The organism is Arenibaculum pallidiluteum, assembly GCF_017355985.1.
Taxonomy (GTDB): Bacteria; Pseudomonadota; Alphaproteobacteria; order Azospirillales; family Azospirillaceae; genus Arenibaculum; species Arenibaculum pallidiluteum.
Window position 1 is genome coordinate 1 of record NZ_JAFIQU010000029.1, and the last position, 54,018, is coordinate 54,018.

General features: G+C 70.5%; 56 protein-coding genes, 1 tRNA gene and 2 pseudogenes. 28 read left to right on the forward strand and 31 right to left on the reverse strand.

Annotated elements, in window-relative coordinates; genetic code table 11:
- Positions 1 to 203 (reverse strand): annotated as a pseudogene (locus tag JUB13_RS30120) (hypothetical protein); the annotation flags it as partial.
- A gap of 161 nt (positions 204 to 364) precedes the next feature.
- Here JUB13_RS30120 and gcvA point away from each other — a divergent pair.
- The 3 genes from gcvA to JUB13_RS30135 all read left to right on the forward strand — a co-directional run bounded on the left by gcvA (position 365) and on the right by JUB13_RS30135 (position 3,490).
- On the forward strand, positions 365 to 1,294 hold the full coding sequence (gcvA, locus tag JUB13_RS30125; protein ID WP_207485963.1) for a transcriptional regulator GcvA: 930 nt from the start codon (positions 365 to 367) through the stop codon (positions 1,292 to 1,294).
- Positions 1,295 to 1,370: 76 nt separating this feature from the next.
- Complete coding sequence (locus JUB13_RS30130; RefSeq protein WP_207485964.1) at positions 1,371 to 2,513, forward strand: ABC transporter permease; 1,143 nt, start codon at positions 1,371 to 1,373, stop codon at positions 2,511 to 2,513.
- Positions 2,514 to 2,518: 5 nt separating this feature from the next.
- Entirely contained in the window at positions 2,519 to 3,490 is a 972-nt protein-coding gene (locus JUB13_RS30135; protein ID WP_207485965.1) for an ABC transporter permease, read from the forward strand.
- Here JUB13_RS30135 and JUB13_RS30140 read toward each other — a convergent pair.
- Both JUB13_RS30140 and JUB13_RS30145 read right to left on the reverse strand, forming a co-directional pair.
- Positions 3,472 to 3,690 carry a BBE domain-containing protein gene (locus JUB13_RS30140; protein ID WP_207485966.1) on the reverse strand — a complete coding sequence of 73 codons (219 nt, stop codon included), beginning with the start codon at positions 3,688 to 3,690 and terminating at the stop codon, positions 3,472 to 3,474. The genes JUB13_RS30135 and JUB13_RS30140 overlap by 19 nt on opposite strands.
- Before the next feature lie 128 nt (positions 3,691 to 3,818).
- A complete protein-coding gene (locus JUB13_RS30145; RefSeq protein ID WP_207485967.1) occupies positions 3,819 to 4,733 on the reverse strand; it encodes a LysR family transcriptional regulator in 915 nt (304 codons plus the stop codon).
- 81 nt (positions 4,734 to 4,814) lie between these two features.
- Between JUB13_RS30145 and JUB13_RS30150 the strand changes: the two genes are divergently transcribed.
- Together JUB13_RS30150 and JUB13_RS30155 are read left to right on the forward strand one after the other, a co-directional pair.
- Positions 4,815 to 5,702 carry an oxidoreductase gene (locus JUB13_RS30150; RefSeq protein ID WP_207485968.1) on the forward strand — a complete coding sequence of 296 codons (888 nt, stop codon included), beginning with the start codon at positions 4,815 to 4,817 and terminating at the stop codon, positions 5,700 to 5,702.
- A gap of 221 nt (positions 5,703 to 5,923) precedes the next feature.
- On the forward strand, positions 5,924 to 6,091 hold the full coding sequence (locus JUB13_RS30155) for a hypothetical protein (protein ID WP_207485969.1): 168 nt from the start codon (positions 5,924 to 5,926) through the stop codon (positions 6,089 to 6,091).
- Between the two features lie 55 nt (positions 6,092 to 6,146).
- Here the strand turns inward: JUB13_RS30155 and JUB13_RS30160 are convergent, their stop codons facing one another.
- Positions 6,147 to 6,443, reverse strand: a complete 297-nt coding sequence (locus JUB13_RS30160; protein ID WP_207485970.1) for a hypothetical protein — start codon at positions 6,441 to 6,443, stop codon at positions 6,147 to 6,149.
- A 698-nt stretch (positions 6,444 to 7,141) separates the two neighbouring features.
- On the opposite strand from JUB13_RS30160, the gene JUB13_RS30165 reads away from it, so the two are divergent.
- On the forward strand, positions 7,142 to 8,335 hold the full coding sequence (locus JUB13_RS30165; protein WP_207485971.1) for a glycoside hydrolase family 108 protein: 1,194 nt from the start codon (positions 7,142 to 7,144) through the stop codon (positions 8,333 to 8,335).
- Between the two features lie 60 nt (positions 8,336 to 8,395).
- Here the strand turns inward: JUB13_RS30165 and JUB13_RS30170 are convergent.
- Together JUB13_RS30170 and JUB13_RS30175 are read right to left on the reverse strand one after the other, a co-directional pair.
- Positions 8,396 to 8,470 (reverse strand) — tRNA-Val (locus JUB13_RS30170).
- A 98-nt stretch (positions 8,471 to 8,568) separates the two neighbouring features.
- Positions 8,569 to 8,952, reverse strand: coding sequence for a DNA-binding transcriptional response regulator (locus JUB13_RS30175; RefSeq protein ID WP_207485972.1), 384 nt, complete (start codon positions 8,950 to 8,952; stop codon positions 8,569 to 8,571).
- A 188-nt stretch (positions 8,953 to 9,140) separates the two neighbouring features.
- Here JUB13_RS30175 and JUB13_RS30180 point away from each other — a divergent pair, with 188 nt between their 5' ends.
- The 4 genes from JUB13_RS30180 (at position 9,141) to JUB13_RS30195 (ending at position 13,720) form a co-directional block, all read left to right on the forward strand.
- A complete protein-coding gene (locus JUB13_RS30180) occupies positions 9,141 to 10,058 on the forward strand; it encodes an N-formylglutamate amidohydrolase (protein WP_207485973.1) in 918 nt (305 codons plus the stop codon).
- Positions 10,059 to 10,497: 439 nt separating this feature from the next.
- Positions 10,498 to 11,265 (forward strand): trehalose-phosphatase, encoded by a 768-nt coding sequence (gene otsB / locus JUB13_RS30185; RefSeq protein WP_207485974.1) that lies wholly within the window; start codon positions 10,498 to 10,500, stop codon positions 11,263 to 11,265.
- 71 nt (positions 11,266 to 11,336) lie between these two features.
- Positions 11,337 to 12,752, forward strand: coding sequence for an alpha,alpha-trehalose-phosphate synthase (UDP-forming) (gene otsA, locus JUB13_RS30190; RefSeq protein WP_207485975.1), 1,416 nt, complete (start codon positions 11,337 to 11,339; stop codon positions 12,750 to 12,752).
- Between the two features lie 14 nt (positions 12,753 to 12,766).
- Positions 12,767 to 13,720, forward strand: coding sequence for a glucokinase (locus JUB13_RS30195; protein ID WP_207485976.1), 954 nt, complete (start codon positions 12,767 to 12,769; stop codon positions 13,718 to 13,720).
- 34 nt (positions 13,721 to 13,754) lie between these two features.
- On the opposite strand, the gene otnC is transcribed toward JUB13_RS30195, so the two are convergent.
- From otnC to JUB13_RS30225, 6 genes are all read right to left on the reverse strand, one after another.
- The gene (otnC, locus tag JUB13_RS30200; protein WP_207485977.1) at positions 13,755 to 14,390 is read right to left on the reverse strand and encodes a 3-oxo-tetronate 4-phosphate decarboxylase; all 636 of its coding nucleotides are present in this window, start codon (positions 14,388 to 14,390) and stop codon (positions 13,755 to 13,757) included.
- On the reverse strand, positions 14,387 to 15,655 hold the full coding sequence (gene otnK, locus JUB13_RS30205) for a 3-oxo-tetronate kinase (RefSeq protein WP_207485978.1): 1,269 nt from the start codon (positions 15,653 to 15,655) through the stop codon (positions 14,387 to 14,389). The genes otnC and otnK overlap by 4 nt, the downstream gene beginning before the upstream one ends.
- 30 nt (positions 15,656 to 15,685) lie before the next feature.
- The gene (gene denD / locus JUB13_RS30210) at positions 15,686 to 16,669 is read right to left on the reverse strand and encodes a D-erythronate dehydrogenase (RefSeq protein ID WP_207485979.1); all 984 of its coding nucleotides are present in this window, start codon (positions 16,667 to 16,669) and stop codon (positions 15,686 to 15,688) included.
- Between the two features lie 159 nt (positions 16,670 to 16,828).
- Positions 16,829 to 17,830 carry a sensor histidine kinase gene (locus JUB13_RS30215; protein WP_207485980.1) on the reverse strand — a complete coding sequence of 334 codons (1,002 nt, stop codon included), beginning with the start codon at positions 17,828 to 17,830 and terminating at the stop codon, positions 16,829 to 16,831.
- 101 nt (positions 17,831 to 17,931) lie between these two features.
- Complete coding sequence (locus tag JUB13_RS30220) at positions 17,932 to 18,423, reverse strand: ferritin family protein (RefSeq protein WP_207485981.1); 492 nt, start codon at positions 18,421 to 18,423, stop codon at positions 17,932 to 17,934.
- A gap of 89 nt (positions 18,424 to 18,512) precedes the next feature.
- On the reverse strand, positions 18,513 to 19,370 hold the full coding sequence (locus tag JUB13_RS30225) for an FAS1-like dehydratase domain-containing protein (RefSeq protein WP_328703049.1): 858 nt from the start codon (positions 19,368 to 19,370) through the stop codon (positions 18,513 to 18,515).
- Positions 19,371 to 19,473: 103 nt separating this feature from the next.
- Between JUB13_RS30225 and JUB13_RS30230 the strand changes: the two genes are divergently transcribed.
- Positions 19,474 to 20,058 (forward strand): uracil-DNA glycosylase, encoded by a 585-nt coding sequence (locus JUB13_RS30230; RefSeq protein WP_207485982.1) that lies wholly within the window; start codon positions 19,474 to 19,476, stop codon positions 20,056 to 20,058.
- A 93-nt stretch (positions 20,059 to 20,151) separates the two neighbouring features.
- Here the strand turns inward: JUB13_RS30230 and JUB13_RS30235 are convergent, their stop codons facing one another.
- The 5 genes from JUB13_RS30235 to ade form a co-directional block, all read right to left on the reverse strand.
- Positions 20,152 to 20,871 (reverse strand): winged helix-turn-helix domain-containing protein, encoded by a 720-nt coding sequence (locus JUB13_RS30235; RefSeq protein ID WP_236025343.1) that lies wholly within the window; start codon positions 20,869 to 20,871, stop codon positions 20,152 to 20,154.
- Between the two features lie 533 nt (positions 20,872 to 21,404).
- On the reverse strand, positions 21,405 to 21,746 hold the full coding sequence (locus tag JUB13_RS30240) for a hypothetical protein (RefSeq protein ID WP_207485984.1): 342 nt from the start codon (positions 21,744 to 21,746) through the stop codon (positions 21,405 to 21,407).
- A 77-nt stretch (positions 21,747 to 21,823) separates the two neighbouring features.
- Positions 21,824 to 22,171 (reverse strand): hypothetical protein, encoded by a 348-nt coding sequence (locus JUB13_RS30245; RefSeq protein ID WP_207485985.1) that lies wholly within the window; start codon positions 22,169 to 22,171, stop codon positions 21,824 to 21,826.
- A gap of 299 nt (positions 22,172 to 22,470) precedes the next feature.
- Positions 22,471 to 23,505 carry a methyltransferase gene (locus JUB13_RS30250; RefSeq protein ID WP_207485986.1) on the reverse strand — a complete coding sequence of 345 codons (1,035 nt, stop codon included), beginning with the start codon at positions 23,503 to 23,505 and terminating at the stop codon, positions 22,471 to 22,473.
- Positions 23,506 to 23,956: 451 nt separating this feature from the next.
- On the reverse strand, positions 23,957 to 25,699 hold the full coding sequence (gene ade / locus JUB13_RS30255; RefSeq protein ID WP_207485987.1) for an adenine deaminase: 1,743 nt from the start codon (positions 25,697 to 25,699) through the stop codon (positions 23,957 to 23,959).
- Positions 25,700 to 25,885: 186 nt separating this feature from the next.
- On the opposite strand from ade, the gene JUB13_RS30260 reads away from it, so the two are divergent.
- A complete protein-coding gene (locus JUB13_RS30260) occupies positions 25,886 to 26,362 on the forward strand; it encodes a bactofilin family protein (protein WP_207485988.1) in 477 nt (158 codons plus the stop codon).
- A 54-nt stretch (positions 26,363 to 26,416) separates the two neighbouring features.
- Here JUB13_RS30260 and dgcA read toward each other — a convergent pair whose 3' ends face one another.
- The 8 genes and pseudogenes from dgcA to JUB13_RS30300 all read right to left on the reverse strand — a co-directional run bounded on the left by dgcA (position 26,417) and on the right by JUB13_RS30300 (position 31,534).
- Positions 26,417 to 27,418 carry an N-acetyl-D-Glu racemase DgcA gene (gene dgcA, locus JUB13_RS30265; RefSeq protein WP_207485989.1) on the reverse strand — a complete coding sequence of 334 codons (1,002 nt, stop codon included), beginning with the start codon at positions 27,416 to 27,418 and terminating at the stop codon, positions 26,417 to 26,419.
- 11 nt (positions 27,419 to 27,429) lie between these two features.
- A complete protein-coding gene (gene dgcN, locus JUB13_RS30270; RefSeq protein ID WP_207485990.1) occupies positions 27,430 to 28,428 on the reverse strand; it encodes an N-acetyltransferase DgcN in 999 nt (332 codons plus the stop codon).
- A 99-nt stretch (positions 28,429 to 28,527) separates the two neighbouring features.
- On the reverse strand, positions 28,528 to 28,845 hold the full coding sequence (locus JUB13_RS30275; protein ID WP_207485991.1) for a hypothetical protein: 318 nt from the start codon (positions 28,843 to 28,845) through the stop codon (positions 28,528 to 28,530).
- A 102-nt stretch (positions 28,846 to 28,947) separates the two neighbouring features.
- Complete coding sequence (gene minE, locus JUB13_RS30280) at positions 28,948 to 29,256, reverse strand: cell division topological specificity factor MinE (RefSeq protein ID WP_207485992.1); 309 nt, start codon at positions 29,254 to 29,256, stop codon at positions 28,948 to 28,950.
- The gene (gene minD, locus JUB13_RS30285; protein ID WP_207485993.1) at positions 29,253 to 30,068 is read right to left on the reverse strand and encodes a septum site-determining protein MinD; all 816 of its coding nucleotides are present in this window, start codon (positions 30,066 to 30,068) and stop codon (positions 29,253 to 29,255) included. The genes minE and minD overlap by 4 nt, the downstream gene beginning before the upstream one ends.
- A gap of 46 nt (positions 30,069 to 30,114) precedes the next feature.
- Positions 30,115 to 30,468, reverse strand: coding sequence for a septum site-determining protein MinC (minC, locus tag JUB13_RS30290; RefSeq protein WP_207486017.1), 354 nt, complete (start codon positions 30,466 to 30,468; stop codon positions 30,115 to 30,117).
- A 400-nt stretch (positions 30,469 to 30,868) separates the two neighbouring features.
- Positions 30,869 to 30,997: pseudogene (locus JUB13_RS32330) on the reverse strand (septum site-determining protein MinC); the annotation flags it as partial.
- Between the two features lie 270 nt (positions 30,998 to 31,267).
- Positions 31,268 to 31,534, reverse strand: a complete 267-nt coding sequence (locus JUB13_RS30300) for an SHOCT domain-containing protein (RefSeq protein WP_207485994.1) — start codon at positions 31,532 to 31,534, stop codon at positions 31,268 to 31,270.
- 265 nt (positions 31,535 to 31,799) lie between these two features.
- Between JUB13_RS30300 and JUB13_RS30305 the strand changes: the two genes are divergently transcribed.
- Entirely contained in the window at positions 31,800 to 32,540 is a 741-nt protein-coding gene (locus JUB13_RS30305) for a PhoH family protein (protein WP_207485995.1), read from the forward strand.
- A gap of 55 nt (positions 32,541 to 32,595) precedes the next feature.
- Here JUB13_RS30305 and nhaA read toward each other — a convergent pair whose 3' ends face one another.
- Positions 32,596 to 33,825 (reverse strand): Na+/H+ antiporter NhaA, encoded by a 1,230-nt coding sequence (gene nhaA / locus JUB13_RS30310; RefSeq protein WP_207485996.1) that lies wholly within the window; start codon positions 33,823 to 33,825, stop codon positions 32,596 to 32,598.
- A gap of 156 nt (positions 33,826 to 33,981) precedes the next feature.
- On the opposite strand from nhaA, the gene JUB13_RS30315 reads away from it, so the two are divergent.
- Positions 33,982 to 34,521 (forward strand): PRC-barrel domain-containing protein, encoded by a 540-nt coding sequence (locus JUB13_RS30315; protein WP_207485997.1) that lies wholly within the window; start codon positions 33,982 to 33,984, stop codon positions 34,519 to 34,521.
- 51 nt (positions 34,522 to 34,572) lie between these two features.
- On the opposite strand, the gene JUB13_RS30320 is transcribed toward JUB13_RS30315, so the two are convergent.
- Positions 34,573 to 35,724 carry a c-type cytochrome gene (locus JUB13_RS30320; protein WP_207485998.1) on the reverse strand — a complete coding sequence of 384 codons (1,152 nt, stop codon included), beginning with the start codon at positions 35,722 to 35,724 and terminating at the stop codon, positions 34,573 to 34,575.
- A 251-nt stretch (positions 35,725 to 35,975) separates the two neighbouring features.
- On the opposite strand from JUB13_RS30320, the gene JUB13_RS30325 reads away from it, so the two are divergent.
- The 4 genes from JUB13_RS30325 (at position 35,976) to JUB13_RS30340 (ending at position 41,296) form a co-directional block, all read left to right on the forward strand.
- Positions 35,976 to 36,959, forward strand: coding sequence for a cytochrome c oxidase subunit II (locus JUB13_RS30325; protein ID WP_207485999.1), 984 nt, complete (start codon positions 35,976 to 35,978; stop codon positions 36,957 to 36,959).
- Positions 36,956 to 39,487 (forward strand): cytochrome c oxidase subunit I, encoded by a 2,532-nt coding sequence (gene ctaD / locus JUB13_RS30330; protein ID WP_207486000.1) that lies wholly within the window; start codon positions 36,956 to 36,958, stop codon positions 39,485 to 39,487. Before JUB13_RS30325 ends, ctaD begins: the two co-directional genes overlap by 4 nt.
- 6 nt (positions 39,488 to 39,493) lie before the next feature.
- Positions 39,494 to 39,880, forward strand: a complete 387-nt coding sequence (locus JUB13_RS30335; protein WP_207486001.1) for a hypothetical protein — start codon at positions 39,494 to 39,496, stop codon at positions 39,878 to 39,880.
- A 72-nt stretch (positions 39,881 to 39,952) separates the two neighbouring features.
- A complete protein-coding gene (locus JUB13_RS30340; protein WP_207486002.1) occupies positions 39,953 to 41,296 on the forward strand; it encodes a PQQ-dependent sugar dehydrogenase in 1,344 nt (447 codons plus the stop codon).
- 113 nt (positions 41,297 to 41,409) lie between these two features.
- Here the strand turns inward: JUB13_RS30340 and JUB13_RS30345 are convergent, their stop codons facing one another.
- Complete coding sequence (locus tag JUB13_RS30345; RefSeq protein WP_207486003.1) at positions 41,410 to 43,260, reverse strand: ABC transporter ATP-binding protein; 1,851 nt, start codon at positions 43,258 to 43,260, stop codon at positions 41,410 to 41,412.
- A gap of 363 nt (positions 43,261 to 43,623) precedes the next feature.
- Here JUB13_RS30345 and JUB13_RS30350 point away from each other — a divergent pair, with 363 nt between their 5' ends.
- Positions 43,624 to 43,968, forward strand: a complete 345-nt coding sequence (locus JUB13_RS30350; protein ID WP_207486004.1) for a response regulator — start codon at positions 43,624 to 43,626, stop codon at positions 43,966 to 43,968.
- Between the two features lie 56 nt (positions 43,969 to 44,024).
- Here JUB13_RS30350 and JUB13_RS30355 read toward each other — a convergent pair whose 3' ends face one another.
- Complete coding sequence (locus JUB13_RS30355) at positions 44,025 to 44,948, reverse strand: NADP-dependent oxidoreductase (RefSeq protein ID WP_207486005.1); 924 nt, start codon at positions 44,946 to 44,948, stop codon at positions 44,025 to 44,027.
- Complete coding sequence (locus tag JUB13_RS30360; RefSeq protein WP_207486006.1) at positions 44,945 to 45,424, reverse strand: ester cyclase; 480 nt, start codon at positions 45,422 to 45,424, stop codon at positions 44,945 to 44,947. Before JUB13_RS30360 ends, JUB13_RS30355 begins: the two co-directional genes overlap by 4 nt.
- A 125-nt stretch (positions 45,425 to 45,549) precedes the next feature.
- Between JUB13_RS30360 and JUB13_RS30365 the strand changes: the two genes are divergently transcribed.
- Positions 45,550 to 46,464, forward strand: a complete 915-nt coding sequence (locus JUB13_RS30365; RefSeq protein ID WP_207486007.1) for a LysR family transcriptional regulator — start codon at positions 45,550 to 45,552, stop codon at positions 46,462 to 46,464.
- A gap of 25 nt (positions 46,465 to 46,489) precedes the next feature.
- On the opposite strand, the gene JUB13_RS30370 is transcribed toward JUB13_RS30365, so the two are convergent.
- Positions 46,490 to 47,431, reverse strand: a complete 942-nt coding sequence (locus tag JUB13_RS30370) for an L-lactate dehydrogenase (protein WP_207486008.1) — start codon at positions 47,429 to 47,431, stop codon at positions 46,490 to 46,492.
- A gap of 149 nt (positions 47,432 to 47,580) precedes the next feature.
- On the opposite strand from JUB13_RS30370, the gene JUB13_RS30375 reads away from it, so the two are divergent.
- The 8 genes from JUB13_RS30375 (at position 47,581) to JUB13_RS30410 (ending at position 53,748) form a co-directional block, all read left to right on the forward strand.
- Positions 47,581 to 48,165 (forward strand): SCO family protein, encoded by a 585-nt coding sequence (locus tag JUB13_RS30375; RefSeq protein ID WP_236025344.1) that lies wholly within the window; start codon positions 47,581 to 47,583, stop codon positions 48,163 to 48,165.
- 245 nt (positions 48,166 to 48,410) lie between these two features.
- The gene (locus JUB13_RS30380) at positions 48,411 to 48,758 is read left to right on the forward strand and encodes an AtpZ/AtpI family protein (RefSeq protein ID WP_207486010.1); all 348 of its coding nucleotides are present in this window, start codon (positions 48,411 to 48,413) and stop codon (positions 48,756 to 48,758) included.
- Between the two features lie 41 nt (positions 48,759 to 48,799).
- Positions 48,800 to 49,543, forward strand: a complete 744-nt coding sequence (locus JUB13_RS30385; protein WP_207486011.1) for a F0F1 ATP synthase subunit A — start codon at positions 48,800 to 48,802, stop codon at positions 49,541 to 49,543.
- 56 nt (positions 49,544 to 49,599) lie between these two features.
- Positions 49,600 to 49,824: an ATP synthase subunit C family protein gene (locus JUB13_RS30390; RefSeq protein WP_207486012.1), complete on the forward strand. Its 225-nt coding sequence runs from the start codon at positions 49,600 to 49,602 to the stop codon at positions 49,822 to 49,824.
- Between the two features lie 106 nt (positions 49,825 to 49,930).
- On the forward strand, positions 49,931 to 50,554 hold the full coding sequence (locus tag JUB13_RS30395) for a F0F1 ATP synthase subunit B family protein (RefSeq protein ID WP_207486013.1): 624 nt from the start codon (positions 49,931 to 49,933) through the stop codon (positions 50,552 to 50,554).
- On the forward strand, positions 50,554 to 51,036 hold the full coding sequence (locus tag JUB13_RS30400) for a F0F1 ATP synthase subunit B family protein (RefSeq protein WP_207486014.1): 483 nt from the start codon (positions 50,554 to 50,556) through the stop codon (positions 51,034 to 51,036). Before JUB13_RS30395 ends, JUB13_RS30400 begins: the two co-directional genes overlap by 1 nt.
- A gap of 529 nt (positions 51,037 to 51,565) precedes the next feature.
- The gene (locus JUB13_RS30405) at positions 51,566 to 52,714 is read left to right on the forward strand and encodes an NAD(P)/FAD-dependent oxidoreductase (protein ID WP_211115686.1); all 1,149 of its coding nucleotides are present in this window, start codon (positions 51,566 to 51,568) and stop codon (positions 52,712 to 52,714) included.
- 128 nt (positions 52,715 to 52,842) lie between these two features.
- Positions 52,843 to 53,748, forward strand: a complete 906-nt coding sequence (locus tag JUB13_RS30410; protein ID WP_207486015.1) for a transglycosylase SLT domain-containing protein — start codon at positions 52,843 to 52,845, stop codon at positions 53,746 to 53,748.
- Positions 53,749 to 54,018: the final 270 nt, after the last annotated feature.

The following is a 54,018-nucleotide window of genomic DNA, read 5'->3' on the forward strand; positions in this document are numbered from 1 at the left end:
TCGAACTCCGGCTCGGCCACCCCGAGCCGCCCCAGAGCCCGCGGCACCGCCCGCCCCGCATGGTCCGCCAGAAGCAGAACCGGCGCCCGCCCCTCTCCGTGAAACACCACATACGGCGCAGCCTCGTCCGCCCCCAGAAGCGAACCAGCGGCCCATGGCGCCTCGGCGTCCATCACGGGTGCGGTCAGGGGACCGTGCGGCACGGCGGAACTCTCCGGAGCGGGCAGGAAACCGCCCGGGCAGGGGCCGCGAAGGCACGGAAGCACGGGCGCGGAAGGGCTGGCGCGACCGATTATGTCGGCGTTGCCGCCAACGCACAAACGAGCTTATCTTCACGATCATTGAGGAAATCTAAAAGGTCGTCATGGACTGGGCTGGGCTGCCCTCGCTGAACGCCGTCCGCGCCTTTGAGGTGGTGGCCCGACACGGCAGCTTCTCGCGCGCGGCCGAGGAGCTGCACGTGACTCCAGCGGCCGTCAGCCACCAGATCCGCGCGCTGGAGGCGACACTGGGCGTGGCGCTGCTGCGCCGGACAAGCCGCCGGGTCGAGCTGACGGAGGCCGGCCGCGCCTGCTATCCCGCGATCCGCGACGGCTTCGAGCAGCTCCGGGCGGCGCTGAATGAGGTCCGGGCGCCTGCGCAGCGCGCCAGCCTGACGGTGACCTCGGGCCCAGGCTTCGCGTCCAAGATCCTGGCGCCGCGTCTGCATCGCTTCGCCGAGCGCTGCCCCGGCATCGAGACGCGGCTCTCCGCCTCCTGGCCCTATGCCGATCTGGAGGCCGAGGGGATCGACGTGGCGATCCGTTTCGGCATCCCCGAGCGGGTCGAGGCTGCCGGATCCGCCCTGCATGTGGAGCGGCTGGTCGAGGACTCCGTGCTGCCCCTGTGCAGCCCCGAGCTGGTCCGCCGGGCCGGGCTGCATGCGCCTGGGGACCTGCGCCGCGCCCCGCTGATCCACGACGACTCCCTGAAGCTCGTCGATCCCGAAGCGCCGGACTGGCGCCGCTGGGCACGGGAGGCCGGCATCGGCCCCGGCGGCCTGAAGCTCGCCGGCGGCGTGCATTTCAACCACCCAGACAATGCCCTGGAGGCGGCGGCGGATTCGGCCGGCGTCGTCCTGGGGCGGCGCGTCCTGGCCGCGGCCGACATGGCGCGCGGGCGCCTCGTCAGCCCCTTCGGGCCGGAGCTTCCCTCGGGCCTGTGGTTCCATCTCGTCTCCCCGAGGTCCCAGGCCGACCGGCCGGAGGTCTCGACCTTCCGAGACTGGATCCGCGCCGAGCTGGCGGCTGGCTGAGGCGGGACCGCCGCTTGCGCGGCCCCGCGCGGCCATGCCAAGGTCGGCGCATTCCGGAATCTGGCACGGGTGGAGCATGGCGGCGAGCGGCGCGGGCACGGGGGCGGCGCGGTCGGGCAGGTTGCCGGCCTGGACGGACTATGCGCTGCTGCCGGTCCTGAACCTGTTCGCGGCGCTCGTCGTCTCGGGGATCGTGATCCTGCTGATCGGCGAGAACCCGCTCTCGGCCATGGCCGTGCTGGTGGAGGGTGCCTTCGGCTATCCCGAAGCGATCGGCTTCACCCTCTACTACGCGACCAACTTCATCTTCACGGGGCTGGCGGTCGCGGTGGCCTTCCATTGCGGCCTCTTCAACATCGGCGGCGAGGGCCAGGCGATGCTGGGGGGCCTGGGGGTCGCACTGGTGGCGCTGGCGCTGGACGGCTGGCCATGGCCCGCAGCGGCGCTGCTGGGGATCCTCGCCTCGGCGCTGTTCGGCGCCGCCTGGGCCTTCGTGCCGGCGGTGCTGCAGGCCAAGCGCGGCAGCCACATCGTGATCACCACGATCATGTTCAATTTCATCGCGGCCTCGCTGATGACCTGGCTGCTGGTGGACGTGATGCGCCCGGCAGGGCAGCAGTCGCCGGAGACCCGCGGCTTCCCGGAGAGCACCTGGCTGCCCAGCATGCAGGAGGCGCTGGCCACGGTTGGCATCCCGATCCCGGCCTCCCCGCTGAACGTGTCCTTCCTGTGGGCGCTGGCCTGCGGCGTGCTCGTCTATCTCTTCATCTGGCGCACGCGCTGGGGCTACGCGATCCGCACGGTCGGGCAGAACGAGAGGGCCGCGGTCTATGCCGGGATCTCGCCGGCCCGCGCCATCATCCTCGCCATGGCGATCTCGGGCGCGCTGGCGGGCTTCGTCGGCTTCAACGAGGTGCTGGGCGTGCACCACCGGCTGATGCTGGGCTTCACCAACGAGGCCGGCTTCGTGGGCATCGCGGTGGCGCTGATGGGCCGGAACCACCCCTTCGGCATCGTGCTCGCCGCGATCCTGTTCGGCGCGCTGTACCAGGGCGGATCCGAGCTGTCCTTCGAGTTCCCGTCCATCAACCGTGAGATGGTCGTTGTGATCCAGGGCCTGGTGATCCTCTTCGCAGGCGCGCTGGGGAACCTGTTCCGCCCCGCGGTCGCGACGCTCTTCCGCCGCGCGGGACGCCCGGCGCCGGCACCGGCGGAGTGACGGCGATGGAAGGCTTCGACATCCTGATATCGGTGCTGGCCTCGACGCTCCGCGTCGCGACGCCCCTGGTTCTGGCTGCGCTGGCCGGCCTCTTCGCCGAGCGCTCGGGCGTGGTGGACATCGGGCTCGAAGGCAAGATGCTGGCGGGCGCCTTCGCCGCTGCCGCCGCTGCCAGTGTCACCGGATCCCCGGTGATCGGCCTGACCGCGGCGGTGGGGGCCGCGGTGGCGCTCGCCATGGTGCACGCCTATGCCTGCGTGACCCATGCCGGCAACCAGGTGGTCAGCGGCATGGCCATCAACATCCTGGTGGCGGGCTTGGCGCCCACACTCGCCTTCGCCTGGTTCTCCCAAGGCGGCCAGACGCCGCTGCTGGAGCAGGGCAGCCGCTTCGGGCCCATCGCCCTGCCCTTCGCGCGCAGCCTGGACGGTGTCCCCGTACTGGGGCCGCTCTATGGCGGGATCGTCAGCGGCCATAATGTGATCGTTTACGCGACGGCCCTGCTGGTGCCGCTTTCCGCCTGGGTGCTCTACCGCACGCGATTCGGCCTGCGTCTGCGGGCCGTCGGCGAGAGCCCGGCGGCGGTGGACACGGCGGGGATCGACGTGGCCGCCATGCGATACCGCGCCATGGTGATCTGCGGCGTGCTGACCGGCGTCGCCGGCGCGTATCTCTCGACCGCGCAGGGCGGCGGCTTCGTGCGCAACATGACGGCAGGCTCCGGCTACCTGGCTCTGGCGGCCCTCATCTTCGGCAAGTGGCGGCCGGTCCCCACGCTTTTCGCCTGCCTGCTCTTCGCCTTCACCGACGCGATCCAGGTGCGCCTCCAGGGCGTGGCGCTGCCCGGCCTCGGCACGATCCCCGTGCAGTTCATCCAGATGCTGCCCTATGCGCTGACCGTCTTCCTGCTGGCCGGCTTCGTGGGCCGCGCCATCCCGCCGAAGGCGAGCGGCATCCCCTACGTCAAGGAGCGGTAGGGAAGCGGGATGGCCGAGGAGACGACGCCGTCGGGATCGTAGCGCCGCTTGGCCTCGACCAGCCGGCCGGCATTGTCGCTGAAGGCGATCGCGGCGCGGTCCGCGTCGCCCGGGCACAGGAGATCGGTGTGGGCGCCAGGGAGCGCGACCGCCTCGAACGCCCGGAGCGCGGAACAGGCGCAATGACGCTGCCCTCCCATAGGGATCGGCTCGCCCAGTCGTGCCGCCCGCCGCGAACCGACAGCGGAAGACCGCAGTCGCGTGCGGCGCGCACCGCGGCCCGGGCCGGGCCGTTCCGCCGGCGCCCGCGCTGCCGAGGCGCGATGCGTCAGCGTCCGCGCTCCTCAGCCACGAGGTCCACGAAGGCCCGCAGGGGCGCCGGCATCAAGCGGCGCGCGAAATAGAGGCGCGGACCGTCGTAGCGCGGCCACCAGTCCTGGAGGACCGGCACGAGCGCCCCGCTCGCGTAATGGGGATCGAGCCAGTTCCGGAACATGTAGATGATGCCCCGGCCTGACAGGGCGAGGCTGATGGCGGCCAGGGCCCCGCCAGTGCTGACGGTCAGCCGGGCCGGCGGATCGACGGTCAGCTCCTCGCCTTCGCGCTCGAATTCCCAGGGGGCCAGCGCAGCCCCGGCGATCCTCGTCCGGATGCAGCCGTGGTCCAGAAGCTCGCGCGGATGGGTGGGGAGGCCATGGCGCGCGAGATAGGACGGGCAAGCCCCGAGGGCGGCCTGCTGATGGCGCGGCCCTATGGGGATGGCGATCACGTCCTGCTCCAGATGCTCGCCATAGCGGATGCCGGCATCGCAGTCGGCCGCCGTTATGTCCACCAGCCGCTCCTCGACCACGATCTCGACCCGCACGTCGGGATGGGCCGCCATGTATCGGTCAATCAGGGGCGGCAGGATGTCCACCATGACTGCGCCGGGAACGTTCAGCTTCAGGCGGCCGCGCACCCCGTCCCGCGAGCTTGCGGCCTCGTCCAGCGCCGCGCGCGCTTCCGAGACCAGCGGGGCCAGGCGCTCCGCCAGGAGACGGCCGGCTTCGGTCAGCATGACGCTGCGGGTCGTCCGGTTGAAGAGCGATACGCCGAGCCGGGTTTCCAGCCGCGTGATCGTCTCGCTGACGGTGGAGGCCGATACGCCGAGTTGCCGCGCCGCGGTTCGGAAGCCGCCGGCATCCGAAACCGCAAGGAACACCCGGAGGTCGTCGAGGGAGGAAAGGGCGTCATTGTTCGGCATGGCGAACAGGTTGCTCGTCCCATCGCAGATTATCAATGCCGAAGCGAACAGACATCTTGGGCGGGCAAGAAGGAGTTCACCATGACCGATACGACCATCACCGCCGCGGCCGCCGGCCGCTTCACCTTTCCCGGGACCTCGATCTCGGTGAACCGCATGGGCTACGGCGCCATGCAGCTCGCCGGCCCCCATGTGTTCGGCGAGCCCAAGGATCCGGACGAGGCCAGGGCCGTCCTGACCGAGGCGCTCGCGCTCGGCATCGACCACATCGACACCAGTGACTACTACGGCCCCCATGTCACGAACCGCCTGATCCGCGAGGCGCTGTTTCCCTATCCCGAAGCCCTGACGCTCGTGACCAAGATTGGGGCATGGCGCGACGAGAAGGGCGACTGGATCCTCGAGCGCAGCCCCGACTTCCTGCGCAGGTCCGTCAAGGAGAATCTTGAACGGCTCGGCCTCCAGCGGCTGGCGATCGTGAACCTGCGCATGGGCGGACCAGAGGACGACATCGCGACGCCCATGCGGGCCATGCGACGGATGCAGGACGAGGGGCTCCTCGCCCATATCGGGATCAGCACGGTCGATGCAAACCAGGTGAGGATCGCCCGGGACATCGCGCCGATCGTTTGCGTGCAGAACCAGTACAACCTCGTGCATCGGACCGACGACGCGCTGATCGACGCCCTGGCGGCGGAGGGGATCGCCTATGTTCCCTACTTCCCGCTCGGCGGCTTCACGCCCCTGCAGGTCGAAGAGCTGAGCAGGATCGCCACCGAGCTGGGGCAGACGCCGCAGGCGGTCGCGCTGGCCTGGCTTCTTCAGCGCAGCCCGAACGTGCTGGTGATACCCGGCACGTCGAAGCGGACGCATCTGCGTGCCAACATCGCCGCGGCCGGGCTGAGACTGGGGCAGGATCATCTCCGCCGGCTCGACGGCCTCGCCCACATGGGCAAGGGGCCCGCATGAGCTAGGAGGCTGCCGCGGCTCCCGCCTGGGACAAGCCCCCGGTGCAAGGCGGCGGCGCTCGGGACCGGTGCGCGCCCGAGCTCCGCCGCCGGCGTCGGGAACGACGCGATCAGGTCCTGCCGATGGGCGGCTTCGCGGTGATCAGGGCGGATGGCGCGAAGACGAATGATCCTCGCCGCGGTTGACCATGATGCACGTCAGGAAAGTCGGGCCACCGGACCATGAACGACAAACTGATCGACTATATCGGCGAGCTTCAGCAGCGGATCGCCGTCCTGCGCGACCGCAAGTTCGAAGAGGGTCCGGAAGAGCGATTGACGTCCGAGGCCGTGGTCGATGCGCTGGAGCTGGTCGTTCGCGAGCTGACCGACCTGCTCGAGGTGCGGTGAGCCTCCGGCCGCGGCTGCGCCCGACGGGGATCGACCGATGCCGCTGCCCGCAGCCTCAGTATGCCGCGATGAGGTTCTGGCGGACCGTCCAGACCAGCGTCCAGCGGCCGTCCTCGCCGAGATACCGGATCCGCGGATAGTATTTCGACGTGTCCACCAGCTCGGCCGGTCGGCCTTGCGGCGTCACGTGGCAGCTCGGTGGAAGCGGGGCGTCGGCGCGCGCCGGGTTGCGCCGGATCTCCTTGAGCACGTGGCGCGTTGCGCACCCCACATAGCCGCCCGTCCGGTAAACCTCGACGCCGGCAGAGCCGGCTTCGTACGGATAGGTCGTGGCCAGCAGGATGCCGGCCACGCAGGATCCACCTGCAAGGTGCTTCAACGCCGTCGACAACATGGCGCAATCAATAGCATCCCCGTGGCCACAGGCCGAGATCTTCACCGAGGTGCCCCCATGGCCGGACCTCTACCGATTTTGAGTAGAGATCTACGTACCTCCGACATGCCGGCGACGCGCCGGTCATCCCGACTTAGCGCCATCCGGCACCTCTCCGCTCCGCCGATGCGATGCCGGAGAAGGTGGTACCACCCCGGAACACCCAACCGGGAATGGCACTGGCTGGAAGGGACGGGCCAAGTGGAGCGCAAGGAGGGGATCGCCCCTTCGAGGCAATCCATTTCATTGCTCAAAAACCTTTATTCACGAAACAAGATTCCGATTCCAACTTGCTCGTCGTGGCACGCAATTCATAACTTAGCAATTAAGCAGCGCAGCGAAGCGCCATAATATTTCTCCGTGCTGCAGCTTGGATCGGGCAAGTCCTGCTGGTGCCGTCGGAACACCGGCATCCGTATCGCGGAAGCGCCTGCCGAGCCGTCTCGAAGGCGCCGGGGCTGGACTTCCGAATGTCGCGTCTCGGACAGCTCCGTGCTCCCCATGCCCTTTCGGGATACGGCAGCGAGACGCCCTGCAGCACTGCGGACAGACGCTGAGCACCCGGCCCAGGGCCGTTCGGAAAGGGAACCGGAAACACAGTGACAGGGAGGTGGATCATGGCATTACCGCTGGTCGCCATCGCGGCATCATTGCTGCCCGATCTCGTGAAGCTGGTCGCCGGGGACCGTGCGGGCGGCGTTGCGAAGGAGGTCGCCGAGGTCGTCACCACCGTGACCGGAACGGCCGACCCGGCCGAAGCGAGGCGCGCGATCGAGGCGGATCCGCAGCTCGCCGCCAACCTGCGCATCCGGCTCGCCGAGATCGCGCTTGCGCAGGAGAAGGTGCAGCGGGACGCGGAAGACCAGAAGCGCCAGGCGGAGCTTGCCGAACTGCGCGCGCAGATGGAGAACACGCGTGACGCGCGGGGCGCCATGCTCTCGCTCGCGCAGTCAGGCAACGACCTCGCCTGGGGCGCGCCGGTGATCTCCATCGTCGTGACCGTCGGCTTCTTCGGCATCCTGTCGCTGATGATCTTCCGGGCGGGCGCCTGGACACAGAACGAAGCGCTGAACGCGCTCCTGAACATCACGATCGGGACGTTGGGCGCAGCCTTTGCCGCCGTCGTGAATTTCTGGATCGGCTCGTCCCAGGGATCGCGCGAGAAGGACCAGACGGTCCGCGAGTTTCAGAGATCCCAGAACATCGGGACGCTCGAGGCCGTGCGCCGCGCGGTGCGCGCGCCGGCATCGGCTGCTCCCGCCCCGAGCCCCGCCCAAGCGAGCCAGGCCGCGGAATTGAAGCAGGACACCTTCGACAAGTGCGTCGAAGTCGTCCTGGCGGCCGAGGGCGGCTATGTCGACGATCCCGACGATCCCGGCGGCGCGACCAACTTCGGCATCACGAAGGCGACTCTGGAGGCCTGGCGCGAGCGCACCGTCACCAAGGCCGAGGTGGAGGCGCTTTCAAGGAACGAGGCCAAGGAGATCTATCGTGCCCGCTACTGGCTGCCGATGCGCTGCAACGACCTGCCTCCAGGAGTTGACCTGATGGTCTTCCACTTCGGCGTGAACGCGGGCCCGTCGCGGTCGGTGAAGCTTCTCCAGCGCGCCGCCGGCGTCACGGAGGACGGCTCCGTCGGGCCGCTGACGCTGAAGGCGATCGCCGAGACCGACTGCAAGGACCTGGTAGACGCGCTCTCGCGGCTGCAGGGCGAATACTATCGGAGCCTCTCCACCTTCCCGAAATTCGGCAAGGGCTGGCTGAACCGGATCGCCGACGCCAGCAGGATGGCACAGGTCATGCTGGCCTAGCAGCGGGGGCGCCGGAAATGGAAAGGCCGGCGATCCTGGAGGATCGCCGGCCTTTCGAACTGGTGGGCGCGACAGGGATTGAACCTGTGACCCCTACGATGTCAACGTAGTGCTCTCCCGCTGAGCTACGCGCCCTCAGGCGGCGGTGGGTTCGTGCCCCCCGCCGTGGGGAGCCGTTCTTTAGCACCGCCCATCGGCGCCATGCAACCCCAATTATGGACGCCGCGTTATGGTCACGCGGCCAGGATCCGGTCGATCTGGCGGGGCAGCTCACGCAGGTGGATCGGCTTGGACGGGATGCGCGCGGCGAAGCCTTCTGCCGGTGCGAAGGGCACCGCGACGAAGCCGGAGATGAACAGCACGCGCAGCTCCAGGGTCTGGCGCAGGGCGAGGGAGGCAAGCGCCGCCGCATCGGGCGCGCCGGGCCGTCCGCTCGGCAGATCCAGGTCGGCGATCAGCAAGTCCCAGCCGAGCGCGCGCGCCGCCGGGTCGCGAAGCACCGCCAGCACCTCGGCCCCGTCGGCGACCCCCTCGGCCACGTGCCCTGCCCGCCGCAGCCTTGCGCATAGCGCGCGCCTCAGCGCCTCGTCGCCACCTGCCACCAGGATTCGCGCCATCCCCCCTCCTCGCCCTTGCCGGGTTCTCTCGCCCGCATGGTGCGCGCGGACGACCACGATTCCGACACGCCGGCATGGGGAAGGTCACGCCCTACCGACGGCCTACCCCAAGCCAGCTATCCTGAAGGGGGATGCCTTCCTTGCCGGGGCTGACACCCGCGCGGCAGCCCGGTAGTTACAGACGCAGCATGGACCGCGACATCCCAGACCTGCCGGGCCCCGGCTCCGGACCCGGCGTCATCGAGAGCGGCGCAGGCGGCGCCTTCGAGATCCTCCGCCCCGCCGAGCACAGCCTGCCGCTGGTCCTCGCCTCGCCGCACAGTGGCACCGACTATCCGCCCGAGTTCGTCGCCGCGGCACGGCTCGACGGAAGGGCCCTGCGCAAGTCCGAGGACAGCTTCGTCGACGAGATCTTCGCGGACGCCGCGGCGCGCGGCGCGCCGATGATCCGGGCGCGCTTCCCGCGCGCCTTCCTGGATGCCAACCGCGAGGCCTTCGAGCTCGACCCCGACATGTTCCACGACATGCTCCCGGCCTATGTGAACACGCGCAGCCCGCGCGTGGCGGCCGGGCTCGGCACCATCGCCCGGGTGGTCGCCACGGGCGAGGAGATCTACCGCGGGAAGCTGCGCTTCGCCGAGGCGCTGGCGCGCGTGAACCGGCTCTATCACCCCTACCATGCCGCGCTGCGCGCGCTGCTGGACGATACGCGGGAGCGCTTCGGCCGCTGCCTGCTGGTGGATTGCCATTCCATGCCGTCGTCGGGCGCGCCAGCCCTCGGCGACGGGCGCGCCGGCCGCGTCGATTTCGTGCTCGGCGACTGCTACGGCAGTTCCTGCGCCCCGGAGGTCACCGAGGCGGCCGAGCGGCACCTGACCGGGCTCGGCTATCGCGTCAGCCGCAACGCGCCCTATGCCGGCGGCTTCACCACGCGCCACTACGGCCGGCCCCGGACGGGTTCGCACGCTCTGCAGATCGAGATCAACCGCGCCCTGTACATGGACGAGGCGCGCCTTGCGCGGAAGCCGTACCTGACGATCCTCGCGAGTCACATGGCCGAACTCGTCGAGCGCCTGGGGCACCTGCCCTACGAGAACGAGGGCTGATCCTCCGGAGGGCCTCAACCCGGCCCGAATGGCATCCGAGCCCGCCTGACCCAAAGAAAAAGGGCCGCGGCGAACCGCGGCCCGAGTCTAGGGAGGAAACGCCCAAGAAGTGCGTTACGCCATCTGCCTGGTCTCGGACCGGACCGATGTCGCACTGCAAAATATGCCCGTGCCCCCCGGCGGGATCAAGCGGCGGTTTCATAAAATACCGTCAAATCAATATCTTGTTGGCCCAGCAAAGTGATCGTTCCGTTGTCAGCACGCCAATGCCTTGTGCAATGCGGCATCGTTCCGGATCAGGCGAGCAAGAATTATTCCAGATCGGCGGCGGCATTGTACAGAGTATGCACAGTTCCATGCGCCGGCCGCATACCTGTATTGCCGTTGCGCCCGAGGCCTGACCCGGGGTGTTCCCCTCCCGACTGAACAATGGAAGCCGATGCCGCAGCACATTGACGACCTGCTCCTCGATGAGGCTCCGGGATGGGCTCTTTTCCTGGATTTCGACGGCACGCTGGTCGATCTCGCCCCCCGGCCGGACGCGATCACCGTGCCGGAAGGCCTGCCCATCCTGCTGACGCAGCTCCGCGACCTGCTGGGCGGCGCCCTCGCGGTGGTCAGCGGGCGCCCGATCGCCGAGCTCGACCGGTTCCTGTCTCCCGCGCAGCTCGCGGCCGCAGGGCAGCACGGGCTCGAGCGGCGCGACGCGGATGGCCGGCACCGGGTGGCCCCGGTCGACCAGCGCGCCCTGGCGGCCATCGCCGCATCCATGGACGGCCTCGCTGCCCGCCACCCCGGCGTCCGCGTCGAACGCAAGTCGCTGTCGGTCGCCCTGCATTACCGAGAGGCGCCGGCCGCCACCGAGGCGGCCCGCCAGCTTGCCGAGGAACTCGGACGCGCGCATGCCTCGGCCTTCCAGGTGCAGGCCGGCAAAATGGTCTTCGAGCTGAAACCCCGCGGCGCCGACAAGGGGGCCGCCGTGGCGGCCTTCATGGCGGAGTCCCCCTTCGCGGGGCGCAGACCCGTCTTCGCCGGCGACGACCTCACCGACGAGTACGGCTTCGCCGCCGCCACCGCGGCAGCCGGGATCGCCATCCAGGTCGGCCGGCGCGAGCCGAACGGGGCGGGCTGGAACGCTCAGGACCCCCAGGCCTTCCGCGGCTGGCTCGAAAAGCTGGCGCGCCACATCGGCTCGACGGCATCCTGAGGCCGCCGGATCCGTTGAAGGAATGCCGTCGCCGTCACGGTCGTGCGGCCAAGAATACCGGAGGAACGAACATGGCGCGTCTGGTCGTGGTGTCGAACCGCGTCGCCCCCATCGAGGAGGGCAAGCAGCAGGCTGGCGGTCTCGCCGTCGCGGTAATGGCGGCGCTGAAAAAGACCGGCGGGGTCTGGTTCGGCTGGAGCGGCGAGACCGTCGACGCCGACAGCGGAGAGCTCACCATCGCCCGGGCCGGAGCCATCACGCGCGCCACTATCGATCTGAGCAGGCGCGACTACGACGAGTACTACAACGGCTTCGCCAACTCGGTCCTCTGGCCGCTCTTCCACTATCGTATCGGCCTGCTCAGCTTCAGCCGCCGGACCTGGGAAGGGTATCTGCGGGTGAACGCCCTCTTCGCCGAGAAGCTGGCGCCGCTGCTGCGCGGCAGCGACATGGTGTGGGTCCACGACTACCACCTGATTCCCGTGGGCGAGCGGCTGCGCGAACGCGGCCTCGAGAACCCCATGGGCTTCTTCCTGCACACACCCTGGCCGGCGCCCGAAGTGCTGATCGCCGTGCCGACCCATGCCGCGCTGGTGAAGGCGATGTGCGCCTACGACGTCGTGGGCTTCCACACGGAATCCGACCTGCACAGCTTCGCCAACTACATCAGGGACGAGACCGGGGGCACGGTCGAGCATCTCGGCGAGGAGGGTATGCGGATCCGCGCCTACGGCCGGACGGTGCTCGCTCGGGCCTTCCCGATCTCCATCGACACCGGGGCCATGACGGCCGTCGCCCAGCAGGCCGGCCGCACGGTCGCGGCGCGGCGCCTGCGTGAAAGCCTGGTCGGGCGCGACCTGATCATCGGTGTCGACCGGCTGGACTATTCGAAGGGCCTGCCGCAGCGCTTCGAGGCCTTCCAGTGCCTGCTCGACAACTATCCCGAGCTCCGCGGCAAGGTCTCCTTCATGCAGATCGCGCCCCCCTCGCGCTCGGACGTACCGGAATACGCCGCCATTCGCCGCGAGCTGGAGGCCGCCGCAGGGCACATCAACGGCCGCTTCGCCGATTTCGACTGGGTGCCGCTGCGTTACCTGAACAAGAGCTTCTCGCAGAAGGCGCTGGCAGGCTTCTTCCGGACCGCCCGCATCGGACTGGTGACGCCGCTGCGCGACGGCATGAATCTCGTCGCCAAGGAATACGTCGCCTGCCAGGATCCCGACGATCCCGGCGTCCTGGTGCTCTCGCGCTTCGCGGGCGCGGCGGCCGAGATGCGGGAGGCGCTGATCGTGAACCCCTTCGATGCCGAGGGCGTCGCCGACGCCATCCAGCGCGGTCTTACCATGCGTCTGGAGGAGCGGCGCGAGCGCCATGCGGCGCTGATGGCACATCTGCGACGCTGGGATATCGTACGCTGGCGCGAAGAGTTCGTGGCGGCCCTGGCCTCGGTGCCGACCGCCGCCGAGCGCCGCCGCAACATCGCCTGATCCGGAGCAGACCCTTGACCGCGCGGCCGTCAGCCCTCGTCGCCGACATCGGCGCCACCAATGCCCGCTTCGGCCTGTTGGATGCCGGCGGCACGCTGGCCCACAGTGAGATCCTGAGCTGTGCGGCGTTCCCGACCCTCGATGAGGCGGCCCGAGCCTATCTCGCGCGGGCCGCGGACCGGCCCCGCCGGGCCGCCTTCGCGGTGGCGGGCCCGGTCACGGGCGACCGGATCGCCATGACCAACCACCCCTGGTCCTTCTCGGTGGCCGAGACGCGGGCGGCGCTCGACCTCGACCGGCTGGAGGTCGTGAACGACTTCACCGCGGTCGCGCTCTCTGTGCCGCTGCTCGGCACCGAGCACCGCGCGCAGATCGGCGGGGGCGCGCCCGTCGCGGGCTCGGCCATCGGCGTGATCGGCCCCGGATCCGGGCTGGGCGTCTCGGGTCTCGTGCCGGTGCCCGGGGGCGGTTGGCGCGCCCTGTCCGGCGAGGGCGGGCACGTGACCATGGCCGCCGTCAACGACCGGGAGTCGGCGATCCTGACCGAGCTGCGCCGCGACTTCGATCACGTCTCGGCCGAGCGTGTCTGCTCGGGAATGGGCATCCCCGCGCTCTACGCCGCGATCCAGCGCATACGCGGGGCGGTGCCCGAGCCGCTGGCCGCGCCCGAGATCACCAGCCGCGGCCTGGCATCGCGCGACGAGGCCTGCGCCGAGGCGCTCGAGACCTTCTGCGCAATGCTGGGGACCACCGCGGGGAACCTGGCGCTGACCCTGGGCGCACGGGGCGGCATCTACATCGCCGGCGGCATCGTGCCACGGTTCCTGGACTTCTTCGGCCGCTCCGCCTTCCGCGCGCGGTTCGAGCAGAAGGGACGCATGAGGGCGTTCCTGGCGCCGATCCCGACCTATGTCGTGACCCACCCGCTGCCCGCCTTCCTGGGCCTGCGCGCGGTGCTGGAAAGCTGAGGACCGAAGGCCGGAGGGCCGGCGCCACGGTGGGCTACCGCAGCCGGAACATCGCCTCCAGCTCCGCCACGCGCTCCGCGGACAGCGGCCGCACGTCCATGGACCGGGTCAGCAGAACGATCTTCGCGGTCTCCTCCAGCTCCTCGGCGGCGAAGACCGCGTTCTCGAAGGAGGTCCCGGCCACCACGGGGCCGTGATTGCTCAGCAGCATGGCCGCATGGCGCGGCGCGCGCGCGAGCACGTGCGGCACCACCTCGGCCGATCCCGGATGGGTGTAGGGAACGAGCGGCACGCGGCCGACGCGCATCACGACGTAGGGCGTCACCGGCGGCACCGCATCCTCGGGGTCGAGGTCGGACAGGCAGGACAGCGCGGTCGCGAAGGTGGAATGCAGGTGCACCACCCCGCCGCAGCTCGGCCGCGCCGCATAGAAGGCCATGTGCAGCGGCAGCTCCTTCGTGGGCGGATCCCCGTCAAGGTGCCGGCCATCGGGATCGAGCCGGGACAGGCGTCCGGGTTCGAGGAAGCCGAGGCAGGAGTTCGTGGGCGTCACCAGGAACCCGTCGGCGATGCGGGCGCTCAGGTTGCCCGAGGAGCCCGGGGACAGGTTACGCTCGAACAGCGACCGGCCCCAGCGGCACATCGCCTCGCGAAGCTCGGTTTCGGTCATGATCCGTCTCCCGTTTCGCCGAGCTGGCGGACGGCCCGCGCGAAGAAGTCGGCGGCGCCGAAGTTCCCGGATTTCAGCGTCAATGCGAGGCGAGGCGCACCGATCGTCTCGAGCGCCGGCACGCCGGGGTCGATCTCGGGCCCGATGCGCAGCGCGGCCGGGCGCAGCGCCGCGACCACCGCACCGGACGTCTCGCCCCCGGCGACGACGAGGCGCGTCCATCCCGCCTGGACGAGGCCACGCGCAAGCCCGCCGAAGAAATCCTCCAGCGCGGCCGACACCGCCTCGCGCCCGTGGCGCCGCTGGCGCGCGGAGACGGCGTCGGGCTCCTCGGACGAGGAGACCAGCGGCACCGCGTCGCGCATTTTCTCCAGCGCGGCAAGGGCCCGCTCCACCGTCATGCGCCCCTCGACCACCTCGGCCGCATCGACCCGCAGCACGGGATGATCGGCGGAAAACGCCGCGACCTGCCCGCGGGTCGCGGTCGAGCAGCTGCCGGCCAGCACGACGGCGGGCCCCGGCACGGCGACGGCGTCGGGAGCCGCGGGCTCGATGGCTCCTTCGCGGATGAGGTTCCCCGGCAGGCCGAGCGCCACGCCGGACCCGCCGACCAGCAGCGGCGCCGCGGCGCAGGCATTGCCGATCGCGATAAGATCCGCATCCGAGACGGCGTCGACCACGCAGAGGTCGCGCCCTTCCCCGCCCTGCCCGGCAAGGGCGCCGGCGATCGCGGCGGCTCCCGCCGCGACCGTGTCCAGCGCCACCAGCCCGACATCGCCCCGGGTCTGGCGGCGCAGCCACCGGCGGATGTCCGGATCGGTCATGGGCGTGAGCGGGTGACGCTCCATGCCGGATTCGCTGAGCAGGCGGTCGCCCACGAATAGGTGGCCCATGAAGACGCGGCGACCCGCCCCCGGAAAAGCCGGGCAGACGGCCACGCCGCGGGCATCCAGCGCGGTGGCCAGCGCCTCGGCCACGGGGCCGATGTTGCCGGCGGGCGTCGAATCGAATGTGGAGCAGACCTTGAAGACGATCTGCCGGCAGCCCTGGGCGCGCAGCCAGGCCAGCGCCGCGAGCGACTGGCGCACGGCCTCGGCCGAATCGATCGACCGGGTCTTCAGGGCGACGACCCCGGCGTCGCACGCGGCCGCGCCCGGGCCGGTGGGCACCCCGTTGAAGAGCAGCGTGCGCATCCCGCCCTTCGCCAGCGTGTTCGCGATATCGCTGGCCCCGGTGAAGTCGTCGGCAATGCAGCCCAGCAGCATGGCGGTTCCTCGCTCCGGAATGGCGTCGGGTCAGGGGACGAAGCGTCCACCCATCTCGTGGGCGATGTGGGCCTCGATGATCGCCCGGATGCCCTCGTCCACCGGGAAGCCCAGCTCCCGCGCCTGCGCGGTCTCGAAGGCTCGGGGCCAGGAGCGGACGATGCGCGCCACCACGGGATCCTCGGTGGGGCGGATCCTGGCGGCCACGGCGGGGCCCGCCACCTCGGACAGGGCTTCGATCATCTCCCCGACCGTGACCGACACGCCGCGCCCGGTGAGGCAGCGGCGCGAGCCGATGCGCTCCGACTGCAGTCCGGCTGCATGCAGCAGCGTCTCGACGGCGATGCGGGGCGAGGCGATCCACGCCGCGACGTCGCGCGGCACCGGCAGCGGCGCCTCGACCCCGCGCAGCGGCTCCCGGATGATCCCCGACAGGAACCCCGAGGCGGCCGCGTTCGGCGCGCCCGGCCGGACGACGATGGTGGGCAGGCGGATCCCGATGCCGTCGACGAAACCCTTGCGCGTGAAATCCGATAGCAGGAACTCCCCGATCGCCTTCTGGGCCCCGTAGGAGGACTGCGGCAGGAGCGCGAAATCGTCGGGCACCACGTCCGGGAAGGGAGGCCCATAGACCGCAAGGGACGAGGCGAAGACGAGGCGCGGCGCGGTTCCGGAAAGCCGGAACGCCTCGAGCAGCGCCCAGGTCGCGTCGACATTCACCCGATAGCCCTTCGAGAAGTCGGCCTCCGCTTCGCCGGAGACGACGGCCGCGAGGTGGAACACGACGTCCGGCCGCCACGCCGCGAGCTGCCGCGCGGCCGCGGGGTCGGCCACATCGGCCGCAAGCGTCTCGGCGGCGAGCCCGCCGGAAAGGCTGCCGGGCACGGCGGGCGCCGCGCGGTCCGCCAGCAGCATGGCGGCCACGGGCCGGCCCGCCACGGTGCCGGCGGAGGCGATCGCCTCGGCCAAGCGGGCGCCGATCATGCCTGCCGCCCCGATGATCAGGATTCGCATCGTTCGTTTCCTCCCTGGCCGCCGTCTGTGGGCGGGCCGGCCGACAGGATAGGCGGCCACGGCGGGATGGTGAAGGCGCGGGATGGTGAAAGGCGCGGGATGGTGAAAGGCGCGGGATGGAATGCGCGCAGCCTGGATGGCCGCGCTGGCGATGGGGCGTCAGGGCCGCGGCGGCGGCAGGACCACCGAGAAGCGCACGCCCGGGCCGCTCCGCACATCCAGCTCGGCCCTGAGCTGCCCCGCGAGGATCCGGGCCAGCTTCAGGCCGAGCCCGCCGCGGACCTCCGTCTCGGGAGGCAGGCCGCGGCCCTCGTCCTCCACGGACACCGCCAGGCGGCCATCGGCGCGCGGCAGCGCGGTGACCCGGATCGTGCCGGCCTGCCCGGCGGGATAGGCGTGGCGCAGCGCGTTCGCGATCAGCTCGTTCAGCAGCAGCCCGAGCGGCACCGCCGCCTCGAGGGGCAGGCAGGCATAGCCCAGGTCGACAAGGACGGAGACGTCTGGCCGGTCGTGGTGCAGCTTCAGGCCGCTGGCGATCCGCTCGACCAGCGGACCCAGCTCGACCCGGGTGTAGTCCTGGGTCTGGTAGGCTGTGTCCTGGGTAAGCCCCAGGGCCTGGACCCTCTGGACGGTCTCGCCTAAAAGCGCGCGCGCGTCGGGATCGGACGTGTTCGCAGCCTGCAGGTTCAGCAGGCCGATCACGGTCTGGAGCGTGTTGCGCGTGCGATGGTGCACCTCCAGCAGCAGCGCCTCCTTCTCGGCGACCTCGCGGCGCGCGCGCTCCTCCGCCTCGCGGCGCTCGGTGACGTCGTGTGCGGAGCCGCAATAGCCCTCGAAGACGCCGCCCTCCAGGACGCAGGGGCACCCATGGTCGAGAATCCACCGCCATGCGCCGTCGTGACGCCGCAGCCGGTACTCGACCTCGAAGGAGTCGCGCGCGGCGAGGGCCGACGCCATGACCGCCGTGACGCGCGGCGCATCGTCGGGATGGATGCCGTCGGTCCAGCCCAGCCCCACCTCGTCCTCGGCGGGGCGGCCGGTGAAGCGCAGCCACTGCGCGTTCAGGAAGATGCGGCCGAGATCGGGTCCGGCCTGCCAGATCATGACCGGAGCATGGTCGGCCAGCAGCCGGAAACGGTCGTCTCCGCCCTGGCCGGTCATCGTCTCGTCCTCATCCGCGGAACACTGGGTCTCGCGTTGGGAACGCACGAAACCGCGGCCCGTTCCGCGAGAACGGGCCGCAACGCCGCCGTGGCCGGTGCTCAGGGCCGAAGGATTCCGAAGCGTATCTCGGCGGCGCTCTGCTGGCGGTCATGAGGCGGCCGCCGCTCGTCATCGTCCATGCGACGCAGCTCGAAGCGGATCATGCGCAGATCGGCCTGGACGGTCTCGACGGCCGCGCTCACCAGCGGCGGCAGGGTCAGCGTCCCGAACCCCTCGCAGGCCGTGATGCTGTCGGAGATGGAGCGAGCCATGGTCGCGTTGATCGCCGCCCAGGCGGCTGGGCCGAGGGCCGCCCCCTGCTGCACCGCACGACAGCGCGCCGCCCCTTGGGGCGTCCCGGCCAGGATCGGCCGGCCGCCGAGGCGGAGCTGAAGATGCGCGATCTCCTGCGCCGAGGCGGCGCAGTCGCCGGCGAGCCGACGGAGCAGCTGCGCCGCCTCGGCATCGCGCGCCATGGCGCCGCAAGCCTCGAGAAGCGCCGCGTTGTCGAGGCAGAAGGCGATCAGCCGGTTCAGGATCCAATGGGACATGGGCCGACATCGAAGGGAGGGGACCTTCGAAGAACATGCCGGGCGCCCGGTTGTTCCGGCCCCGGACCCACCGCGCGATCATGCCCGGCTCAGGGCCCGAAAGTGGCCGTGGCGTTGACGGCCAGCTCCCCCGCGGGGCCGGCGACCCAGAGCTCGGCGCCCGTGCCGGCGGCACGGCCGTTCAGCGTGAAGGCCGCGGTGTCGAAGACCGGCGCCATGCCCCGGAAGGCGAAGTGCCTGACAGGCGGCGCGCCCGCCTCCCGCTCCAGAAGATCGAGCAGAAGCGTCGCCATCAGCGGCGCATGGACGACCAGGCCGGGATAGCCCTCCACCCCGGTCGCATAGGAGAGGTCGTAATGGATCCGGTGGCCGTTGAAGGTCAGTGCCGAGTAGCGGAACAGCAGCACTGGATCCGGGACCACCCTGCGCGTCCAGCTTGCCCCGCCCGGCGCCGGCTGCGCCGCAGGTGCGGGATCGCCCGGGCGCGGGTCGGCGCGGTAGACGATGTCGTGCTCCTCCGCGACCGCAGGCCCCTCGCCGCCGTCGATGGTGTGGCGCACCGTCACGAAGATCAGCGGGCCGGTGCGGCCCTGGCGCCCCTCGACCGACAGGATCTCGGAGACCCGGACCGCCCTGGCGCCGACGCGCAGCGTGCCTGGAAAGGACAGCCGCCCGCCTGCCCACATGCGCCGCGGCAGCGGCACGGGAGGCAGGAAGCCCCCGCGCCGGGGATGTCCGTCGCGCCCCAGGGCCGTGGCGGGCGCCGCCTCGCGGAAGAAGGCCCAGTGCCAGCCCGGCGGAAGCGGGTCGCCGGCCTCCGGGACGCCGGGCCGGCCGAGGGTCGCGGCCATCGCCCGCGCGGTCCAGGGATCCAGGTGGTCGGATCGGGTCTCCGTGCGGCCGACCCAGGCGCGGAGCTCCTCGATGTCGGGCAAGGCTTCGGTCACGGCTCCCCCTCACGGTCGCGCGCGGAATCTGTTACACCCGCCGCGTCTGTGGATCCAGCGGCGGGGCAAACCCCGCCCAAGAAGCCGGGGAGATCGGGGTTCCATGCTGCCATTCGTCGAATACGCGCAGCCCTCAGACGCGCGATCGGAGGTTCGGCTCGCCATCATCGGCGAGGCGCCCGGCGCCGAGGAGGCCCGTCTGGGCAAGCCCTTCGTGGGCCGCAGCGGCCGCCTGCTCGACGAGAACCTGGAGGCGATCGGGATCGACCGACGGGCCTGCCTGGTCGGCAACGTCTTCCGGTACCAGCCGCCCGGTAACAAGGTCGATCATTTCTTCGCGAGCCGCGCCCGCGCCCGCAAGGAGGGCTTCGGCGTCGCCGAGAGCTGGGGCCCCTTCGGCACCAACTACGTCCGTGCCGAGTTCGCGCCCGAGATGGAGCATCTCCGCAGCGTCCTGGAGCGGCTGCGTCCGGCTGCCATCGTGGCGCTGGGCCGCACGCCGCTCTGGGCGCTGACCGGCGAGAACGGCATCATGAAGCTGCGCGGCCAGGTGCTGGACTGCCGGCTGCTGCCCGGAGCCAAGGTCGTCCCGACCTTCCACCCCAGCTACATCCTTCGCGGCCAGCGGGCAGAGGAACCCCTGTTCCGCGCCGACATCGCCCGCGCCTGGAGCCTCGCGCAGGGCTGACGCGTCGGCTGCAGGCAGCGGCGGGCCGACTGCAGGCAGCGGCGGGTCGACTGCAGGCAGCGGCGGGCCGACTGCGGACAGCGGCGGACCGGATCAGATCAGCTCGACCGCGGTGGCCAGCACGTAGCCAGCGCCACGCTCTGTGCGGATCAGCCGTGGCTCGCCCGGATCGATCTCGAGCTTGCGGCGCAGTCGCAGGATCAGCACGTCGATGCTGCGGTCGCAGACCTCCTCGTCGTGGACCCGCGTCGCCGCGAGGAGCTGCTCGCGGCTGAGCACCTTCTGGGGCGCGCGCAGGAAGGCGACCAGCAGGTTGAACTCCGCGGCGGTGAGCTTGGTGGGTTCGATCTCCGGTCGGGTCAGGCGACGCATCCGCGTATCCAGCTGCCAGTTCCCGAATCGGTATGACCGACGCTCGCGGCGCCGCGGCCGCCGCTCGGTCCGATCGGCCCGCCGCAGCACGGCACGAATCCGCGCCAGCAGCTCGCGGGTGCTGAACGGCTTCGTCAGATAGTCGTCCGCCCCGAGCTCGAGCCCCTGCACCTTGTCCTCCTCCCCGTCCCGGTCGCCGGAGACGATGATCACCGGCGCATCGGACAGCGAATTGAGGTCGCGCAGTATGTCGAGGCCGTAATCCGGACAGACGCTCGGGTCGAGCACGATAAGGTCCACGGGCTTCTGGGCGAGAATGCGCGCGACCGCGCCACTATGGGACGCCGTGCTCACCTCGTAGGCGTGATCGCAGAGATAGTCGCTGATCAGACCGCGCGCCGCCGGGTCACAGTCCGCGACGAGAATGTGGCTGCCCTTCATGCTATCCCCCTGGCTCCTTGCGACGCAGCCTTGGTCATGAAGCGATGGCCTGCGCCGCTGCGCCGCTACCGCGCCATAACCAGGCGTCCTGGTCGAAGGACGCATCTTGATCTTCACGCCCCATCGGCGTGCGGAACCGAGGTTGCACGCGTCGCCGGCGCCGCTCTGTGGAGAACTTCACAAGGGAGACGGTCTTTCCGGGGTCTCGGACCGCCGGGACGTCTCGGCCGCGCGCCAGGGTCGCATGTGCTCGATGGACGATCCTGCTGTTGGGCGGGCTCAAACTAGGCGAGCGCGGCAGTCTGGAAAAATTCTAAATCGTAAAGTTCGTATTAACGAAAACTTATGAGTCGAATCGAGACTGCGCATCCTGCGAGATGGGCCGCTCGGGCGGCTGACCGCCGCACCGGCCCCGCCCGCCGCAGGATGGTTCGCATCCTATCGCGCCGGCGGAAATCACCGTGAACAGGGCTCGCCCCTTCCCGGCCTGTCGGCCTGGGAAGGGGCGTTGGACCTCGGGCATCGGGGCACCGTCAGTTGGCGTAGGCGCGGCTGAAGTCGGTCTCGCCGAAGGCCATCTCGGAGGCGGCGGGCTGCCCGCCGGCGATCTGGCTCCAGCCCTGGCCCGAGAGGTTGTCGTAGATGGGGTCGACCGCGGCTTCGCCGGAAACCAGCGAACGGAAGCCCTGCGCGCTCCGGACCGCCTCCTGGCGCACCGCGACCGGCGCCGGGCCCTGCGGGTTCGGCTGGGCGCCGAAGGAGACGAGGTCGGAGGAGCCGTGGAACTGGTTCACGCCGGGGTTGCCTTCGCCGGCGAAGGCCGGGGCGGCGGACAGGATGCCGAGCAGGGCGGCGGCGATGGACAGCGTCTTCATGGTCGGGGTTCCTTTCGTGTCTGGCTGGTTGGGTGGTCGGTGGGTTCGGCTGGCTGGATGCTCGGCAGGGCCGGCGGTCAGTTGGCGTAGGCGCGGCTGAAGTCGGTCTCGCCCGAGGCCATCTCGGTGGCGGCGGGCTGCCCGGCGGTGGCGATGACCAGGCCCTGGGCCGAGAGGTTGTCGTAGAGCGGGTCGACCGCGGCCTCGCCCCAGACCAGGGCCCTGTCGGCCAGGCCGGGCCTGCCGGCGTCCTGGCGGACAGTGACGGGGCCGGTCTCAGCCTGGGCGCTCGGCTGGGCGCCGTAGGAGACGAGAGTGCTGGAGCCGTGGAACTGGTTGGTGCCGGCGCTGCCTTCGCCATTGGCCATGGCGGGGGCGGCGGCGAGGATGCTGATCAGGGCGGCGGCGAGGGTCAGGGTCTTCATGGCGTGGGTTCCTTTGCTGTTTGGGTAGCTGGTTTGGTGTCGCTTGGGTGTGTGTTGGCGTCCCGTGCTGGGGTGAGAGGATCATCTCATACGATCAGATCGTGCGCGATACATATTCCTGCAACCCTGCTGCGCGCTGGACGCGCTTGCGATAACATCGTGCGCGATATATCGGCCCTGATTCGCCGCCTACGGACCGCTACCATCAATCGCTAGCCAACGGGCGCAACTGGTTTGGCCGGCGCCGAACAAGCAGCTGGTTCTACGGCAAGACTGCTTGAGGAAATGACGGCCGCTCTTCAGGCCGGTGTGGCGACGACCACCGACAGGGGGGCACCCTGGGACACGAGCACCCGGGATGGTTTCCAGCCGGTGCTCGTCAGCAACGCCTCGAGCTCAGCCATGGTGCGCTGGCGCCCTCCGCCGAGACAGAGCATGTGGATGTCGAGGATCTTCGCGGGGTGCGGCTTGCCGTCCTCGGGCACCACCGACTCGCAGAGATAGAGGCCGACGCCGCTCGTTGCCGTCCTGCGCATGACCCCGAGGACCTGCCGGCATTCATCGTCGCTCCAGCTCCTCAGCACATGCTTCATGAGATACGCGTCGGCAGGCGGCACGCTCGTGAACATGTCGCCGCCGATATGCACGCAGCGGCCATCGCGCACCACTGCGCCCGTCTGATGATTGGCCCAGTCGTCCGCGATCTCGGGCAGATCGAAGACAACGCCGAATGCCATCGGATGGTCCTCCAGAAGCCCTGCGAGCAGATGGCCGCTGCCGCCTCCGATGTCGCAGAGAATCGGCGCGTATCCGAAGGAGAACGGCCTCAGCAGGGCGCGCACGACATCGGTCTCGCTGGCCGAGAGGGCCGACATCGCCTGACGGAAGAGGCGTGCATGGGACGGGTCGCGCCTGAAGTATCCGGAAGCCGTCGTCCGGAAGGCGCGCAGGAACCCATCCTGCGCGCCGGTCCTCACGAGATCGGGCAGATGGCTCCAAACCGACCGGTGCACCGGGCCTTCCTCGAGCAGAACGACCGGCCGCAGGGAATTCCTCTCGTCCCGTCTCAGAAGGCGGCCGGCCGACGATACCGCGAAGGTCGTGCCCCCATGCTCGATAAGCAGCCCAAGTGCTGCGAGCGCTCGCAGCAGCCGGCAAAGCCGGTCGGGATCGACCCCGGCACTGCGCGCGATCTCGTCCTGTCGGCGTGGCCCGTCGTCGGGGAACTGCTCGAACACGCCGATCTCGACGGCGGCATGGACGATCTCGCTGCGCCAGCGGCCCGCAATCAGGTCGAGGAGAATGGCCGCATCCGATGCCGGCTGCTGCGTCATGCTTGATCCCCTCAATTGTCCCTTTCGAAGCGGGACATCCGCCGGCCAGCGCATCGATATTGCCAGCAAACGACACAAGCCCCCCGCTCAGCCGCCAAGCCGGTTCGAAAAATCATCAGTCATTCCAATGATTAGTCTTCTGTGAACCGCCGGGATTTTACTGTTCCTGGAACACAGGTAACCGCGGCCGGTTGCCCGGATATTTCACCGGAAGTGCTGATTATTACTGATGTAACCGGATTCGGAATTGGCGCATTCGCCGCGCCCTCCCCGCCAAAGGCGGGAAGCACGACGAACCCTTGCCGCAGCGCGCTGGCCGACGGACGGCGCACGACGGTTCTGATACCCCGCTGCGCCCGCGAGCCGAGGGGGCTCCCGAGAGCGGCGCTCCTGCTGCCATCTATCTCCGCCCTATCTCCGCCAGGCGCCCCCACATGGGCGCGCGGCCGGCTCAGGCGTCCACGAGCGCGAAGCGGTCGACGTCCACCAGTCCCATATCGGTGATCTTCAGATGCGGGATCACCGGCAGCGGCAGAAAGGCGAGCTGCAGGAAGGGCTCGGGCAGATCACAGCCCATGGCGCGCACGGTGGCGCGCAGGTCGTGGAGCCGTCGCTCGACCTCCTCATGGGCGAGATCGCTCATGAGCCCGGCGATGGGCAAGGCCATCTCGCCCACGACCTGGCCGTCGACCACAGCGACGAAGCCGCCCTGCAGATCGATAAGCCGGTTCACAGCCACGGCCATGTCCGCGTCCGAGGCCCCGACGACGGCGACGTTGTGACTGTCGTGCCCGACCGACGATGCGAGTGCGCCCCGGCGGAGGCCGAAGCCCCGCACGAAACCGCGGCCGACGTTCCGGTTCACGCCGTGCCTTGCCAGCACGCAGACCTTGAGCATATCCGCCTCGGGATCCGGTAGCCGCTCGCCGTTACGATACGGCAACGTAACGACCAGCTTCTCCGTCAGTATCTTTCCCGGAATGATCCCGATCGCCAGCCCGGTCGGGCCCGAAGCAGGCACCCGGAACACGCAGGGATCCACAGGATCGAGCTTCACCGACTGCAGCCCGACCGCCGGCACGGTCGGGCGGTCCGCAAAGGTCTCGGGGCCGACCGGACGGCCGTTGCGGATCACGCGCGCAACCCGGCAGTCGGCGAGGTCCTCGAGCAGCACGATGTCGGCGCGCTGCCCGGGGGCGATCAGCCCGCGGTCCGCCAGGCCGAAATGGCGCGCCGCCGACCAGGTCGCGGCCCGGTACACCGCCTCGACCGGCGCGCCGAGCCGGATGGCCTGCCGGATCAGGTGGTCCAGATGCCCTTCCTCGCTGATGTCCAGCGGGTTGCGGTCATCCGTGCAGAAACCCAGGAAGGGCGCCGTTCCCACGTCGATCAGGGATGCCAGCGCGGCCACGTCCTTGGAAACGGTCCCGTCGCGGATCAGAACCTGCATGCCCTTGCGCAGCTTCTCCCGGGCCTCGTCCAGCCCGGTGGTCTCGTGGCAGTTGCGGACGCCGCAGGACAGGTAGGCGTTGAGCTCGCGCCCCGAGAGAAGCGGGCTGTGACCGTCGACATGCCGATCGGCGAAGGCCACGAGCTTGTCGAGCACGGCGGGATCCTTGTTGAGGACACCCGGGAAATTCATGAACTCGGCCAGCCCGATGACCTGGGGGTGGTCGCGGTAGCGCAAGAGGTCCGCCGCGTCCAGCCTTGCGCCCGCGGTCTCCAGTTCGGTCGCCGGCACGCAGGACGAAAGCTGCACCCGCAGATCCAGGGCCATGCGCCCCGCGCTGTCCAGGAAGTACTCCAGTCCCGCCGCGCCGAGCACGTTGCAGATCTCGTGCGGGTCGCAGACTGCCGTGGTGGTGCCGCGCGGCAGCACGCAGCGGTCGAACTCCGACGGCGTCACCAGCGTGCTCTCGCAATGAACGTGGGTGTCGATGAAGCCGGGAACGGCGACCAGCCCGCGGCCATCGATCTCCACTGTGCCGTCATAGCGGTCGTAGGTTCCGACGATCCGGTCGCCGCAGACGGCGATGTCGCTCTCGGCGATCTCGCCCGTGGCTACGTTCAGGAACCGCGTGTTCTTGATGACCAGGTCGGCGCGCCCGCGGCCCATGGCCTGATCGATCCGCCGCTCCAGCTCGGCCCTGGTGGGCCCTGCGGCGTCGGATGTCGCCGAGGCAGTGCCGGTCATGGATCCCCCTCCCCGCTGGCTTTGCCGGAAGTTTAAACCCAGGTGGACTTCGGGATCAGCCCCTTCCGCGGCTGGCGATGGAACCGCAGGCCGATTTCACCCGCACGGCACGATGGATTTCTCCAACGCAACGCGGCCCTTGGCTTCTTTCCTACAGATTCAAAGTTTCTCTCTAAAGTAGCAAACATGGCGGGTAGCGCCGCCCTTCCGAAGCTGGTCGTTCCGATACGCCCCCTGCAGATGCTGCGGCTCGACGCCGGCCGCCGCCAGCCCGAGGCTGTGACGGAGGAGCCGACAGGCGCATCGCAGCCCTTCCCATCGAAACGCCGGCTGTTCATCGGCCGCGAGATCGTCCTGTCGGGCGAGCTTACCAATTGCGAGCTGCTGTCGGTCGAAGGAACCGTCGTCCTGCGGCTCCGCAAGGGCGGCACCCTCGAGATCGCCGAAGGCGGATGCTTCCGCGGCCATTCCGAGGTCGAGGATGCCGAGATCCGCGGCCGGCTCGAAGGAGAGCTGGTGGTCCGCGGAACGCTGAGGCTGCGCCCGAGCGGCAGGATCAGCGGGCACATCCGTTGCGGATGCATCGAGGTCGAGAAGGGCGGCCAAGTAAGCGGCGTGATCGAGATCCTGGGCAGGGGCGATCCCGCGAAGACGGCGGGCTGAGCAGCCGCCTCCCATCCCCGCGGCCAGTCCCGCTGCCGATCGGCGCGAGCCGCCCTACCCCCAGAGCTCCGTCCCGGCCGGGTAGACGGTGGAACCGTCGTAGCGCAGGCCCGGCTCCCGGTCGCGCGCCAGCAGCAGCGGCCCGTCCAGGTCGACAAAGCGCGCCCCTTGGGCGACCAGCAGGCCGGGCGCCATGGCCAGCGAAGTCCCGACCATGCAGCCGACCATCACCGCGAAGCCCGCCTCCTCCGCCGCGCGCTTGAGCGCCAGCGCCTCCGTCAGCCCCCCGGTCTTGTCGAGCTTCACGTTGACGAGCTGGTACTTGCCCCGGAGCCCTTCGAGCGAGGCGCGGTCATGGCAGCTCTCGTCGGCGCCCAGCGGCACCGGGCAGTGATAGCCCAGTAGCGCGTCGTCGGCCCCGGCAGGCAGCGGCTGCTCGATCAGTTCGACGCCGAGCTCGGCAAGGGCCGGGGCGAAGCGGTCGAGCAGGTCGATGCTCCAGGCCTCGTTGGCATCGACGACCAGCCGCGCGCGGGGCGCGTTGGCGCGCACCGCGCGGACCCGCTCGACGTCTCCCTCTCCGGTCAGCTTCAGCTTCAGGAGCGGCCGGTCCGCCGCCGCGCGAGCCGCCTCGGCCATGTTCTCGACCGTATCGACCGACAGCGTGAAGGCGGTGGTCACCGGCCCCGGCGGCCCGTCCATGTCGGCGAGCTCCCAGACCGGCTGTCCCGTCAGCTTGGCCGCAAGGTCCCAGAGCGCGCAGTCGACCGCGTTGCGCGCCGCACCCGGCGGCAGGGCCTTCTGGAGCGCCGCCCAGTCGAGGCCCGAGGCCACGGCCTCGGCCAGGGATTCGATCTGGGCGACGACGCCGTCCACGGTCTCGCCGTAGCGGGCATAGGGCACGCATTCGCCGCGCCCGACGACCTGGTCGTCGCGGATCTCTGCGACCACCACCTCAGCCTCGGTCCGCGCCCCGCGCGAGATGCGGAAGACGCCGCGGATCGGGAACTTCTCGCGGCGGACGGTCAGAGTCCGCCGGGCAGTCGGCACGGCCATCTCGCCCCCGCTCAGCGCAGCGCGTCGACGATCGGGCCGACCCCGGTGCGCACCGGGTCGGCACAGGGCAGCCCCAGCTCGCGTCCGGTCCGGGCGATCAGCTCGAGGGCCGCGGCCTCGTCGAGCGCGGCCGTGTTGAGGCTGATCCCGACGACGCGGGCCTCGGGGTTCGTGACGCGCGCCGCCTGCTCGTGCACGGCGATGCAGGTCCGGAGGTCGGGAACCGGGCGCCCCGGCAGGCCGCGCATGTGCGGGCGCGCGGGCTCGTGGCACATCACCAGAGCGTCGGGCTGGCTGCCATGCACGAGCCCCAGCGTCACCCCCGCATAGGAAGGGTGCAGGAGCGATGCCTGGCCTTCGACCACGTCCCAATGGTCGGGATCGGCGGCCGGCGTCAGCCATTCGACCGCGCCGGAGACGAAGTCGGACACCACGGCGTCGATCGAGACGCCGTCACCCGAGATCAGGATCCCGGTCTGGCCGGTCGCGCGGAAATCCGCCTTCATGCCGCGGCGGCGCATCTCGGCTTCCAGCGCCAGCGCCGTGAACATCTTCCCGATGGAGCAGTCGGTCCCCACCGTCAGCAGCCGCTTCCCCGGGCGGCGTGCGCCGGTGCCGATGTCGAAGGTGCGGTTGGGATGGCGCACGTCGAAGATCTGGCGGCCCAGGGTCTCGGCCTTGTCGCGCACGACGGCGATGTCCGCGACCTTGTTGTGCAGGCCGCTGGCGATGTCGAGCCCAAGCTCCAGCGCGCGAACCATGGTTTCGGTCCAGGTGTCGGCGATGCGCCCGCCGCGGTTGGCGACGCCGATCACAAGGGTTCGCGCGCCGCGCGCCACGGCCTCGTCCAAGGTGGTGTCGGGAAGGCCCACATCGGCCTTGCACCCCGGCAGCCTGAGCTGGCCCAGGCACCAGTCGGGGCGCCAGCGGGCGATGCCGTCGGCGACCTTGGCGGCGAGCTGGTCCGGCGCATCGCCGAGGAAAAGCAGATAGGGATGAGCGATCGACACGACTTCCTCCGAGCGGGGTCGGCCGATCTTACCGGCTCCGGCGGGGCCCGCAAGCTGCAGTACCGGGTACCCGGCCGCGATGCCGCGGGCGGGCGGACCTCAGCGCCGGAGCGCCGGGTTCGACGGCGTCTCCAACAGCACGCTGCCGTCCACGGGATCCCGATAGGGGCCGGGCTGCGGTGAGACGGAGGGACGGTCCAGCGCGCCGCGTTCGGTGCGCCGTTCCATCAGGTCACGCCGGCCCGTGGAATCCAGATTGCCGCCGAGCGATCGGCGGTCGAGCTCCTGGATCTGGCCGCCGAGCCGGTCCTTGTGGAAGCCTCGGTTCAGCGACCCGGGATCGGGCGCCTGGGCCTGCGCTGGCCCAATCGCGATGACGGCGAGCAGCGCCGTGACGGAAATCAGGGTCCGGACCATTTCAAGACCTTCGGATCGGGGGTGCACCGGCCCGCTGCCGTTGCCCGCCCCACATCCTGTCAATCGCGCGGAGGCCCGGATCGTTCCGCGCGGGGTGTGCCTTCAGGCCGGCCGGACACCGCCCCCGGCCGCGGCCTGACGGCGACGCTGGGCGGCGACCGCCGGCGGCGGCAGCTCGATGTTCACCTCGAGCGTCGAGAAGTCGCCGCCACGCTCGAGCTTCACCTCGACCTTGTCCTCGTCGATCCGGACGTATTTCTTGATCACGTCCAGCAGCTCCTTCTGGAGCATGGGCAGGTAGTCGGGGCTGGAGCCGGCGCCGCGCTCGTGGGCGAGCACGATCTGCAGCCGCTCCTTGGCCTCCTCGGCGACGGTCTTCTTCTGGGTGCGGAAGAAGTTGAAGATGCTCATGCGGTCCTCCGGAGGAGGCGGTCCAGCAGGCCCTTCTTCTCGGGCTTCATGAAGCGGTGCTCGACCGTCTCGCCCAGGAAGCGGGCGACCGCGTCCAGGTAGGCCTGGCCGGCATTGCTCTTCTCGTCCAGGATCACCGGCATGCCGACGTTGCTCGCGCGCAGCACGGCGGGGCTCTCGGGCACGACGCCCAGCAGCGGGATCGCCAGGATCTCCAGCACGTCCTCGACCTTCAGCATGTCGCCGCGCTCGACCCGCTCCGGGTCGTAGCGGGTCAGCAGAAGGTGCTCCTGCACGGGCTCCTGGTTCTTCTCGGCGCGGCGCGACTTGGAAGCGAGGACGCCGAGGATGCGGTCGCTGTCGCGCACCGAGGAAACCTCGGGGTTGGTCACGACGATCGCATGGTCGGCGAAGTAGAGCGCCATCAGGGCGCCCTTTTCGATGCCGGCCGGGCTGTCGCAGATGATGTAGTCGAATTCCTTCTTCAGCTCGTCCAGCACCTTCTCGACGCCGTCGCGGCTCAGCGCGTCCTTGTCGCGGGTCTGGCTGGTCGGAAGGATGAACAGGTTCTCGACCCGCTTGTCCTTGATCAGCGCCTGGTTGAGCTTCGCCTCGCCATTGATGACGTTGATAAAGTCGAATACGACGCGCCGCTCGCATCCCATGATCAGGTCGAGGTTGCGCAGGCCCACGTCGAAGTCGACCACGACCGTCTTGAAGCCGCGCAGGGCGAGGCCGGTCGCGAAAGCGGCGCTGGAGGTGGTCTTGCCCACGCCGCCCTTGCCCGACGTCATGACGATTACCTTGGCCAAGGAAGCTTCTCCATCTCGCTATGGTTGTTGCCTGACACGCCGCCCGTCAGCCCAACGGGTCAATCCTGAGATAGCCTTCGTCCAGCCAGATCTGGACCGGCTTGCGCTGCACTGCCGGGTCCATGTCTTCGCTGATCCTGTAGAGCCCCGCGATGGACACCATCTCGGCCTCGAGGCTCTGGCAGAAGATGCGGGCGTTCCGGTCGCCCGACAGCCCCGCCAGCGCACGGCCGCGCAATGGACCATAGACGTGGATGTTGCCGTCGGCCAGCAATTCGGCCCCGGGGCTGACCGGCCCCAGGACGACAAGGTCGCCCCTGGCCGCATAGACCTGGCGGCCGGACCGGATCGGCTCCGAGACGACGAGTGCGCGGGCCGCATCCCCCGAGGGCTGGGGCATCGCCACGGGAGCCGCCGCCACGGGAGCCGTCGCGACGGCTCCCGTGGCGGCCGCGGCGGGGCGCCGGCTTGTGGGGCGGGGGCGCCGCCCCGGCCCCCCCCCCCCGGGGCCCCGCCGCGCCGCCCCCCGGGGCGGCCGCGGCGGCCGCCGTCTTGGGCGGCATGGGATCGGTGGGCGCACGGCCGGGCGCCAAGCCGAATCGCCCGCCCTCGACCGGCTGGCGCGGCGCCACCGGCGCCTCGGCTTCGACGCGGCCCGGGCGCCCCGCAGGGATCGTGGGCAGCCCGGCCTCGTCCAGGGCCAGGCGCTGCATCTCCGGCGTGCCGCCCTGGACGGCGACCGGCAGCAGCCCGTGCGAGCGTAGGGTGACCACGAAATCCAGCAGATCCAGGGCGGCCGGGTCGGCGATCTCGTCGAGATCCAGCACGACCGGGGCGTTCCGGAAGAAGTTCGGCGCCTGCCGGATCTTGTTCACGAGCTGGGGAAAGAAGCTGGGGTCGCCTGGCGCCGTTGCCTTCAGCACCATCATGGTGAAGCTGCCGCCCCGGAGCTGGAACGGAGCCTCGTGCTCGCTGACCTGACTGGCGTTCCTCACGACCCTCTTCCCGTGGCTGCGGCCGCGGCCCGGCCTGCCTTGGCCGGGCGGCTCAATACCGTCGGCAGACCCGCTTGTCCAGCACGCGCAGGGACGACGCACCTGGACGGCGCGCTCGTACGGTCAGCGATGATGAGGAGCGGAAACCCTACCAAACACTAGGAATGGTATCGCCCTGCCCGCTGATTCGCAAAGATTTTGATGTTACCCCTGCTCTTTGCGCCCCAAAAGGTCACGGCGCCGCGTCGCATATTCCGCTTCCCCGATCAGCCCGCGCCGATGCATCGCGTCCAGCGCCTGGATCGAGCGGCGCAGGTCGTCCGCGGCATCGCTCCCGCTCTCGGCGTCGGCAGCCGCGCCCGCGGCGCCGGGGGATGCGGCGGGGGTGCCGGCCGGACCGCCCGCGGGCTTCGGCTTCGTGCTGCGGCCGGGTTTCGCCGCCCCCCAGACGGGGATGAACTTTGGCGCCATGGAACCTCCATATTTTGTGTGAATCTTTCGTGAGACCCCAAAATCTCCTGTAACCAAAAGAGGCCTTCGCCTATTGTACCAGAAGCGAGACGCCCTCGGAGGGAACGACGCCCGTGCCAGGAAGGACACTGTCCGATCCGACGCCGCCACCCGGCAGCCCAGGCAGCCGACCTTGCTCCTCCGCCGCGTTTTCGCATCGCACCTCCCGGTCACGGCCGGGGGGTTTTTTTGTGCCTGCTTTCGTCCCACGGTTGAGGAGAGCGATATGGCCAAGCGCCAGTCCAGAGCGATGCCAGTGACCAGCGGCGACTCCAAGGTGACCAGCCTCTTCTTCGAGCCCGCCGGCAACGGCTGGGATCCGGTCGAGGATCGGCGGGACCAGAGCTACGTGCGCACGGTCAAGCCCATGAGCGCCAACCAGAAGGACCTGATGGAGGCGATCGACGGGCACAACCTGGTGGTGGCGCTGGGGCCGGCGGGCACGGGCAAGACCTATCTGGCGATCAGCAAGGCGGTGGAGGCTCTCGAGGCGGGACGGGTGGACCGCATCGTGCTGTCGCGGCCCGCCATCGAGGCCGGCGAGAGCCTGGGCTTCCTGCCGGGCGACATGCACGAGAAGATGGCGCCCTACCTGCGCCCGCTCTACGACGCGCTGTCCGACCGCCTGGGCGGCAAGCGGCTGCGCTCGCTGCTCGCCGACGGCACCATCGAGATCGCGCCCGTCGCGTTCATGCGCGGGCGCACGCTGAACAATGCCTTCGTGGTGATCGACGAGGCGCAGAACTGCACCTATCCGCAGATCAAGATGCTCCTGACGCGGCTGGGCTGGCACAGCACCATGGTGCTGACCGGCGATCCCGACCAGAGCGATCTGCTCGACGGGCTTTCCGGCCTGTCCGACATCGCCCGGCGCCTCGACACACTTCCCAACGTCTCGGTCGTCCGCCTGACCGAGCAGGACATCGTGCGCCATCCGCTGGTGGCCGAGATGCTGACGGTGCTGTAGGTCCGAAGGCCCGCCCCCGCTCCCGCGGCGGGCGGGCCCCTTCCTCCGGCCCCCGTCAATGCCGGGCGGCGGCCTCGGCCGGCGGGCGGCTGGGTGTCGGCACCCGCTCCCGCGGGGCGACCCGCAGCAGGGCCCAGCCGGCGAGCCCCGAGAGCAGCGAGCCGCCGAAGACGCCGAGCTTGACCGCATCCACCAGCTCCGGCCGGCCCGGGAAGGCCAGGGCGCCGATGAACAGGCTCATGGTGAACCCGATCCCGCACAGCAGCGCGACGCCGTAGACCTGGATCATGGTCGCGCCGGCGGGCACGTCCGCATAGCCCAGACGGACCGTCGCCCAGACGGCGCCGAAGACGCCGATCTGCTTGCCCAGGAACAGGCCGAGTGCGATGCCCAGCGGCACCGGGCTCGCCAGCATGGCGGGCTCGATCCCTGAAAGGGAGACGCCCGCATTGGCGAAGCCGAAGACCGGGATGACCAGGAAGGCGACCCAGCCGGCAAGCCCGTGCTCCAGCCGGTGCAGCGGGGAATGCGCGTCGTCCGGACGTCCGGGCGCCGGCCTGATCGGGATGGTCAGGGCCAGGGCCACGCCGGCCAGCGTCGCGTGGACGCCCGACTGCAGGACCAGCGCCCACAGCGCCGCCCCCAGGGCGATATACGGCCACAGGCTCTGCACCCGGAACCGGTTCAGCGCCATGAGCAGCGCGAGCACCAGCGCCGCGCCGCCCAGCGCGGCCAGCGACAGGTCGGCGGTATAGAACAGTGCGATGATCACCACCGCGCCGAGATCGTCCAAAATCGCGAGCGCCGTCAGGAACACCTTGAGCGTGACGGGGACGCGCGGCCCCAGCAGCGACAGCACGCCCAGGGCGAAGGCGATGTCCGTTGCGGCAGGGATCGCCCAGCCCGCCAGGGTCTCCGGTGTGTCCAGGTTAAGGCCGACATAGATCAGCGCCGGCACCAACATGCCGCCGGCCGCGGCGATGCCGGGCAGGATCCGGCGCGGCCAGGTCGCGAGTTGGCCGTCCAGCAGCTCGCGCTTGATCTCCAGCCCGACCAGCAGGAAGAACACTGCCATCAGGCCGTCATTGATCCAGTGCGCGACGCTCATCCCCAGCACATAGGCGTGCAGCGTGTCGAAATAGACGCCCGCCAGCGGCGAGTTCGCCACCACCAGCGCCAGGGCGGCGGCGGCCATCAGGACGAGGCCGCCAGATGCCTCGCTGTCCATCAATCGGCGGATCACGGAAAGCGGGCGGCGCAGGCGCGGTGTGCTGTGGGATGCCATCCCGTCTCCTTCGGAAGCGCGGCCGGTATCGGACGACGCGCGAGGCAAGGAATTAGTCCCAGCCGATCTGCCCGGAGCCTTTTTCCGGGCGAGCGGCGCGATCAAGGTGCGGGGCCGCTGTTCTCGGGGGCCGACCATCCCATCGGAGACGGACCGATGCGCAGACGCCTGCTCCTCCCACTCTCGTTCGTTGCGCTCTCGGCCTCGATGCTCATGGGGCCGCCGGTCTCCGGCTGGGTGCCCGGCCCGGGCGGCGCGATGGCTCAGCCATCCGCCATTGCTCCGGTCGAAGCAGGGCCCGGCACGACAACAGGTCCGGACGAGGAGCGTGCCGCGGAGGCGCTCGAGGATGGATCGGCCATGGATGGCTCGGCGCTGGCCAGCGCCGAGGCGCTGATCGGCAAGCGGGTGCTCGGCGCCGACGGAGCGGAGATCGGCGAGGTCACCGACGTGATCCTCACCGCCGCCGGCGAGCCCGAGCAGATCGTCCTGACCAGCGGCGGATTTCTCGGTCTGGGGGCCAAGCAGGTCGCCCTCGCCTTCGACGAGATCCTGGTCCAGGACGACGGCACGCTGAGCGTCGAGACCATCACGCTGGACGAGATCGAGGCGATGCCGGAATTCGAGTGGGACGACAGCATCACCTCGCTCGGCCGCGGCGGCTCGCCGCCCGACACGGCCGTCCCCGCCCGGTAATCACCCGCGGCGCAAGCCTCGGCCGGGCGGCCGGGGCTCTGCCGGGGCGGGTCATTCGCGGCCGCCGGGTGCCTCGTGGCCGGTTTCCTGGCCATCGGCGCGAAGGTCCTCCCCGGGCGGCAGCGACGCGTAGTAGGCCGCGACGGCCTGGACCTGCGGCTCGGTGATGCCGCGCACGGCCGCCGCCATGATCCCCGAGAGCGCCGTGTCGCCGCGCTTGCCCTGCTGCCACAGGCGGAGCTGATCCGCGATGTAGCGCGCATGCTGGCCCGCAAGCCGTGGAAACCGCGGATCCGTCGGATGCCCGGGCCCGTGGCAGCTCGCGCAGGGGGCGACGCCGGCGCGCAGATCGCCGGCCAGGGCCAGCGCGCGGCCGCGCTCGACGAGCCCGGCATCGACGGCGCCGCGTGGCGGGGCGGACGGGCTCGGCTGGCGCGCGTAATACTCCGCGAGAACGCGCCGGTCCTCCGCGCTCAGCACGGCGGCAACGGCCTTCATGATGCCGCTCGGCCGGGCGCCGCTGGCATAGGCGTCGAGCGCCCCCTGCAGATAGGCGGCGTTCTGGCCCGCGAGCCGGGGGAAGGCTCCGGTCCCGCGGCCCAGCCCGTCGTAGCCGTGACACCGCGCGCAGCCCTGCAGCGCCGCGCCGGCGGGACCGGCGAGATCGTCGATCGGCGATTGCCTGTCGGGGGGAACGTCCTCGCCGAAGGCGAGCCGCCGGTATTCCTCCGGCTTCATGCCGTCCAGGCGCACCAGGAAGGCAGCGAGAGCCCACGGCTCGTCGTCGCGCTGCGGCGCCGGCCAGGCGGGCATGCCCGCGTATTTCACGCCATGGCGCGTGATCCAGTAGAGCTCCTCCGGCTTCCAGGCCGCGACCTCGTCCGGGAGATAGGGCGGTGCCGGCAGCATGTAGGCCGCGATCGGCCCCTGCGGCGCTCCCGGGGCGCCGTGGCAAGGCGCGCAGCCGCCCTCGTAGTGACCGGCTCCGCGCTGGATCAGGGCGATGTCGTCGAGATCCGGCGCGCCGAGGCCCATCGCATGGGTCTCGATGGAGTTGCGCATGCCGAACTCCAGGAACCAGCGGGTCACCGCCCAGTGCCCGGCGCTGGCGCCGATGTCGTAGAGGCCGGACCACGCGAACAGGAAGGCGCCGGCCGCCTGGCAGGCGAGAACCGCGGCGATCGTCCTGAAGACACCGGCCATGGCGCGCTCCGTGGCGGGCGGCGCCCCGTCGGCACCCCACTCGAAGGGCAAACGGTCCCGGCGGCCGCATGTTGCGCGGATTTCGCTCGAAGACATTGAACCCGCGTCGCCTGTCGCGAGTTGAAGGGATGGCGGCGCCCGCCGGCATCGCCCGCCGCCGCGGAGCGGAAAGGGCGTGGGGCGAGCACGGAGGGCGACGTGGAGCCTGATGCATGACCCGGCGGTCGCGCCGGACCGGTCCGGTAGGTCCGATGGCGTTGCGCGCCGGCGTTCTCGCCGCCGCTCTCGCCTCCCTGGCGGCCTGCGGGGGCCCGCAATCCGCGCTGACGCCCGGCGGCCGCAGCGCCGCGGAGATCCACGACCTTTCGATGATCCTCTTCGTCGGCGGCACCGTGACCTTCGCCGCGGTGATGGCGCTTGCGCTCTACGCCGTGCTGGCTGCGCCCGGACGCTTTCCCGGGGCGCGGGGCTGGGTCCTCGGCGGCGGCATCGCCTTTCCGGTGATCGCGCTGACCGCGCTTCAGGTCTACGAATTCGGCATCGCGCGGCGCCTTGCCGCGATTGGCGGCCCCGACGCACTGCGCATCGAGGTCACCGCCCATATGTGGTGGTGGGACGTGCGCTATCCCGGCGCGGGGGCGCCCGGGACGGGCGGCCTGCGCACGGCCAACGAGATCGTGATCCCCGCGGGCCGTCCCGTCGAGCTCGTGGTCTCGGCGGCCGACGTGATCCACAGCATCTGGATCCCCAGCCTCGCGGGAAAGATCGACATGATCCCCGGGCATGTGAACCGCCTGGGCATCCTGGCCGAGAGGCCCGGCGTCTATCGCGGCCAGTGCGCGGAGTATTGCGGTGCGCAGCACGCCCTGATGGCCTTCGATGTGGTGGTGGAGCCGCCCGACCGGTTCGAGGCGTGGCTTGCGGCACGGAACCGCCACCTGCCCGAGCCCGCCGACCCGCGTCTCGCGGCCGGACGGGACGCCTTCCTGCGGCTGGGCTGCGGTGCCTGCCATAGGGTCTACGGCGTCGCCTCGGGGATGCTCGGGCCCGACCTGACCCATATGGGCGCCCGGGGCACCATCGGCGCCGGGGCGCTCGCCAACGGCCCCGAGGCATTGGCCGGCTGGATCGCCGACGCCCAGCACGCCAAGCCGGGAAATGCCATGCCGTCCTACGGACCGGTTGGGGCCGAGGCCCTGGACGCGATCTCGGCCTGGCTGTGGAGCCTGAAATGACGCGGCCCCAACCCGGTAGCCCGCTGCCGAGCCCGTTGCCGCGCCCCGCGGAGGAGCTGGAGACGCTCCGCCGCGTCTGGCGGCCGCCGGGCGGGCTCGCCATCGTCACGGCAGTGAACAACAACATCATCGGCCTCTTCTATATCGGCACGGCGCTGCTGTTCTTCGTGATGGCGGGGCTGCTGGCGCTGGCCATGCGCGCCCAGCTCGCCGTGCCCGGGAACGACCTGCTGGATCACGGCACCTACAACCAGTTCTTCACCGTGCACGGCACCGGAATGATGTTCCTGTTCGCCGTGCCCATGGTCGAGGCGATCGGCGTCTTCCTGCTTCCGGCCATGCTGGCAGCCCGCGACCTGCCCTTCCCGCGGCTGTCGGCCTTCGCCTTCTGGGCCTATTTCTTCGGCGGCATCGCCTTCTTCTGCTCGCTCCTGTTCGATGCGGCGCCGGACGGCGGGTGGTTCATGTACCCGCCGCTCACGGGCGCCCGGTTCTCGCCGGGCATCAACGCGGACTTCTGGCTGCTCGGCATCGGCTTCATCGAGATCTCGGCCATCGCCGGGGCCATCGAGATCGTGGTGGGCATCCTGCGCACCCGGCCGCCGGGCATGTCGCTGGACAAGCTGCCGGTCTACGGCTGGGCCATGCTGGTGATGGCCGGCATGATCATCTTCGCCTTTCCCGCGGTGATCGTCGCCACGCTGCTGCTGGAGGTCGAGCGGGTCTTCGCCTGGCCGTTCTTCCAGGCCGAGCTCGGCGGCGACCCGCTGCTGTGGCAGCACCTGTTCTGGTTCTTCGGCCATCCCGAGGTCTACATCATCTTCCTGCCCGCGGCCGGGCTGGTGTCCATGATGGTCCCCACGATCGCCCAGCATCCGCTGATCGGGCACCGGCTGATCGTGCTGGCGCTGGTCGGCACCGGCTTCTTCAGCTTCGGGCTTTGGGTGCATCACATGTTCGCGACCGGCATCCCGTCGCTGTCGCTGAGCTTCTTCTCGGCCGCCAGCATGGCCGTGGCCGTCCCCGCGGGCATCCAGGTCTTCTCCTGGATCGCGACGCTGGGGCGCGGCCGGGTCCGGATGTCGGTGCCGGCGCTGTTCGTCCTGGGCTTCCTGTTCATCTTCGTGCTGGGCGGGCTCACAGGCGTGATGGTGGCCGCCGTGCCCTTCGACTGGCAGGCCCACGACAGCTACTTCGTGGTCGCGCACCTGCACTACGTGCTGATCGGCGGCATGGTCTTCCCCATGTTCGCCGCGATCTACTACTGGTGGCCGATGGTGAACGGGCGGCTGCTTTCGAAGCGGCTCGGCACCGCGGCCTTCTGGCTGATGTTCGGCGGCTTCAATCTCGCCTTCTTCCCCATGCATCTGACGGGTCTGCGCGGCATGCCGCGGCGCGTCTACACCTACCCGCCCGATCTCGGCTGGGACTGGCTGAACCTGGCCTCGACCGTCGGGGCCTTCGTCTTCGCGGCGGGGGTTCTGGCCGTGCTGGCCGACATCGCGCGCAGCGTTCTCGGACACGGCGAGCGGGCCTCGCCGAACCCGTGGCGGGCCGGCACGCTGGAATGGCTTCCCAACGAGTACTTCGCGACCCGCAGCATCCCTCGGGTCTCGAGCCTCTATCCCCTGTGGGACGCCCCCGACCTGCCGCGGCAGGTCGAGGCGGGCGGCCATTTCCTGCCGGGCGCCCCCACCCGGCGACGCGAGACGATCGTGACCAGCCCCGTCGAGGCCCGTCCCCAGTACCTGATGCCCATGCCTGGTCCCCATTGGGGGCCTTTCCTCGCAGGGCTCTTCACCGCGGCCCATTTCCTGATGCTGACGGTCCAGCTCTATACCCTCTCCATCGTGCCCGGCGTCCTCGCGATCGCCATGGTGTTCTGGTGGCTCTGGGAACTCGACAAGGGCGAGGACTTCCCGCCCCAGGACATCGGCGGCGGGATCCGGGTGCCGGTCTACGTCCAGGGACCGAGGAGCCATTCCTGGTGGGCAATGGCCGTGCTGCTCCTCGTGGACGGCACGGCCTTCGCCTGCCTTCTATTCACCTACCTGTTCCTGTGGACGGTCAGTCCCGACGTCTGGCCGGCCGGCCCCGCGGCCCTTCCCGCGATCTGGCGGCTCGCGGCCGGTCTCGCCCTGTGGGCGGCGGCGGCCGGCGCCATGGCCTGGGCCAGCCGCGCGCTCGCGCAGGACCGGCACTGGCGCATGCGGCTCGGCATGCTGCTCGGGCTCGTGCTGGCGGGGGCGGCCATGGCGACGGACGTGACGGCGCAGGTCTCCACCGGCCTGCGCGGCAGCGACAGCGCCTACGGCGCGACCGTGTCCATGCTGCTGGCCTACCAGAGCTTCCACCTGGCCGTAACGGTCCTGATGGCCGGCTACACCCTGGCCCGGTCGGCTGCGGGGCGGCTGGCCGCGCGCCGGCGAGTGACCTTCGACAACACCATGCTGTTCTGGCAGTACACATGCGCCCAGGGGACCGCCATGCTCCTGGTCCTGCACCTGTTCCCGCGCCTGACCGGGTGAGGCGCCATGACCGAGCGCAGCTTCGTGCCCTTCCTTCTCGAGATGCTCGCGCCCTTCCTGGTGTGGGGCGCGCATTTCGGCGCCGTCTACGGCATCAATGGGATCGCCTGCGCCCGCGGGCTGGACGCGGGCGCCTCGGGACCCGTCGGGATCGCGCCCGCGTCCCTGGCGATTCTCGGCGTCTCGGCGGCGGCGCTCGTGGCCGTCGGCTGGCTTCTGGTCAGGGCCCTGCGGCGCGCCCAGGCAGGACGGCAGCACCGCGCCGAAGGCGGCTCCCCGGGCCGGGACGCCGTCGACTTCGCGCGGTGGTTCGCCGCCGCGGGCGCCGGCGCGGCGCTGATTGCGGTCCTGTGGGTCACGCTTCCGGTCCTGCAGGTGCCGGCCTGCGCCTGAGTGGTAAGCCGGAGGAACGTCCCCTTCCGCACCCTGTTGCATCTGGGAGCCGAGACTGCAGGACACCGGCGCATGCGCAGGCTTCGCCCTACATCCCTGGCCTGCCTCGCAGCGGCGGCGTTCGGGCTCGCCGCCTGCGGCGAGAACGCGTCGCTCGCCGTCGCCGAAGGCATGGGCCCCGACCCCAAGCTTCCGCCTCCCCGGTCCGGGCTGATCCCGACCGTGAAGGTCGCCCCGGCGAAGGGCTGGACCGAGGGGACCAAGCCGCACGCGGCACGCGGCCTGACGGTCGCGGCCTTTGCAGACGGCCTCGACCATCCCCGCTGGCTCCACGTCCTGCCCAATGGCGACGTCCTGGTCGCGGAAAGCAATGCCCCGCCCAGGCCCGACGATGGCCAGGGCATCCGAGGCTGGGCCATGAGGATGCTGATGAGCCGGGCCGGCGCGGGCGTGCCCAGCGCCAACCGCATCACGCTGCTGCGCGACGCTGATGGCGACGGTGTCGCCGAGACCCGCTCCGCCTTCCTCGAGGGGCTGAACTCCCCCATCGGCATGGCCCTGGTGGGCGGGGACCTGTACGTCGCCAACACCGACGCGGTGGTCCGCTTCCCCTACCGCAGGGGAGAGACGCGCATCACGGCGCCGGGAACCAAGGTGACGGACCTGCCGGGCGGACCGATCAACCGCCACTGGACGAAGTCCCTGATCGCCAGCCCGGACGGCAGCCGGCTCTATGTCGGGGTCGGCTCCAACAGCAATGTCGGCGAACGCGGCATGGAAGCCGAGGAGGGGCGCGCCGCGATCTGGGAGATCGACCCGCGGAGCGGAGATCACCGCATCTTTGCCTCCGGCCTGCGCAACCCCGTCGGCATGGCATGGGAGCCCCGGACGGGCGCCCTGTGGGTCGCCGTGAACGAGCGCGACGAGATCGGCAGCGACCTCGTGCCGGACTACATGACCGCGGTCAGGGAGGGCGGCTTCTATGGCTGGCCCTACAGCTACTACGGCCAGCACCTGGACGAGCGGGTGAAGCCGCAGCGTCCGGACCTCGTCGCCAGGGCGATCAAGCCCGACTACGCGCTGGGTCCCCACACCGCCTCGCTTGGCCTGACCATCGTCCAGGCGCCCGGCCTGGCCCCGGGCTTCGAGGAGGGCGCGTTCGTCGGCCAGCACGGCTCCTGGAACCGCGACCCGCCCAGCGGATACGAGGTGATCTTCGTTCCCTTCTCGGACGGGCGTCCGTCGGGGCCGGCCGTGGAGGTCCTGACGGACTTCCTGGACGGCGGCGAGGCCCGCGGCCGCCCCGTCGGCGTGACCATGGACGACCGAGGCGGCCTGCTGGTCGCCGACGACGTCGGAAACACCGTCTGGCGCGTCACCGGCGAGCCGCCGGCGACGGCCGCGGTCGGCCAGTAGGCCGGCAGGCGCGGCGGTGGCCCGCGCCTGCCGGCGCCCATGCCTCCCGCGCCTGCCGGCGCCCATGCCTCCCGCGCCTGCCGGCGCCCATGCCTCCCGCGCCTGCCGGCGGCCTAGGCCCCGCCGGCGCGCGCGGCCCTGCCGGGTTCCTGCTGGTCCTCGCGCCGCAGGCCGTTCGAGAGCTCCAGCGCCTGCTGCTCGAAGAGCCGGCGATAGATCCCGCCGTCCAGCCGGATCAGCGCATCATGCCGGCCCTGCTCCACGATCCGTCCGCGGTCGAAGACCAGCAGCCGGTCCAGCGCCCGCACGGTCGAGAGCCGGTGCGCGATCACGATCGTCGTGCGCCCGACCATCAGCCGCTCCATGGCCTGCTGCACGAGCAGCTCGGATTCGGAATCGAGGCTCGACGTCGCCTCGTCCAGCACCAGGATCGGGGCGTCGGCCAGGAAGGCCCGCGCGATCGCGACGCGCTGGCGCTCGCCACCCGAAAGCTTGACCCCGCGCTCGCCGACCAGCGTCTCGTATCCGTCCGGCAGCCGCGGGATGAAGTCGTGCGCCCCGGCAAGGCGCGCGGCCTGCTCGAGCTCCCTGCGCGAGGCGCCCGGACGCCCGTAGGCGATGTTCTCGGCCAGCGAACGGTGGAACAGGACGGGTTCCTGCTGGACGATCGCGATGCGCGCGCGCAGGGACGCCTGGGTCACCCGCGAGATGTCCTGCCCGTCGATCAGGATCCGCCCGCCGGTCGTGTCGTGCAGCCGCTGGATCAGCTTCACGAAGGTCGTCTTGCCGGACCCCGACCGCCCCACCAGGCCCACCTTCTCTCCGGCCGCGATGGTGACCGACAAATTCTCGTAGAGCGGCGTCGCGTGCCCACGGTAGTGGAAGGTCACGTCCTGGAACTCGACGCGCCCGTGCTCGATACGGATCGGCCGGGCCCCCGGGGCGTCCTCGATCCCGAGTGGTTGCCCGTACAGCGCCACCAGCTCCTCCATGTCGTTGACCGAGCGCTGGAGGTTCCGGATGTGCATGCCGACCTCGCGCAGGTATCCCTGCAGCACGAAGAAGGTCGTGAGCACGAAGGCGATGTCGCCGGCGGTGGCGAGCCCCTGGCTCCACAGCGCCAGCGCCGTGCCGAGAATGCCGCCGCGCAGCAGCACCAGGATGGCCGCCTGGGCCGTGCCGTTGTTGGTGCCGCGAATCCAGGCGCGCGCCGTGCGGCGGCTCCATGCCTCGACGACCCGCGCCAGCCGGCGGTCCTCGCGCTCCTCGGCGCCGAAGCCCTTCACCACGGCATTGCAGCTCACGGCATCGGCCAGCGCCCCACCCATGCGGGTGTCCCAAGCATTGGCGGCCCGCGCCGCCGGGGCGACGTAGCCCAGCGATAGCGCGACCGTGGCGGCGACGTAGACGACCGACCCGAGGGCGACGATCGCGCCCATCACCGGCCACTGCCAACCCAGCAGCACCGTCGAGCCCACCAGCATCACGGTCGAAGGCAGCAGCGCCAGCAGGATCGTGTCGTTCAGCAGGTCGAGCGCCCACATGCCGCGGGTCACCTTGCGCACGGTGGACCCAGCGAAGCTGTTGGCGTGCCATTCCGACGAGAAGCGCTGCACCCGGTGGAACGTGCCCCGGACGATGTCCGACATCATCCGCAGCGTCAGCGCGGTGATCCCGAGATAGGCCAGGTGCCGCATCGCCATGGCCGCGACGCCGAGCCCCAGCAGCGCCAGGAACGCGCCCACCGCGGCATCCCAGGGCTCGGCCGCCGAGGGCGCGCCGGACGCCACCGCGTCGACCAGCCGGCCGGCATAGAGCGGTGTCAGGACGTCGGCGAGCGTGGTCAGCAGCATGGCGGCGCCGACGCCGAGCATGCGCCAGGGCTGCCTGCGCCAGTGCCCGGCGGCGAAGGCGAAGACGGTGCGGAACGCGCCCGCCCGGCGGTCGAGACGGAGTGACGTCATATTGTTCCCGGGCGCGAGAACCGCGCCTGGTCCCGAAATCAGGTGACGGACGGCCCTCGGACGGAATGTCCTGGGCCAGCGACGATCAAGAAGCGAAGGGGATTTGGCGGCGAAAGCCCGGACCCGTCCGGATCGGGGCTGCGGCGTGCTCTAGGAGCGGCCGGATCGCCCAGGGACGACCATGCGTGATTTCATGCGGTCCTCCCTGATCTGCGTTGCGAGGGGATCTTTATAGGGCAAAGCGGCCCGCCGGCCAAGGGGGGATCCGACGCCGCGGCGGTCCGCGGAACTTCCCTGCAAAACCGCTGGTCATTCCGCGCCCGATGTCCATAGTGCATCCCAGGTGGAATTGGATGGCGAAGCATGCGCTTCCTGGTGCTGGAGAATGACGAGGACCAGGCCGAGCTGCTGTGCCAGCTTCTTCGGGACCTCGACCACGGCGTCTGCGGGATCGCGCGCTCGGCCCGGCAGGCCAGGACCCTGATCGCGCTCTCCAGGCCGAAGGCCCTTCTGGTCGACGTGGCGATGAGCGGCGCCATCGCGGTCGCGCGGGAAAGCTATCAGCGGGACGGGATCCGCTCCCTGTTCGTCGGCGGGATCGAGGACGAGGTGCTGATCCGCGGGCTGCAGCCGATCCAGCCCTACGGCTTCATCGCAAGGCCGATGCCGGTGCCGGATCCGCCGGCCTCGACCGGAGAGGCGGACTAAGGTCGAAGGGACCCAGAGCAGCGCCGGCAGCCCCGGGGCTGCCAGCACTGCCGGGCTCAAGCGACGGATACGATGATCTTGCCCCTCGCCCGGCCGGATTCCTGGTGCCGGAGCCCCGCATTCGCCTCCTGAAGCGTCATCTTGCGATCCACCAGGACCTTCAGGTCGCCTCTGTCGATCGCCTGCACGACCTGCTGCAGGCGGGGACCGTCGGATCGGTGGAAGACGAAGGCCGCCTTGACCTTGTGCGCCCTGGCGAGCGCCTCGTCGGGGGGCATGGTGGTCGCGACGAGAATGCCGCCGGAACGCAGCACACCGAACGAGAGCTGCTGCGTCTCGCCGCCAGCCGTGTCGAGCACGACATCCGTATCGGACACCCGCTCGGCAAAGCGCTCCGAGCGGTAGTCGATTACCCGGTCCGCGCCGAGGCGGCGGGCGATCTCGATCCCCTCGCCCGAGGCGGTTGCGATCACGCGTGCCCCGGCGGCGCGGGCGAACTGGATGGCGAAGCTGCCGACGCCGCCGGCACCGGCATGCACCAGGACAGTCTGGCCGCGCCGGAGCCGCGCGATCTCGAACAGCGCCTGCCAGGCGGTCCCGGCCGCGGTCGGGATCCCCGCCGCCTCGTCGAGCGGCATGGCGCTGGGAACGGCGGCCAGATCGGCGGCGGGCACGGCCACGAACTCGGCCAGGGCACCGCCGCGGGTGGGGTCCAGGCGCGCGACGACGGGATCGCCCCTGCGCCAGCGGGATCCAAGCGGTCCCGGATGCTCGACGGTGCCGGCCAGGTCGGTTCCCATGGTGTAGGGGAAGCCCAGGGGGAAGAACTCCCGCATGGCGCCCCGGAGCAGCTTCACGTCGAGGGGGTTCAGGCTGGCCGCCCTGACGCGGACGAGGACCTCGTCCGCACCGGTCTCGGGCACCGGCACCTCCTCGAACGCCGGCGCCGCGTCGTAGCCGTGGATGCGCAGGGTCCTCATCGGGCGGCCTCCCCGTCGTAGCCCGCGGGGCGGACGGGCCAGGCTCCGACCTGGGACAGCCATCCGAACCAGTCCTCGAGGTGCCAGGTGCGCGTCACCTTGCCCTCGGCGATGTGGTGGAACTCGTGGATCGGTATCCGGAAGGCGCGGCCGGTCGGCGCGATGCCGAACCACTGGCCGGTATGACGGCCGGTGATCACGGCCCGCACCGCCGCGCGGCCCGAAGCGCCGATGATCTCGTGCACGGTGATCCTCAGGTCCTGGAACGCGCCCGCGAACTCCCGGATCAGCGGCTTCATGCCGTCGCGGCCGGGCTGCTGGTGCGGGGCCAGCGGAATGTCTTGCCAGTCGGCCGCGACGGCCTCGTCGAGAAGATCGGGATCGTTCTCGCTGAAGGCGCGATAGAGCGTCTCGACCGCACGGCGCTCCTCCGGCGAAACGCCGTGGACCTGCAGCTCCTGATCGTTGCTGTCCATCCTGTCCTCCTTCATGGCGCCCTCGACGGCATCAGCATCAGCGCCGCGGTGGCTCCCGGGACCAGATCTAGGCCGCCCCCGCACATCATTGAAATTGATATGCAGTATGCGCCATCATCCATTTCATGGATCTTCATGGCATAGACCTGAACCTGCTCGTCGCCTTCGATGCGCTGATGGCCGAGAGGAGCGTCACCCGGGCCGGGACGCGGATCGGCCGCACCCAGCCCGCCATGAGCGCGGCGCTGGCGCGGCTGCGGAGCCTTCTGAAGGACGAGCTGTTCATCCGCGGACCCGATGGCCTGCAGCCCACCCCGCGCGCGCTCGACTTGGCCGAGCCGCTCGGGCACGCGCTCGCGCAGATCCAGCGGACCCTTGAGTTCACGCAGGCTTTCGATCCATCGACATCGGCCGCGACCTTTTCGCTGGGCCTCTCGGACCACCCGACCTTCGTGCTGCTGCCGCGCCTGCTCGAGGCGCTGCGGGTCCAAGCACCCGGCGTCACCCTTCGCGTGCGCAACTTCTCGGCACGCGACGATGCGATCACGTTGCTGGATTCAGGCGCGGTCGATCTGACCGTCGGGGTTCCCCCGAGCCCGGCGGGGCGGATCCTGAGCCGGCCGCTCTTCGAGGAACGCTTCGTCTGCATCCTGCGCAGGGACCATCCGGCTGCGCAGGCGCCGCTGGACCTCGATGCGTTCCTTGCGCTGCCCCACCTGCTGGTCTCGCCCGAGAACGACAGGTTCGGACGGGTCGACGCCGCCCTTGCCAGGCTGGGGCTGAAACGGCGCCTGGCGCTGACGCTTCCTCACATGTACGCGGCGCCCTTGCTGATCGCCCGCTCGGACATGATAGCCACCCTGCTGGAAGGCGTGATCCCGGCATCCGGGCAAGCCGACGGGCTGCGTGTCCTGCCGCCGCCGGTCGCGCTGGAGCCCGTGCCGTTCGTCCTGTCCTGGCACCGCCGCAACGACGCCCACCCCGCGCAACGCTGGTTCAGGAACTGCATCGCCTCGCTGCCGGCCGCGCCGGCAGCCTGACGAACGGGGTCGTCGCGACGGGGCGTCAGACCTTCAGCTTGTCCGCGGCTTCCTTCAGGATCTCGGCGCTGCGCCGGAGCGCCGCGCGCTCGGCGGGATCGAGATGGGGCACGACGGTGCCCATGATGCCGCGGGCGCCGAGAATCCGCGGCAGCGACAGGGCGACCTCGGGGATGCCCTCGGCCTCCGCGGTGAGGATCGAGCAGGTCACGACGGCGCGCTCGTCATGGGCGATCGCCTGGGCGAGCCGCGCGAGGCCGCCGCCGATCCCATACCAAGTCGCGCCCTTTCCCCTGATGATCCGGGCGGCCGCCCCTCGCACCGCGGCGTCGACCTCGTCGCGCAGCGCCTGATCCACCGGCCGTCCGACGGCACGGCCGAACTCGGCGATGGGCAGGCCGCCGGCGGTGGCGCCGCTCCAGTGCATGACCTCGCTGTCGCCGTGCTCGCCCAGCACATTGGCGTGGACCGAGCCCGGCGCGACGCCGAATCGGGCGGCCAGCAGCCCGCGGAACCGCGCGGTGTCGAGCACCGTGCCCGAGCCGATCACCCGCTCCGGCGGGACGCCGCGCCCGGCCGCGACGCGGGCGGTGACCTGCGTCATCACGTCCACCGGGTTCGATGCGACCAGCAGGACAGCCTCGGGCGCTGCCTCCAGGACCCGCGGGACCAGGTCCTGGAACACCGCGGCATTGCGCTCCAGCAGCGCCAGGCGCGTCTCTCCGGGCTTCTGGTTGGCGCCGGCCGCCAGCACGACGACGCCGGCGCCCGCGAGATCCCCGAACCCTCCGGCCGAGACGCGAACTGGATGCGCGAAGGGAGTCGCATGCAGGATGTCCTGCGCCTGGGCATCGGCCAGGCCCTCGTCGCGGTCCACCAGCACGATCTCGCTGCCGACCCCGCGCAGCACCATGGCGTAGGCGGCGGCGCTGCCGACATGGCCCGTGCCGACGATGCCGATCTTCATAGGAACCTCTCCTGCGGCGGGTGTAGGGTGCGCCCGCGCCGGCGGCGGCCAGGGCGTCGTCCGGGCGCCGCGGCGGCCGCGGCGCCCCATATTAAGGGCAGAACCTTCTCGGGGGATCCATATCCATGTGGAGGACACGGCTGCTACGCATGGCCGTTGCGGGCGCGGCGGCGCTCGCCGTGGCGGCGCTCGTCGTCTGGTGGCAGGTCGGCCATCTCGCCGGGCCCGCGACACCGGGCACGATGGCCGGCGCAGCGAGGGTCGGCGGCGCGTTCAACCTGACCGACCAGGCCGGCCGGACGGTCACCGACCAGACCTACCGTGGCCGGCTGATGCTGGTCTATTTCGGCTTCACCTTCTGCCCGGACGTGTGCCCGACCGACCTGCAGGTGATGGCGCAGGCGCTCGACCTGCTGGGCCCGTCCTCCGCCGAGGTGCAGCCGCTCTTCGTGACGGTGGACCCCGAGCGCGACACGCCCGGGCGCATGGCCGAGTACGTGGGGCTGTTCGACGAGCGCATCGGCGGGCTGACCGGCACCCCCGAGCAGATCGCAGAGATCGCCAAGGGCTACAAGGTCTACTACAGGAAGGCCAAGGGCTCGGACCCCGAGAGCTACACCATGGACCACTCGGCCTTCATCTACCTGATGGGGCGCGACGGCGCGTTCCTGGAGGTCTTCCCCCATGGAACCACCCCCGAGCGGCTTGCGGAAGCCGTCCGCAAGCACCTCTGAGCGCCGCCCCGGCAGGCCTGCAACCGTGGCGGTGTACGGGGCCGCGTTGTCCTCTCGCGCGCGGCGCTGGCGCCTGCGGCCCGAGAGGCGCCGAGCGCCTGCCCGTCCATCGCCGAAACCCGCGGAAATCCTGGGGTTCCGTGGCGTCCACACGGCGGGATTGCGACTTGACAGGGTCCGGACCGGACCGTATGGTGCCGCCGCTTTCGGGCGGCTGGGGGCCGACCGAGCGGTGGAGTGCGGCCATGAGCGATGATCGCCCCCCGTCTCTGGACGACCTTGACGCCCGATTGCGGAAGGCGCGTGAGCGCAGTGCCCCGCCCGTCGAGGCACAGGCGCGTGACGGAGTGCCGCACTCGGCCTTCGGCATCGCCTTCCGGATCGGGATCGAACTGGTCGCTGCCCTGGTTGTGGGTCTTGCGATCGGGCTCCTTTTCGATCGGTGGCTGGAAACCGGTCCCTGGGGTCTGTTGGCAGGTCTGCTGCTGGGCTTCGGGGCGGGGATCATGAATGTGTACCGGGCCGTGAACGGCCTTGGCATGGCGGTGGGCTACCGCCGCGAGCCGGGGCAAGGGAACGGACCGGAGGCATAACGAGAAGCTGGCGCAGAACCCAAGCCCGGAGAGACCATCCCGTGGATCCGCTTCACCAGTTCCAGATCCGGCCAATCGTTCCGATCCGCATCGGCGGCCTGGATCTCTCCTTCACGAACTCGGCGCTGTTCATGGTGGTGGCGGTGCTGCTGGTGACGGCGCTGCTGGTCTACGGCATGCGCGGGCGGGCGCTGGTCCCAGGCCGCCTCCAGTCCGCAGCCGAGCTCTTCTACGAATTCATCGCGAACATGGTGCGCGAGAACGCCGGTCCCGACGCCCGGCGCTACTTCCCCTTCGTGTTCTCGCTGTTCATGTTCATCCTGGTCGGAAACATGCTGGGCATGATCCCCGGCGCCTTCACCTTCACGAGCCACATCATCGTCACCTTCGCGCTGGCGCTGACGGTGTTCGCCTTCGTGACCCTGCTGGGCCTGGTGAAGCACGGGCTGCATTTCTTCAGCCTGTTCATGCCGAGCGGCGCGCCCCTGGTGCTCGCGCCGCTGCTGATCCCGATCGAGATCATCTCCTACCTGTCCCGCCCGGTCAGCCTGTCCGTCCGACTTTTCGCGAACATGCTGGCGGGCCACACGATGCTGAAGGTCTTCGCCAGCTTCACCGCCCTGCTGGGCGGCGCGCTGGGGGCCTCCGGCTTCGCGATCGGGATCCTGCCGCTTCTGGTCAATATCGGCCTGATCGGCTTCGAGATCCTGGTGGCGTTCCTGCAGGCCTACGTCTTCACCCTGCTGACCTGCCTCTACATCCGCGACGCGCTCGAACTGCACTGAGCGCCGTCCGGCCCCGCCAACCCACCCTCAGCTTTTCTCAGGAGAGGTATTCTACCATGGAAGCAGAAGCCGCTAAGTACATCGGAGCCGGCCTCGCGGTCTTCGCGCTGTTCGGTGTCGGCCTGGGCATCGGCAACATCTTCTCGACGCTGATCGCCTCGGTCGCCCGCAACCCCGCCGCGCGCGCCCAGGTCTTCCCGATCGGCATTCTCGGCTTCGCGCTGACGGAAGCCGTTGCGCTCTTCGCGCTCGTCATCGCGTTCCTGATCCTCTTCACCTGAGCCGGACCCCGTCCGGCTCCTGCACGGGTGGCGCACGTCCCGGCGGCCGGGCTCCTTCGCGAGTCCGGCTGCCGGTGGGCGCGCCCTCAGCCTCAGGGGACCCCGAATGCCCACACCGCAGCCCCGCTTCCGGGCGGGCAGGCTGACCGGGCTGGCGGCCGCGGCCGGAACGGCGCTGACCCTCTGGGCCGGCGCCGCCCTCGCGGCGGACCCGGTCGAAGGCGAACACGCCGGCGGCCTGCCGCAGCTCGACCCGTCGACCTTTCCGCCCCAGCTCGTCTGGCTGGCGATCAGTTTCGCGGCGCTCTACCTCCTGATGTCGAAGGTGGCCCTGCCGAAGGTCGGCGAGATCGTCGAGCAGCGCCAGGACCGCATCACCTCGGATCTCGAGAAGGCGCAGTCCATGCGCGACGAGGCCGGGTCGGTCATCTCTTCCTATGAAAAGGCGATCGCCGACGCGCGTGCGCAGGCCCAGGCCGCCATGGCCAAGGCCAGCACCGAGATCAGCCAGAGCCAGTCGGCCCGCCAGTCCGCCTTCGCGGCCGATGCCGCGGTGAAGGCCAAGGCCGCCGAGGAGCGGATCGCCGCCGCCCGCGACCAGGCCGTCACGAACGTGCGCTCGGTTGCGGTGGAGGTCGTCCAGGCGGCCGCCGAGCGGGTCGCCGGCGTGCGCGTCGACGCCTCCGAGGCGGATGCCGCGGTCGGCGCCAGCATGGTCGGGAGGGCCTGATGTTCTTCGTACCCGAGTTCTGGGTCGCCGTCGCCTTCGTCGTCTTCGTGGTCCTCGTCTTCCGCAAGGCCAAGACCATCATCCTGAGCACGCTGGATGAGCGTGCCGAGAAGATCCGCCGCGAGCTCGAGGAGGCCCAGCGCCTGCGCGAGGAGGCCCAGGCCCTGCTGGCGCAGTCCCAGCGCAAGCAGCGCGAGGCCCTGAAGGAGGCCGAGGACATCGTCGCCCACGCCCGGGACGAGGCCGAGCGGCTGCGCCGCACGGCCGAGACCGAGATGGAGGAGCACATCCGGCGCCGCGAGGCCCAGGCGGTCGACAAGATCGCCCAGGCCGAGGCGAGCGCGCTGCAGCAGGTCCGCGACATGACCGTCGACATCGCGATCGACGCCACCCGCCGGATCCTGACGGAGCGGATGGACGAGCGCCAATCGTCCGCCCTGGTCGAAGAGTCGATCCGCGAGCTGCCCAAGAATCTGCACTGACCGTTCGCGGTCGGGACGGTTTGCGAAAGGGACGCTTCGGCGTCCCTTTTTCTTTTCCGGCCCCGAGCCGCGCCCTCCCGGCGGGCGCCCGACTTCCGGAGGCCGGCGCCACCAGCACGACCGGAAAATACCGGGAAAATCGTGGTATCCCGGGAACCAGCCGGCCGCCGCGGCCGTTCCTCGCGCAGGTAATCGTGCCAAGGATCCCGTCGCCCGATCGCTAGAGTTCTGGGATCCACGAGTAACCGGCTCGGTCCGGCGCCGCCGGGTCCTTTCGTTGGTCAAGGCGCCGGGGCTGGGAAGTCCGCTTCCCACCCCCCCCAGTATCCCTAGCCTCTCGATGTTAGCCTCGTACTGACGCGGCGCTCCCTTCCCGGGGGCGCCGCTTTTTCTTCGTGGCTGCGGCCCCGACCGCAGGGTTGAAAACAGGATCGTCGGGCCTCGGCCGCCGGGGTTACCCGGCTGAGCCCTGGAAGCCCTTTCGGGCCGGTGGCATGGTGCGGGCGCCCTTCTCTTTGCGGGATCCGGAATGACCGCTTCTACCAGCGTGGACCATGTGGATTGCATCGTCGTCGGCGCCGGCGTCGTGGGGCTCGCGGTGGCGCGCACCCTGGCCCGAGCCGGCATCGAGGTCGTCGTGCTCGAAGCCGCCGACTGCATCGGCAGCGGCACCAGCTCTCGCAACAGCGAGGTCATCCACGCGGGCATCTACTATCCCACGGGAAGCCTGAAGGCGCGGCTCTGCGTGCGCGGCCGCGACATGCTCTACGAGTACTGCCGCACGCGGGGCGTCGCGCACCGCGCCTGCGGCAAGGTCATCGTCGCCGTGGACGAGGAGCAGCGCGGAAAGCTCGAGGCGCTGCATCGCAAGGCCGTCGACAACGACGTGGATTGCCTGATCCCGCTCGACGCGGCCGGCCTGCGGGCCCGCGAGCCGGAGGTGGTGGGGGTGGCCGCGCTGTGGTCGCCGATCACCGGGATCGTCGATACCCATGGGCTGATGCTGGCCTATCAGGGGGAGGCCGAGGACCACGGCGCGATGATCGCCTTCGAGAGTCCCATCGCGGCGGGCACCGTCCGCCCCGACGGGATCGAGATCATGACCGGCGGGCGCGAGCCCATGCGCCTGCGCTGCCGCATGCTGGTGAACGCGGCCGGCCTGCAGGCCCAGGAGGTCGCGTCGCGGATCGAGGGCGTGCCGGCGCACAGCGTTCCGCCGCGCTATCTCGCGAAGGGCAACTACTTCACCCTGGCGCGCCGCTCGCCCTTCTCGAGCCTGGTCTATCCGATCCCCGAGCCCGGCGGCCTGGGCGTCCATGCGACGCTGGACCTCGCGGGGCAGTGCCGCTTCGGGCCCGACGTCCAGTGGATCGACGAGATCGACTATACCGTCGACCCGGCGCGCGGAGACCGGTTCTACGCCGCGATCCGCCGCTACTGGCCGGCCCTCCCCGACGGGGCGCTGCAGCCTGGCTACGCCGGGATCCGTCCGAAGCTGGTGCCGCAGGGCACGGCGGATTCCGATTTCGTGATCCAGGGCCCGGCGGTGCACGGGATCCCGGGCCTCGTGAATCTCTACGGGATCGAATCGCCCGGCATCACGGCTTCGCTCGCCATCGCCGAGCAGGTTAGCGCGGAATTGCTGGAACGGCAGCCGGCCGCGGTCGCAGCGCGGTGAGAAGGCTGGCTGTTGGCGTGACGGCACCGGCCGCAGGGCCGGACCGACAGGACGCGACCCGCGGGGACGCGGGAACTGCAACGGCCGGTGTAACGGCCGGCGGGGGTTGGAAAAGGGAGGTGCGGGGCATGCGCATCGGCGCAGCGCTGGCGGCGGTGCTGTTCCTGGGATGGACAGGCACCGCGGCGGCAACGGTGGAGGACGCCCAGGCGCGGGCGGTCAAGGCGCTGGAGCAGCTCGCGAAGAACGGCAGCCCGCGGGCGGCCTACGAGCTGGGGCGACGCTATGAGACCGGCGTCGGCGTGGCGGCAGACCTCGCGAAGGCCTTCGATCTCTACTGCGAGGCGGCCGAGTCCGGGTATGCCCAGGGAGCCTACGGCGTCGCCCGTCTCTATCTCTCGGGCCAGGGGATCGGCGCGAACAAGCGGGCGGCCGCCGCCTGGGCCGCGAAGGCCGCCGCGCTGGGCCACCCCTATGCCCGCGAGCTGCTGGCGGACATGCCGCAGGTCAAGAGCATTGGCGATCCCGGCTGCAAGCGCCTTCCGACCTATGCCGGAGCGCCGCTCGTCGTGGCGCCGCCGCGCGAGATCGCCGCGATGGTCCGCAAGATGGCGCCCGAGTATGGGCTCGACGCCGAGCTGGTCCTGGCCGTGATCCAGGCTGAAAGCGGCTTCCGGACCGACGCCGTGTCGCCGCGCAACGCCCATGGGCTGATGCAGCTGATCCCCGACACGGCCGAGCGGTTCGGCGTGCGCAACCTGCACGATGCGCGGGACAACATCCGCGGCGGCATGCGCTACCTGCGCTGGCTTCTCTCCTACTTCGAGGGGGAGGTGGCACTGGCCCTGGCAGCCTACAATGCCGGCGAGGGGGCCGTGCTCCGTTATGGCGGCATCCCACCCTTCCGCGAGACCCAGGATTACGTGGCGCGCATCCTGTCGATCTATCCGAAGCAGCGGCACCCCTACGACCGGACCGCGGCGCCGAAGGCGCAAAGGGCTGCCCAGCCGGCGGCGCTGGCCGCCACGGACTGACCGCGCCCCGCCGCCCCCTGCCCCGCTGCGCCTCCCCGCTGCCGCCTGGCCCCCTCCCCTGCCCGGCTCGCAGATCGATGAATGATTCCTGCGAATCGGGGCTGGACAGGGCGACCGGCGATCCCATATAAGCGCTCCCCCGGGCGCATGGTCGGCGGCGCCACGGGAAGCGGGTCCGAAGACGGACCCAGTGGTTCTTTGGATGCCGATCACCCAGATAGAGATCAGGACGGTCCTGGTGGGCAATCCCGCCAGGAGGTGATGCCGCTC

Coding starts and splice junctions, on each gene's coding strand:
- JUB13_RS30140 (WP_207485966.1), bottom strand. CDS start 3,690: ATGGGAGGGCAGCGTCATTGCGCCTGTTCCGCGCTCCGGGCGTTCGAG.
- otnC (WP_207485977.1), bottom strand. CDS start 14,390: ATGACCGAAACCGAGCTTCGCGAGGCGATGTGCCGCTGGGGCCGGTCG.
- denD (WP_207485979.1), bottom strand. CDS start 16,669: ATGCGAATCCTGATCATCGGGGCGGCAGGCATGATCGGCGCCCGCTTG.
- JUB13_RS30260 (WP_207485988.1), top strand. CDS start 25,886: ATGGCGGGTAGCGCCGCCCTTCCGAAGCTGGTCGTTCCGATACGCCCC.
- JUB13_RS30375 (WP_236025344.1), top strand. CDS start 47,581: ATGGCCGTTGCGGGCGCGGCGGCGCTCGCCGTGGCGGCGCTCGTCGTC.
- JUB13_RS30365 (WP_207486007.1), top strand. CDS start 45,550: ATGGATCTTCATGGCATAGACCTGAACCTGCTCGTCGCCTTCGATGCG.
- JUB13_RS30165 (WP_207485971.1), top strand. CDS start 7,142: ATGGCATTACCGCTGGTCGCCATCGCGGCATCATTGCTGCCCGATCTC.
- nhaA (WP_207485996.1), bottom strand. CDS start 33,825: ATGGCATCCCACAGCACACCGCGCCTGCGCCGCCCGCTTTCCGTGATC.
- JUB13_RS30405 (WP_211115686.1), top strand. CDS start 51,566: ATGACCGCTTCTACCAGCGTGGACCATGTGGATTGCATCGTCGTCGGC.
- JUB13_RS30275 (WP_207485991.1), bottom strand. CDS start 28,845: ATGGTCCGGACCCTGATTTCCGTCACGGCGCTGCTCGCCGTCATCGCG.
- otnK (WP_207485978.1), bottom strand. CDS start 15,655: ATGCTGCTGGGCTGCATTGCCGACGACTTCACCGGGGCCAGCGATATC.
- JUB13_RS30305 (WP_207485995.1), top strand. CDS start 31,800: ATGGCCAAGCGCCAGTCCAGAGCGATGCCAGTGACCAGCGGCGACTCC.
- JUB13_RS30230 (WP_207485982.1), top strand. CDS start 19,474: ATGCTGCCATTCGTCGAATACGCGCAGCCCTCAGACGCGCGATCGGAG.
- JUB13_RS30240 (WP_207485984.1), bottom strand. CDS start 21,746: ATGAAGACGCTGTCCATCGCCGCCGCCCTGCTCGGCATCCTGTCCGCC.
- JUB13_RS30370 (WP_207486008.1), bottom strand. CDS start 47,431: ATGAAGATCGGCATCGTCGGCACGGGCCATGTCGGCAGCGCCGCCGCC.
- JUB13_RS30335 (WP_207486001.1), top strand. CDS start 39,494: ATGACCGAGCGCAGCTTCGTGCCCTTCCTTCTCGAGATGCTCGCGCCC.
- JUB13_RS30360 (WP_207486006.1), bottom strand. CDS start 45,424: ATGGACAGCAACGATCAGGAGCTGCAGGTCCACGGCGTTTCGCCGGAG.
- minE (WP_207485992.1), bottom strand. CDS start 29,256: ATGAGCATCTTCAACTTCTTCCGCACCCAGAAGAAGACCGTCGCCGAG.
- JUB13_RS30235 (WP_236025343.1), bottom strand. CDS start 20,871: ATGAAGGGCAGCCACATTCTCGTCGCGGACTGTGACCCGGCGGCGCGC.
- JUB13_RS30215 (WP_207485980.1), bottom strand. CDS start 17,830: ATGACCGGCCAGGGCGGAGACGACCGTTTCCGGCTGCTGGCCGACCAT.
- JUB13_RS30380 (WP_207486010.1), top strand. CDS start 48,411: ATGAGCGATGATCGCCCCCCGTCTCTGGACGACCTTGACGCCCGATTG.
- JUB13_RS30345 (WP_207486003.1), bottom strand. CDS start 43,260: ATGACGTCACTCCGTCTCGACCGCCGGGCGGGCGCGTTCCGCACCGTC.
- JUB13_RS30315 (WP_207485997.1), top strand. CDS start 33,982: ATGCGCAGACGCCTGCTCCTCCCACTCTCGTTCGTTGCGCTCTCGGCC.
- JUB13_RS30150 (WP_207485968.1), top strand. CDS start 4,815: ATGACCGATACGACCATCACCGCCGCGGCCGCCGGCCGCTTCACCTTT.
- JUB13_RS30145 (WP_207485967.1), bottom strand. CDS start 4,733: ATGCCGAACAATGACGCCCTTTCCTCCCTCGACGACCTCCGGGTGTTC.
- JUB13_RS30245 (WP_207485985.1), bottom strand. CDS start 22,171: ATGAAGACCCTGACCCTCGCCGCCGCCCTGATCAGCATCCTCGCCGCC.
- JUB13_RS30175 (WP_207485972.1), bottom strand. CDS start 8,952: ATGGCGCGAATCCTGGTGGCAGGTGGCGACGAGGCGCTGAGGCGCGCG.
- JUB13_RS30395 (WP_207486013.1), top strand. CDS start 49,931: ATGCCCACACCGCAGCCCCGCTTCCGGGCGGGCAGGCTGACCGGGCTG.
- ctaD (WP_207486000.1), top strand. CDS start 36,956: ATGACGCGGCCCCAACCCGGTAGCCCGCTGCCGAGCCCGTTGCCGCGC.
- otsB (WP_207485974.1), top strand. CDS start 10,498: ATGCCGCAGCACATTGACGACCTGCTCCTCGATGAGGCTCCGGGATGG.
- otsA (WP_207485975.1), top strand. CDS start 11,337: ATGGCGCGTCTGGTCGTGGTGTCGAACCGCGTCGCCCCCATCGAGGAG.
- JUB13_RS30355 (WP_207486005.1), bottom strand. CDS start 44,948: ATGAGGACCCTGCGCATCCACGGCTACGACGCGGCGCCGGCGTTCGAG.
- minC (WP_207486017.1), bottom strand. CDS start 30,468: ATGCCCCAGCCCTCGGGGGATGCGGCCCGCGCACTCGTCGTCTCGGAG.
- gcvA (WP_207485963.1), top strand. CDS start 365: ATGGACTGGGCTGGGCTGCCCTCGCTGAACGCCGTCCGCGCCTTTGAG.
- JUB13_RS30325 (WP_207485999.1), top strand. CDS start 35,976: ATGGCGTTGCGCGCCGGCGTTCTCGCCGCCGCTCTCGCCTCCCTGGCG.
- JUB13_RS30180 (WP_207485973.1), top strand. CDS start 9,141: ATGGACCGCGACATCCCAGACCTGCCGGGCCCCGGCTCCGGACCCGGC.
- dgcA (WP_207485989.1), bottom strand. CDS start 27,418: ATGGCCGTGCCGACTGCCCGGCGGACTCTGACCGTCCGCCGCGAGAAG.
- JUB13_RS30250 (WP_207485986.1), bottom strand. CDS start 23,505: ATGACGCAGCAGCCGGCATCGGATGCGGCCATTCTCCTCGACCTGATT.
- JUB13_RS30320 (WP_207485998.1), bottom strand. CDS start 35,724: ATGGCCGGTGTCTTCAGGACGATCGCCGCGGTTCTCGCCTGCCAGGCG.
- ade (WP_207485987.1), bottom strand. CDS start 25,699: ATGACCGGCACTGCCTCGGCGACATCCGACGCCGCAGGGCCCACCAGG.
- JUB13_RS30410 (WP_207486015.1), top strand. CDS start 52,843: ATGCGCATCGGCGCAGCGCTGGCGGCGGTGCTGTTCCTGGGATGGACA.
- JUB13_RS30350 (WP_207486004.1), top strand. CDS start 43,624: ATGCGCTTCCTGGTGCTGGAGAATGACGAGGACCAGGCCGAGCTGCTG.
- JUB13_RS30135 (WP_207485965.1), top strand. CDS start 2,519: ATGGAAGGCTTCGACATCCTGATATCGGTGCTGGCCTCGACGCTCCGC.
- JUB13_RS30130 (WP_207485964.1), top strand. CDS start 1,371: ATGGCGGCGAGCGGCGCGGGCACGGGGGCGGCGCGGTCGGGCAGGTTG.
- JUB13_RS30220 (WP_207485981.1), bottom strand. CDS start 18,423: ATGTCCCATTGGATCCTGAACCGGCTGATCGCCTTCTGCCTCGACAAC.
- JUB13_RS30300 (WP_207485994.1), bottom strand. CDS start 31,534: ATGGCGCCAAAGTTCATCCCCGTCTGGGGGGCGGCGAAACCCGGCCGC.
- JUB13_RS30390 (WP_207486012.1), top strand. CDS start 49,600: ATGGAAGCAGAAGCCGCTAAGTACATCGGAGCCGGCCTCGCGGTCTTC.
- JUB13_RS30155 (WP_207485969.1), top strand. CDS start 5,924: ATGAACGACAAACTGATCGACTATATCGGCGAGCTTCAGCAGCGGATC.
- JUB13_RS30340 (WP_207486002.1), top strand. CDS start 39,953: ATGCGCAGGCTTCGCCCTACATCCCTGGCCTGCCTCGCAGCGGCGGCG.
- JUB13_RS30400 (WP_207486014.1), top strand. CDS start 50,554: ATGTTCTTCGTACCCGAGTTCTGGGTCGCCGTCGCCTTCGTCGTCTTC.